Origin of the sequence: Dactylosporangium salmoneum, from assembly GCF_039532525.1 — a bacterium.
Classification (GTDB): Bacteria; Actinomycetota; Actinomycetes; order Mycobacteriales; family Micromonosporaceae; genus Dactylosporangium; species Dactylosporangium salmoneum.
Map to the genome: position 1 here is coordinate 1 of NZ_BAAARV010000039.1, position 56,652 is coordinate 56,652.

Sequence of the window (56,652 nt, forward strand, 5' to 3'; positions counted from 1 at the left end):
TTCGTGGCCGCCCTTCTTGTGCTTGGCGTGCGCGCCGGCCTTCGCCGCGTGTCCACCACCACTCACGGCAGCCCCCTCCGAATCCGCCGGCGCCCTGTCACGCCGTCGGGGATGAGATCGGCCCAACCGCCCGACGGGTGAGTGCGGGACGGTTGCCGCGGGGGAGCCTCCTGGTGCGGGCCCTCAGCTCAGGAAATCGGCGATCGCGCGGCCGTCCTCGGTGCGGAAGCCCGGGTCCAGGCCGCGGCGCAGCTCCTCCTCCACGCCCCACCGGTCGCCGTGCACGAGCATGACCGCGAGCCGGTCGCGCAGGCGGCGCAGCTGCTCCGGCAGGGCGGCGGTGCCGGGGGCCCGCCAGCCGTCGTACACGTCCAGGCAGCCGAGGCGGGCGCCGCCCAGCCCGGCCAGGACGCGCTCGCGGGCCAGCTCCTCCTCGGTGTGCGGGCAGACCATGCGCCCGTCGACCATGCGCACCTTGTGGTTGGCGCCGAGGCAGCGCACGCCGACGCTCAGCGACAGCTGGTCGCGCGGGCGAGGTCCGGGCCCGTGGCGCTGCGGGAACAGGACGCCGTGGACGATCGGGTGCAGGTCGTCGGGGGCGAGGCGGCCCGACCGCAGGGCCTCGAAGAGCTCCGGCCGGCGCAGCAGCTCGGCCGGGATCGACGGGACGTCCGGCAGCTCGACGCCGAACTCCTCGCGCTCGGCCCGGCGCCGCCGATCCCAGTCCTCGCTGCCGGTGCGCTTGGGGATGAGCCGGGCAAGGGGCCGCTCGACGTCGATGACGAGCGTCACGGAGTTGCGCGGCACCTTGACCAGGTCAGCGCTGCGGCCGAGCTCGGCCAGGTGCCGGCGGATCAGGGTGGGCACCCGCGTGTGCGGCGGCCACTGCCACCGCAGGTTGCTGTCGGGGGCGCGGCGGCGGCGCGCGACGTCGCCCGGCGGGATCTGGAAGATGTAGTTGCCCCACCGGCCGTCGTCGAGGATCTGGCTGTCGAGCGTGAAGCCGGCCACCGACCACGCCTCGACGTGCCGGCCGGCCTCGTCCAGCTCGATCGCGCGCTCGGCCGCCGTTTCGGCGCTCGTCAGTCGCTCGCCGGCGCGGGTGAAGAACGGCAGGCGGTCCGCTCCGCCGCATTGGTCGAGGATTTCCGCGGTACACCGGAAATCCCAGCAATAGCGGGGGAGCGACTTCCGGCGGGCGCCGGACCCGAGCCCGGTGGTGCCGAGGCGCAGCGTCAGGCGTTGGGGGTCCCGCAGGGCCGCCGGGGTGCTGACCGTCAGCCAGCGGCCCAGCCGGTAGTGCGCGGCGGGCTCGAAGTATCCGCTGCGCTTGTCTCGCGGGAGGTACCACCGCAGCAGGTCCGGCGCCAGGTGCAGCAGGTCCGCCTCGGCCGGCCCGGCGGTCCCGGCGAGGTCGAGGTCCACGTGGACGTCCACGTTCGCGGCCGCGCACGCCCCGCGCCAGTCGCCCGCCAACCGGCGCTCGGTGGCGAGCTCGATCATCTCCGGGGGCACGGCCGACGGGTGCAGGGGACGCATCCCGCCATGATGGCCTAGGCGGCCTTCTCCTTCTCCTTCGAGGCGCCGGGCGGCAGGAGGCTGCGCAGCTTCTGCGCGACCAGGCGCGGGTTCGCACCGGCCTGGATGTTGATGATGCCCGCGATGACGAGCTCCATCTGCCCGCACTCGATGTCGGACAGGCGCTTCATCTTGGCGCCCATCGGCAGCCAGATGACGTTGGCCGACAGCACGCCCCACAGGGTGGCCACGAACGCGCCGGCGATCAGCTCGCCCAGCTTGGCCGGCTCGCTGAGGTTCTCCAGCACGTGGATGAGGCCGATGACGGTACCGATGATGCCGATCGTCGGCGCGTAGCCGCCCATGGCCGTGAAGATCGTCGCGGCCTGCTTGTCGGCCTTCTTCTTCGCCTCCACCTCGGCCTCGAGGATGGCGGCCAGCTCCTCGGAGTCCGTGCCGTCGATGGCCAGCTGCAGGCCCTTCTTCAGGAAGGGGTCCTGCACCTCCTTCATCGCGTCCTCCAGGGCCAGCAGGCCCTCCCGGCGGGCCTTCTCGGCCAGCTTCACGATGTCGTCGACGAGCGAGTCGTACACCGCCGACTTGGACAGCGTCACCCGCTTCAGCGAGTCGACCAGGCCGATGATGTCCTTGAGCATGCCGCCGGCCATGGCCGCGCCGATGGTGCCGACGAAGACCAGCACCAGCGGCGCGGCCAGGAAGATCGACCCGGGGCTGCCGCCCTCGAGGATCATCGCGGTGAAGATCGCGACGAAGGCGAGGACGATGCCAACGAGGGTTGCCGGATCCATGGTGCTCAGCGCTCCCGACGGTGCAGACGGACGACGTTGGTCTCTTTGACCCGCTCCGCGGCGGCCTCGGCCCGCTCCTCCGGTGTCTGCCCGGCGAGGTTCTGGGCCTCGGCGACGACCGAGGCCCGGTAGTGCCGGATGAGCCCCACGACCTCCGGCAGCGACTCGGCGACGAGGTACTTCGTGCCGTCGACAAGGGTGATGACGGTGTCGGGCGTGCAGTCCGCCCGCTCGACAAGGTCGGGGTTGAGCGCGAAGACCGGGCCGTTGAGGCGGGTCAGCAGTATCACGGCGCCCTCCTAGGACTTACCGCTTGAGGTTCACCAGCTCCTGCAGCACGTCGTCGGAGGTGCTGATGACCTTGGAGTTGGCCTGGAAGCCGCGCTGGGCGACGATCAGGTTGGTGAACTCCTGGGCGAGGTCGACGTTGGACATCTCGACCGCGCCGCTCTGCAGCGTGCCGAGCCCGCCGGAGCCCGGCGCGTTGACCTGGGCCAGGCCGGAGTTGACGGTGAAGCGGTACAGCGAGTCGCCGACCTTCTCCAGGCCGGGCGGGTTGTTGAAGTTGGCCAGCGCCAGCTGCGCGACGGTCTGCTTGTTGCCGTTGGAGAAGATGCCGACCAGCTGACCGTCGGGGTTGATGGAGAACGACTGCAGCGTCGCGGCCGGCGCGCCGTTCTGGCTCAGCGGCTGCACCGTGGCGTTGCCGGTGTACTCGGTCAGGCCGGCCAGGTCGACGTCGATCATCGTGCCGGTGCCGTTGCCCGACGGGTCGTACTGCATACCGATGTGCGTGCCGCCGGCCGCGTCGGTGTACGTCGGCTGCGTGATCTGCCCGTTGCTGCCGAACACCAGCGGGGTCAGCGGGCTCTGCGCGCCGCCGTTGCCGTCGTCGAGCTGCAGCGACCAGGACTGCGCGGACGGGTCCCAGATGAACTGCTGCCGCAGGGTCCGCTGCGCGCCGGTGGTGTCGTAGATCTTGATGGTCCGCGAGATCGTGGTCGCGTTGCTGCCGGCGTTGGCCGGGAGGTTGCCGGCGATGACCGCGGCGGTGGTGGCCGTGGGCGCGATCAGGGTGCCCATCGGCAGCCGGATGTCGCCCAGCGGCGCGTTGCTGTTGACCACGCCGTTGACCGCCGGCCAGCCCTGCACCGCGGCGCCGGTCGGGGTGACCAGCTTGCCCTCGGCGTCGAAGTTGAAGGCGCCGGCCCGGGTGTACAGCTGCTCGTTGGTCGAGTTCACCACGAAGAAGCCGTCGCCGGAGATCATGACGTCGGTCGCCCGGCCGGTGGTCTGGGCCGAGCCCTGCACGAAGCTGGTGTTGATGGCGGCCAGCCGCACGCCCAGGCCGACCTGGGCGGGGTTGGTGCCGCCGAGCTCGGGCTGGGGGGCGCCGGCGCTGCGCATCATCTGGCTCAGCGTGTCGGCGAAGACCGTCTGGGCCGACTTGTACCCGACGGTGTTGACGTTCGCGATGTTGTTGCTGGTGACGTCCATCATCTGCTGGTGCGCGCGCAGGCCGCTGATGCCGGAGAAGAGTGAGCGGAGCATCTGGGGTGGTTTCCTTTCAGGACGCCTGAGTGGGTGGTTGCGCTGGCGTCGCCGGTGGCGTCTGCGGCGCTTGTTGCGTTGGTGTCTGTGGCGTTTGTTGCGTGGGTGGCGTCTGCTGCGCCGCCGGCTGGGACGTCTGCGGCGTCTGCTGCGTGTCCGGCGTCTGCTGTGCGGGCGGGGCCTGCTGCGTGTCCGGCGTCTGCTGTGCGGGCGGGGCCTGCTGCGTGGCCGGCTGAGCCGGCTTGTCGCTGGCCGGCGGAGCCGCCGCGTCGGTGGCCGTCACCTGCTTGATGTCGGCCAGCGCCACGTCCGCGTCGCCGACGCGCACGGTCGTCGTGGTCCCGGCGAACTTCGCGGCGGTCACCACGCCGGTCTGTTCCTTGCCGTCCTTGCCGGTGTACGTCACCGTGCGCCCGATCAGGTTGCTCGCACCGAGCTGGAGCTGAGCGGCCAGCAGGTTCTGCTCGACCGTGGCCATGTCGGTGAGCTTCTCGACGGTCGTAAACTGGGCCGTCTGCGCCAGGAACTCGGTGTTGTCCATCGGGTGGCTCGGGTCCTGGTACTTCAGCTGCGCCACGAGCAGCTTCAGGAACGCGTCCTTGCCCAGCTCACCGCCGGGCTTGGCGGGCTCGTCCGTCTTGTTCGTCGTCGTGGCCGGGGCATCGGTGGCCGGGGCATTGGCATTCGGCATGTAGTCGGCGACGTTGCCGGTGACCGGGGTCTTCTTCGGCAGGTAGTCGGCGACGTTGCCGCTGACCGGCGTCGGGGCTGTAATGGCGGGCTCCCTTCTACAGCTGTACGTCGACCAGGCCGTCGTCGTCGACCGGCGCCGGCGGCTCGATGGCGAAGCTTTGGTCGCCTTCGGGCGTACGCCGTTGAGATCGTCCCTCCGGCTGCCAACCTGAGAAATGTTGCGACTGGTTGCCCGCGGGGGAGTCCTGCTGGTGCAGGTCCAGCGCGCAGCCGGCGAAGCCCGCGTCGGTGAGGTCCTGGCGCAGCTGGGGCAGCGCCGCCTGCAGGGCCGCCTGGCCGGCCTCGCGGTCGGCCCGCAGCTGTACCGCGATCGTGCCGTTGCGCACCTCGGCCACGACGCTGACCGGCCCGAGGTTCTCGGGCTGCAGCCGCAGCGTCATGCGGTGCACCCCGTCGGGCCCGCGGCGCAGCGGCGAGAGCACGCTGACCAGCTGCGGCGCCACGCTGCCCCAGCCGTCGGTCCCGGTCGGCGCGGGTTGCGGCACCGCGGGCGCCGGGGTGGTGGGCGCCGCCACCGGCACGGCACTCGGCGCGGCATTCGGCACCGCGCCCGCCACGACGTTCTGGTCGGCGCCCGGCGCGACGTTCTGGGCGGCGTCCGGCACGGTCGCCGGGCCGGCCCGGTGCGCAGAGGGTGCGAGGACGGCAGCCGCGGTCGCGTCCGTCACCGCCGGCTGGCCCACACCCGGGTCGCGCACGGGCGCGCCGCCCGCCGGGCCGGCGGCCGCGGGTCGTGGCGCGACTGGCGCGGCGGGCAGGACGGGTCCGGCCGGAGCGGCGGTGCCCGGTTGGTTGTTCCCCGGCTGCTGACTCCCCGGCCGGCCGTCACCCGGCTGGAAGCTGCCCTGTTGGAAGGCGCCCTGCTGCAAGCTGCCCTGCTGGAGACCGCCCTGCTGGAAGGTGACCGGTGCGGCGGTGTCCGGTGCCCCGGCGGCGGGCGCCGCGACCGGCGTCGAGGCGGTGGCCGGCGCGGCCGCCACCGCGCCCGGCAGGACGGCGGCGACGACGGGATCGGTGGCCGGCGCCGGCCGCGCGACGGCTGGAGCCGATGCCCTCGCGGGTGCCTGCGCCGGTGCCTGAGCCGGTGCCTGGGTGGGTGCCGGTGCCTGGACGGGTGCCGGGGGCTGGGCCGTCGTCGCCGTGGCCGGTGCCGCGACGACCGGCCGGGTCGCGTCCGCTATCACCCCGGCCGGCCCGGGCACGGCCGGCGTGCTCGGGGCCGCCGCGTCGGGCATCGCGGAGGCGGCCTGGCCGGCCACCACCCCGGCCCCCTGCTGCGTGACGACGGCCGGACGGCCAGCGGCCGGCGGCAAGCCGGTCGGGCCCGGATCGGTCGGCGCGGTCGCCCCCTGTGGTGGTGCGGCCTGAACCCCCGGCGCCTCGACGGCGATGACGGCGGCCCCGCCCTCAATGGCCACGGCCACGGTCGCCGACTCCGGGACGGCGATCTCCACCGTCGCCGGCGCCGCGCCCTCGTTCCGGACCTCGATGAGCGCGACCGGCGTGATCGGTGCGGCCTGCGCGGGCATGGGCCGGCTGGGCAGCGGGCCGGTCTGGATGACGGTCGGGGTGGTGCTCCCGGCGGTGGCGGCGAGCTTGGCCTCCAGGTCCGCCGCGAGAACGGAGCGGAGGTCGCCGGGGTCGGCCGGCGCGGGCGTGGGAGCCCCCGGAAGCGGCAGCGACCCCGGGTTCGGCGCAGTGCCGGAGGCGGCCGCCTCCGCCGGGACGAACGAGACGGCCAACTGAGCCGGGGCGGCCTGGGCCAGCGTCGTCAAGGCGGGCGCGGCGGTCTGAGCCTGCGTCGTCAAGGCGGGGGCGGCGGTCTGGGCCCGCGTCGTCAAGGCGGGCGCGGCGATGGCGGCCTGCATCGCGGGTGGGATCAGCAGGAGCAGCGCGACCCCCGCGTCGTCCGGGGGCGCCTCGCCGGCCTTGGCCGCCGGCCTGCGCTGCCCGGTGGCGGCGTGCGGCATGTCGTCGACGGCGGCGCTCAGCGCCTCCTCGATCGTGTTGGCGAGGGTCCCGGCGAAGTCCTCCGCCGGGGCGTCGGGGGAGGCGGTGGTGGCGCGCGGCGAGGGGGCCGCCCCCTTGGCCGGGGTGGCCACCGCGAGCGGGAGCGGGAGCACGGTCACGACAGCAGCCCCCCGTCCGCGGCCAGGACGGTCCCGAGCTGGGCCATCGCCGCCTTCACCTTCGGCACGTAGGCCTGGGTCTGCGGGAACGGGGGGATGCCGCCGTACCGGCTGACCGCCCCGCCGCCGGCGTTGTAGGCGGCCAGCGCCAGGTCCAGCGAACCGAAGCGCTTCAGGTTGTTCGACAGCATGCGGGCGGCGCCGTCGACGGCCTCGGTCGGGTCCAGGGCGTCGACGCCGAGGCCCTGGGCCGTGGCCGGCATCAGCTGCATCAGGCCCTGTGCGCCGGCGCCGCTGACCGCGTTCGGGTTGAAGCCCGACTCCACCTTGGCCACCGCGGCCAGCAGCGAGGGCTCCAGGCCGTACCGGTCCGCGGCCGACTGGAACAGGTCGGCGTAGGGCACGGAGGACGACAGCGGGGCGGCCGGGCTCGTCAGGGCCGCCGGGCGCAGGGCCGGGGTGGTGGCAGGGGCGGCGACGCGCCGGATCGCCGTGGGCGTGCCGGCGACCGGCTCGACCTTCACCACGTCGCCGGTGTGCGGGGCGACGATCATCTTGCCGGAGCCGGCGTAGATGGCGATGTGATTGACCGGGCGGCCGAACGCCAGCAGGTCGCCCGGGCGGGCCTGGGCCAGCGACGGCACCGCGGTGCCCATCTTGGCCTGCTCGGCGGCGGTGCGCGGCAGTCGCACGCCGAGGTCGCCGTAGGCCCGCTGGACCAGGCCGGAGCAGTCCAGCCCGCTCTCCGGGGTGTTACTGCCGAAGGTGTACGGCGTGCCGAGATACTTCCCGGCGGCGTTCACCACGTCGGCGCCGGACACGCCGGCCGAGCGGCTCGCGGCGGCGATGGCGGACGTGGCCGGGACGGCCGTCGCGGTGGAGTCCACAGTGGACTGCAGGGTGTCCCGGAAGGCCGACGCGGCGTCGGACGCGGCGGGCTGCGGGCGGCCCAGCATCGAGCGGATCTCGGAAATGCGGGCCTGGGCCTCGAGCACGGTCACGGGCGTCCCTCCGGGTCTACGGTGTTCGAGTAGGAGCCGGCGGTGGTGATGTCGTCGACCGCCTTCGCCTCCGCCGCGGCCTCCGTGCGCTTGCGGGTGGCGTCGTGGCGCTCCTGGAGCTTCTCGATGGTGCGCCGCTGCACGGCGGCGTCGGTGAGCTCGCGCATGCGCTCCTGCACGGTCTCGTCGGCGGTCTGGCTCAGCGCTATCGCGGCGGCGAGCTCGCCGGCGAGGGCCTGGCGCGAGGTCAGCGTGGCGGCGAACGCGGCCGCGGAGGCGCCGCCGAGCACCGTGCGGCCGTCGAGGTCGCGTTCGCGGGCCCGCACCCGTTGCACGGCGGCGGTGGCGTCGGCTCGTGCGCGTACCACCGCGGCCTTTGCCAGGTCTTCCTGAGCCTTCCGGGCGCGTAGCACGGCGCCGAGCCGGAATCCGTTCTTGGCCATCAGCCACCTGCCAGGAGCGTGTCGAGCATCTGCCACGCCCGGGGCGCTGGGGTGGTGTCGTCCATGTCCTGCCGGAGGAAGTCGTTGATCCGCGGCCACAGCTCGCGGGCGCGGTCGGCGTCCGGGTTGGTGCCGGTCACGTAGGCGCCGATCTCCACCAGCTCGCGCACGTCGCGTTGGGCCGCCAGCATGCGTCGCAGCGCGATGGCGTTGGCCCGCTGCTCGGGCGTGGTCACGGCGTTGGCCACCCGGGAGACCGACTCCAGCACGTCGATGCTGGGGAAGTGCCCGGACGTGGCCAGGCGCCGGTCCAGCGTGATGTGGCCGTCGAGGATCGAGCGGGCCGAGTCGGCGATCGGCTCGTTGTGGTCGTCGCCCTCCACCAGCACCGTGTACAGCCCGGTGATGCTGCCGGTCGGGGCCGGGCCGGCCCGCTCCAGCAGGCGGGGGAGCAGGGCGAAGACGCTCGGCGGGTAGCCGCGGGTGGCCGGTGGCTCGCCGGCGGACAGGCCGACCTCGCGCTGGGCCATGGCGGTGCGGGTGAGGCTGTCCATGAGCAGCAGCACGTCCGAGCCGCCGTCGCGGAAGTACTCGGCGATGCGGGTCGCGACGAAGCCCGCCCGCAGGCGCACCAGCGGCGGCTGGTCGGAGGTGGCGATGACCACTACGGAGCGGGCCAGTCCCTCCGGCCCGAGGTCGTTCTCGATGAACTCGCGCACCTCGCGCCCGCGCTCGCCGACGAGCCCGACGACCGAGATCTCCGCGTCGGTACCGCGGGTGATCATCGACATCAGCGAGGACTTCCCGACGCCGCTGCCCGCGAAGATGCCCATCCGCTGCCCCCGGCCGCACGGCACGAGGGTGTCCAGCGCCCGCACCCCCAGCGAGAGCGGCTCGAGCACCCGCCCCCGGGCCAGCGCGACCGGCGCCTCGTTCTCCACCGGCACGTGCTCCAGGCCGAAGAGCGCGGGTCCGCCGTCCATCGGTCGCCCGAGCCCGTCGAGGATGCGTCCGCGCAGCTGCGGGCCGACCGGGATCCGCAGCGGCCCGCCGGTGCTCACCACCGGGCTGCCGGTGCCGATCCCGGAGAGCGGGCCGAGCGGCAGGCAGGCCAGCCGGTCGCCGGTGATGGAGACGACCTCGGCCGGCACGACCCCGCCGGTGGCCGGGTCGCCGATCTCGACGAGGTCCCCGACCCGCCCCTCGACCCCGGCGACGGTGACGGACAGCCCGATGATCGACACGACCCGCCCGCTGACGCGGGGATGCGCGGCCTGCGCGGCCGCCGCGAGCCGCTGCCGCAGTGCGGATGTCATTGCTCCAAGACCTCCCGGACCCGGTCGAGCGCGGGGCCCAGCCGGGCGTCGACCGTCGTGGCATCGCTCAGCGCCACCGCGTCGCCCGGCAGGAGGCCCGGGTCGTCCACGAGGGACACCGTGCGGCCGTCCATGACCAGTTCCGTCTGCCCGATCGTCACGCGGTCGGCCGGGTTGAGGCGTACGGTGACCGCAGTTCCCGCCGGGGCCAGCGCGAGCGCCCGGGCCAGCGCCTCCCGGCCCGGCTCCTCGGCGGTGCGCAGCTCGCGGCGCAGCACCGCCTCGGCGATCGCGAAGGCGGTGGACAGGATCTGCTCCTCGATGTCCTCCGCGGCCGGGACGACCCGCGCGTCGAGGTCGGCCGCGGCCCGGCCGATCGCCTGCACGGCCCGCTCGACCCGGTGCCGGTGCATCTGTGCCACCTGCGCGGCCTCCTCGGCGGCCTGGGCGGCCTCCACGACGGCGGCCTCGCGCGCCTCGCGGACACCCTGGGCCCACCCGGCGGCGTAGCCGGTCGCCTCGGCCTCGGCCCGCCACCGCGCGACCAGGTCGGGCGGCAGCGTCTCGCGCTCGCGCAGGTCGACGTCGAACCGGGCGGAGGGCGCCGCAGTGGCCCGCGCGTCGCGCAGCACGTTCTCGCCGAAGCGGACCGTGGCCGGCGCCTCAGGCGGGGGGAAGGCCCGCGTCGCCGGGGTCACCGGCGGGGGAGGCGGCGGCGGGAAGGCCTTGCGCGGCGGGGCCGCCCGCTTCTTCGGCGGCGCCGGGAACGCCAGCGGGTAGTCCTCCGCCTGCTCGTCCGGCGCCGGGGGCTCGAACTCAGCCCACGAACTCATCGTCGTCACCCCTGCTGATCACGATCTGGCCGGACTCCTCCAGGGTGCGGATGGCCTGGACGATCTTGGCCTGCGACTCCTCGACCTGGCGCAGCCGGACGGGGCCGAGCATCTCGATCTCGTCGGCCAGGTTCTCCGCGGCGCGCTCGGAGAGGTTCTTCATGACCTTCTGGCGCACCTCCTCGCGCACGCCCTTGAGCGCGGTGGCGAGGTCGTTGGTCTCGACCTGGCGCAGCACCAGCTGGATGGAGCGGTCGTCGAGGGAGACGATGTCCTCGAACATGAACATCTTGGAGCGGATCTCCTCGGCCAGCTCCGGGTTGCGCCCGGCGAGGCCCTCCAGGATGAGCCGCTCGGTGGCCCGGTCGGTCCGGTTGATGATCTCCACCAGCGGCTCCAGGCCGCCGACGTTGGACAGGTCGCTGGGCTGCAGTACCGAGGACATCTTGCGCTCCAGCGTGGACTCGACCTGCCGGATGATGTCCGGCGAGGTGCGGTCCATGACGGCGATGCGGTGCGCGACGTCGGCCTGCAGCTCCGGGGCCAGGCCGGAGAGGATCTGCGAGGCCTGCGTCGCGGTCATGTGGGCCAGCACCAGCGCGATCGTCTGCGGGTGCTCGTCCTGCAGGAACGACAGCAGCTGGCGGGGGTCGGCCTGGCCGAGGAAGCCGAACGGCACGTCCATGAAGACGGTGTTGAGCCGGCCCACGATCTCGCCGGCCCGCTCCCGGCCGAGGGAGGCCTCGAGCAGGTCGCGGGCGAAGTCCATGCCGCCCTGGCCGACGTACTTGTGCCCGGTCGCCATGTCGTGGAACTCCTCGAGCACCACGTTGGCGATGTCGGCCTCGACCTGGCCGAGCCGCACGATCTCGGCGGTGAGCTCCTCGACCTCCGACTCGCGGAGGTGCGCCATGATCTTGGCGGCGTCCTCCTTGCCCATCTGCACGAGCAGGATGGCGGCCTTGCGCAGCCCCGTCATCTCGCCCGTGTTCATCTACCACCTTCTATGCTTGACGTGCTTCGCTAAATCGTGATATGTCCGAAATGTCGTGGCGCGTCAGCGCCCGACATTTCGCCTGCGGTTGCCGGGTCTAGCTCCGCCGGTCGGCAAGCCAGCCGCGCAGGAGCTGGGCCACCTCTAGCTCCGCCGGTCGGCGAGCCAGCCGCGCAGGAGCTGGGCCACCTCTAGCTCCGCCGGTCGGCAAGCCAGCCGCGCAGGAGCTGGGCCACCTCGTCCGGCTGCTTCTCGACCATCGTGGTCAGGTCGCGGAAGCGCCCGTCGCGGTCGAACTCCTCGCCCGGGGCGCCGCCGCCCTCCAGCGCCGCGGCGCCGCCCAGCCCGCCGCCGCCGTCCAGCGAGAGCTTGGCCCGGGCCGCCTCGATCGCCGCCTGCATCTCCTCGAGCGCGGCGTTCTGCTCCTCGCTCAGCTTCGCCTTCTCCGACTTGCGGCGCTTGCGCTGGGCGAGGGCGGCGATGATGAGCAGCAGCAGGAGCGCCAGGGCGATCGCGCCCATCTGGATGTACTGCTGCTGAACCTCCGCCTGCTGCCCCTTCGCCGCCTCCTTGGCCGCGTTCTGCTCCGCCGTGGCCGCGCTGGTGTCGAACGCCATCGAGCTGACCGCGATCTGGTCGCCGCGGGTCGGGTCCAGGCCCACCGCGGAGGAGACGAGCTGCTGCAGCTGCGCGAGGTCGACCTTGGCCACCGCGCTGTCCACGATCACCGCGATGCCGAGCTTGTTCACCCGGCCGGGCGCGGTCTTGGTCGTCTCGGTGACCATGCCGACGGCGTTGTTGCGGGTCTCGGTCGTCTGCTGGTACTGCCCGTCCCCGCCGGCCCCGGTCCCGTTCGGCACCTGGATGTTGTCCGGGCCGAGCACCCCGCCGACGGGCACCCCGTTGCCGCCGGTGTACTGCTCCGACTTCTTCTGCTCGGACAGCGGCGGCACGGCCGGGTCGGCCACGTACTTCTGCGTCTTCGTCTCGGTGTTGTCGAAGTTCAGGTTGGCGGTGACGTTCACGGCCGAGTGCCCGGGCCCGACGACGGTGTCGAGCATGGTCTGTACCGCGGCCCGCAGCCGCTGCTCGTAGGAGCTGGTCTGGCCCGACGAGCTGTCCGGGCCGCCGCCCCCGCCGGCGCTGTCCGATGTGGACAGCACCTTGCCGCCGGCGCTGACCACGGTGACGGCCTGCGGCTCCAGGCCCTCCACGCTGGAGGAGACCAGGTGCACGATCGAGGTCACCTGGTCGCCGGTCAGGTTCTTGGTGCCGGTGTTCACCAGCACGGAGGCGGTGGGCGCCTGCTGGTCGTCGGTGAAGACGTCCTTCTGCGGAATGGCCAGATGTACCGACGCCGAGGAAACCCCGGCGATGGACTTGATGGTCTTGGCGAGCTCGCCCTCCAGGGCGCGCCGGTAGGTCACCTGCTGCATGAACTCGCTGGTCATGATGCCCTGCTTGTCCAGCAGGGCGTAGCCGGCGTCGCCCTGTGCGGGCAGGCCGGCGCCGCTCATCTCGATGCGCAGCCCGTACACCTGGTCGGCCGGCACGTTGATGGTGCCGCCGCCGTCGGAGAGCGTGTAGGTGACCCCGTCGGCGTTGAGCTTGTCGACGATGGCACTCGCGTCGGCCGAGGCCAGGTTGGAGAACAGGGGCGCCATCTGCGGCTTGCCGGACCAGCTCGCGAAGAAGTAGCCGCCGATCGCGAGCGCCAGGACGGCGAAGACCGTGACGGCCTTCTGCCCGGGCGAGAACGACTTCCAGCCGTCGACGCCCCGGCGGCCGAGCGCGGTGAGCCGGTCGCGCATCAGGCCTGCATCCTCATGATCTCGTTGAAGGCGTCAAGGGCCCGGTTGCGCACGGCCACGGTGAGGCTCGTGGCGAGGCTGGCCTCGGTCGCCGCGATGATGTAGTCGTGCACGTCGGTGAGCTTCCCGGTGGCCGCCTGCACGGCCAGGTCGTCGGCGGTGTTCTGGGCGTTCTGCAGCTTCTGCAGCCCCTGGGCGACCATGGAGCCGAAGTCCGCGCCCGAGCCGGTCTGCACGGGCCTGCCGGTCGAGCCGAGCAGGTCGTTGACCGGGGTGATGGACGCGAGCGGGGCGATGGCGTCGATGCTCATGCGGGTCAGCCCTTCCCGACCTGGATCGCGGCCTGGTAAGCGTCCTTGGCGCGGTCGACGACGGTGAGATTCGCCTGGTACGCCCGTTGCGCCATCATCAGCTGCGTCATCTGCGAGCCCAGGTCGATGTCCGGGTACTTCACGTAGCCCTCGCGGTCCGCGATCGGGTTGTCCGGCTCGTACACCAGGCGGCCCTTGGGCGAGCCGAGGGCCGTCCCGGAGACCACCACGCCGCCGTCGCCGTTGCCGTAGTGCACGGCCTGCGCCTGGACGTACCGGGCCCGGAACACGTCGCCGCTGGTCGGCACCGCGTCGTTGATGTTGGCGAGGTTGTCCGACACGGCGTCGAGCCACTTGCGGTAGACGGTGACGCCCGTGCCGGCGATGCCGATCGCCCCGAAGATGCCCATCGCGCTCAGCCCCTGATCGCCGCGCGCAGCAGGCCGAACTTGTCGTCGGTCGCGCGCAGCATCGTCTGGTACCGCAGCCCGGTGTCGATGTTCGAGAGCACCTCGTGGTCGAGGTTCACGTTGTTGCCGTCCTCCCGGGTCGGCTCCAGCGAGCGGGCCGTGGTGATGGCCCCCTCGCGCGGGTCGCCCGCCTGCACCGCGGTGCGCAGGGCGTCCTCGAACTCCACCCGGCCGGCCAGGAAGCCGGGCGTCTGGATGTTGGCGATGTTGTCGGCGATCACCCGTTGCCGCTTGGCCAGCCCGTCCAGGGCGCCGTGCAGGGTGACCGACGTGATGTCCTCGAGCACGCGAACCGAACCCCCGTCGGTGTGTCGCCTGTCCATGGCCTTCGGGATGAGCGATCCTTGCTCATTCGGGCAATCGGCGCGCCCGAGGCGATGTTGAGGCAGTCCGGTGGTTTCTTCGGTTGCCGTCCGGTTGCCGTCCGGTGGCAGCGGTGCGCCCTGATACTCAGGGAAACCCCCGGTTCTTGGATCCGGGTGCGGGCCGGGTGCAGCCCGGATGTCCGCGGCGCGGCGAATTCATAGCGTCATTGCCGTGGAGAAGAGACCGATAACTGTTCGGGTCGCACGCTGGAGCGCCGAGCACCCGTGGCGCGCCATCGCATTGTGGGTCGTGTTCGTCGCCGTCTGCTTCATCGGCGGGAACGCGGCGGGGACCGTCGATGCCACCAACCGGGATCAGGCCATCGGCGAGTCCGGCCGGGCCGGCGTCATCGTGGACGACGGGCACTTCGACAACCCGGCCACCGAGAGCGTGCTCATCACCGCCCGCTCCGGCGCCTTGAACACCGACGCCGCGATGGGCGCGGCCGCCGACGTCGCCACCGCCATGAAGGCGCTGCCGGACGTCGCGGACGTCAGCGACCCGCTGCCGTCGCACGACAAGACCGCCCTGCTGGTCCGGGTAACCCTGAAGGGCGACCCCGACACCGCCGGGGACCGCCTCGGGCCGCTGCAGAAGGCGACCGCGGACGTCCAGGCCAAGCATCCCGACCTGCGGGTGGAGGAGACCGGCGGGCCGTCGATCTCCAAGGCCATGGACGACACGCTGGGCGCGGACTTCAAGCGGGCCGAGTACCTCAGCCTGCCCGTCACCTTCGCCATCCTCATCGTCGCCTTCGGCGCGCTCATCGCGGCCGGCGTGCCGGTCCTGCTCGCGCTGTCCTCGGTCGCCGCCGCGCTCGGCCTGTCCACCCTGGCCTCGCACCTGGTGCCCTCGACCGACACCACCTCCAGCGTCATCCTGCTGATCGGCATGGCCGTCGGCGTCGACTACTCGCTGTTCTACCTGCGCCGCGAGCGCGAGGAGCGGGCCAAGGGGCGGGCACACCTCGACGCGGTCGAGATCGCCGCGGAGACCTCCGGGCACGCGGTCGTGGTCTCCGGCATCGCCGTGACGATCGCGATGGGCGGGCTGTTCCTCGCCGGCGACGTGGTCTTCTCGTCCCTGGCCCTGGGCTCCATCCTGGTCGTGCTGGTCGCCGTGCTCGGCTCGCTGACCGTGCTGCCGGCGCTGCTGTCCAAGCTCGGCCGCTGGATCGACCGGCCGCGGGTGCCGCTGCTGTGGCGCCTCACCCGGCCCCGCACCGACGACCGGGGCTCCCGCGTCTGGGGCGCCCTGCTGCGGCCCGCGCTGCGCCGGCCCGCCGCGACGCTCGCGATCTCGGTGCTCGCCCTGCTGGCGCTGGCCGCGCCGGCGCTGAGCATGCGGCTGACGTTCCCCGGCATGGAGGACCTGCCGCGCACGACCCCGGCCATGCAGGCGTACGACCGGCTCGTGAAGGCCTTTCCGAGCAACGGCACGGTGCACACGGTGGCTGTTCGGGTGCCCGCCGGGCAGCTGGACGCGACCAAGGCGGCGCTCACCCAGCTGGCCACCAGGGCCGCGGCCGACCCGCTCTTCGCACCGCTCGACGAGGCTCCTGACGTGCAGGTGTCCAAGGACGGCAAGGTCGCCGTGCTCGACGTCGCCACGCCCTTCGAAGGCCGCTCCGACCAGGCCAAGGAGTCGCTGAACCGGCTGCGCACCCAGCTCGTGCCGCAGACGGTCGGCGGGGTGTCGGGGGCCGAGGTCGCGGTCGGTGGGTTCGTCGCCGCCGACGTGGACTACGCCGGGCACGTCAAGGAGAAGCTGCCGATCGTCATGGCCTTCGTGCTGGTGCTGACCTTCCTGGTGATGGCCTTCACCTTCCGCTCGGTGGTCGTCGCGCTGACCTCCATCGCGCTGAACCTGCTGTCCGCGGCGGCCTCCTACGGTCTGGTGGTGCTCATCTTCCAGGGCACCTGGGCCGAGGGCATCCTGGGCTTCAAGTCCATGGACGCGGTCGTGTCCTGGCTGCCGCTGTTCCTCTTCGTGGTGCTCTTCGGCCTCTCGATGGACTACCACGTCTTCGTGGTCAGCCGGATCCGCGAGGCGGTCCGCCGGGGCCTGACCACCCGCGAGGCGGTCGCCCAGGGCATCTCGGGCTCGGCCGGCGTGGTCACCAGCGCGGCGGTGGTGATGGTGGCGGTGTTCTCCATCTTCGCCACGCTGAGCACGATCGACATGAAGCAGCTCGGGGTCGGCCTGGCGGCGGCGATCCTGCTCGACGCGACGATCATCCGGGCGGTCGTGCTGCCCTCGCTGATGACCCTGCTGGGCGACGCCAACTGGTGGGCGCCGCGGTTCATGCGCCCCAGGTCGCAGCCGCAGCACCGGGCCCCCGAGAGCGAGCGGGTTTTCCTAAAGGTCTGATTCGGTAGCCGATGGGGCCGGTGTGCGGAACAACACACGCCGGCCCCATGTGGCCGTGATCCTTCCGTCCCGCGACGCCATCGCGTACCGCCGCTGCATCGGACTGGCCCGCCAGGTGGCCGCCCGCGGGTGGGACGTCCTGGCGATCGAGCCGGTCCGCGCGGCCGTCCCGGGACTTCGCGAGATGAGCCTGGAGCAGGGCGTACGGCTCTTCGCCCTCGACATCGCGGCGCCCGACCCCTACTTCGGCGACACGCCCTCGGAGCGCCTGCTGGCCGAGCTGCTGACCGCCCGCGAGGTCGACGTGGTGCACCTGCACCTGGCCGGCGACTTCGCGGACGCCGCCCTGCTGGAGCGCTCCTGGCTGCTGGGCCTGCCGGTGGTGGCGAGCGTGCACGCCGGCTGGCACCCGCCGCGCGACGAGACCGCCCAGGCCTTCCTGGCCGACCAGTTCACCCGGGCCGACCTCGTCTGCATCGCCGACCACCGGGGCCTGCAGGCGGCCTGGCTCGACCCGGCGAGCCCGGTGCTCGACCACACCAGCCCGCGCGCCGGCAAGGGCTGGGCCGACGTGTACGCCGAGCTCGCCGGCAACCTCGAGCCGCCGAAGACCGACCTCACCCTGAGCGTCGTCATCGCCACCTACGAGCGCCCCGGCCCGCTGCGCGACTGCCTGGCCGCCCTGTGCGCGCAGACCCTGCCCCGGGAGAAGTTCCAGGTCGTGGTCGTCGACGACGGCTCCGCCGAGTCCGCCGAGCCCTTCGTCATGCCCTTCCTGGACCGCCTCGACCTCACATTCATCCGCCTGGACCGCAACGTCGGCCCGGGGGAGGCCCGCAATGTGGGCATCGAGGCCGGCAACGGCGACGTCCTGCTCTTCCTCGACGATGACGACGAGGCCGCGCCGCGCTGCCTCGCCGAGCACCTGCGCACGTACGCCGAGCACGGCGACGAGGTGGACGCGGTGCTCGGCTGGACCGGCCCGAGCGCCGACAAGGCCGCCGAGCTGGACGCCTGGTTCGCCTTCCGGGGCCAGGTGTACCGCAGCCACGAGGGCCTGCGGCACCTGACCTTCGGGGACTGGGGCCAGTTCTGGGGCGGGCGGTCGAGCATCCGCCGCTCGGTGCTCGGCGACGCCCGCTTCGAGGTGCCCTTCGCCGAGGACACCGACCTCGCCTACCGCCTGGCCCGCAAGCCGCGCGGGCTGCGCGTGGTGTTCAACCGGCACGCCGTGCAGCGGGTGCGCATCGGCCTGGACGCGCCCGCCCTGATGCGCCGGGCCGGGCGGATCGGGCAGGCCCGGGCGCACCTGGCCGAGCGGCACCCGTCGCTGGCCACCCAGCCGGCCTATCGGGGCACGACGTACGAGGCCACCATCCGCAAGGTCGACCGGCGCATCGACGCCCGGCTGCGGCTGCTCACCGCCGACCTGCCGTCGACCCTGGAGGAGCTTCGCCGCACGCCCGACCCGCAGGGGAAGGGCAAGGGGACGCTGCTGGAGCGGATGCACGAGGACCTGGTCACCGTCTGCACCATCGAGGCCGGGCTCGGCTGGCTGCTGGCCGCGCGCCGGGCCGCCGCCCGGGCCGAGGGACGCCTGCCCCGCATCGGCGTCGGCGCGCGCTCGCCGCTGCTGAGCGAGGTGGCCACGGCGCTGTCGGCCGAGCCCGCGGGCAGCGCGGTGCTCGTGGTCGGGGTGCCGCCGGGGGACACCTTCGCCGGCCATCCGGACATCGGCCTCGGCGTCGTGGTCGAGGTGCTCGCCTGCGACACCCCGGACGAGCTGTGGCGGGCCTGCGACCTGGTCGCCTCGTTCTCCGCGGTGGAGGGCCACGACCCGGCCCGGCACGCCCTGCCGCTGCCGCGGGGCCCGATCGCCGAGACGCTGCGGCGCCTCATCGAAGCGCGCGACCTGGTGGGGAGCCTGCGATGACGGCGGTACTGCAAGACCTGCGCATCCCGAAGGTGATCCACCGCATCTGGCTCGGCGGACCGATGCCCGAGCGCGAGCGGGACCTCGGCGAGTCCTGGCGGCGCCGCAACCCGGGCTGGCAGCTGCGGGTCTGGCTCGACGAGGACGTGCCGCCGCTGGTCAACCAGGCCCTCTTCGACGCGGCCGGGTCGCCGGCGCGCAAGGTGGACATCCTGCGGTACGAAATCCTGCTCCGGCACGGCGGCATCGCGGCCGGCGCCGATCTGGAGTGCCGGCGCGGCCTGGAGCCCCTGCTGGACGGCGTCGAGCTGTTGTGCGTGCGTGAGGACGCCTTCCGGCTCACCGACGACCTGCTCGGCTGCGTGCCCGGCCACCCGGCGATCGCCGCCGTGGTGGCCGCGCTGCCCGACTCCGTGGCCACGCGGACGGGCCGCTCCCGCGACGAGCAGACCGGGCCGGAGCTGCTGACCCGGGTCGTCGTCGAGCAGGAGGCGCTGGGCGGCCCGGCGGCCACGGTGCTCGGGCCGGAGCGGTTCTTCCCGTATCACTGGACGGAGCCGCACCGCGCCGCCGAGCCGTTCCCGGACGCCTACACCGTGCGCCGCTGGAACACGTCGGCGGCGTCGTTGCACCGGTCGGACACGGCGGATCCGCCGAAGCCGGCGCCCGTGGTCGCCCCGCCGGCCGCCGACGGGGTGGCGCGGGTCGTCGTGCTGGTCGACCCCGACCTCGCCGAGACCGCGGCCGTGGTGCTGGCCGGGGCGGTCGAGGTGGCGGCGGCCCTGCCCGGCTCCGAGCTGGCCCTGGTCGTCAAGGGCGTGCCGCGGGTGACCGAGGCCGTCGGCGAGGCGATGGCCGGCCTGGTGCGCCAGCTCGCCGGGCGCCGGGAGCTGCCCGACGTCGTCGTCTACGCCGAGGCCGAGGGGGACGGGCTCGGCGCCGTGGCCCGGGTCGGGATGAGCGCCAGTCCGGCCGACAACGCCCGCGCGCTGCTCGCCCTCGCCTCCGCCGTCGCGCCGCCCTCTCCCGCCCCGGCCCCCGCCGTGCCGGCCAACCTTGGAAGGAAGTCCATGCACGGGACGTACATCGGCAATGATCGGATGCTCATCGAGCTCGCCTACGGCGGCATGCTCGTGGTCCCGTCCGACGACTACAGCCTCATGCCGGCGCTGACCACGTGGGGCGCGATCGAGCCGCCGCTGACCAGATACTTCGCCACCGCGGTACACCCGGGCCAGACCGTCGTCGACGTGGGCGCCAACGTCGGCTACTTCACGGTGCTCGCGGCCCGCCAGGTCGGCGCCGGCGGCCGGGTGGTCGCCTTCGAGGCCAACCCGGCGACCGCCGGGCTGCTGCGCGACAACCTGTCGCTGAACTGGCTGACCGACCACGACATCGTGGTGCGGACCGAGGCGGCGTACTCCGGGAACGGCTCGATCGGGTTCCACGCCTCGTCCCGGTTCGTCGGCGACTCCTCCACCCAGCGGCGCCCCGAGCACGAGCACCGCCTCGACGACATCACCACGATCCAGGTCCCCGCGGTGCGGCTCGACGACGCGCTGGCCCACCTCCCGCACATCGACCTGCTGAAGATCGACATCGAGGGCGGCGAGTTCCACGCGTTCCAGGGCATGATGGGCCTGATCCGGGCCCGCCGCATCGGCCGGATCGTCTTCGAGTGGAACGCCGTCATGCTCGGCGAAGACCGGGCCCCCTTCGCCGGGATCCTGCGCACCATCCGCGACGAGTGCGGCGGCGGCTTCTACGCCCTCGACCAGGAGGGCCGCCCGGCCCCGCTCGCCATCGACCAGCTCGAACAGGTGCCGTTCTACCCGTTCGCGCTCATCGACTTCTCGTGACCGGGCCGCTGCTGCGACCGGACCTGCCGGCGGCGATCGCGGCGGCCCGCCACGCCGAGTACGCGGCGCGCCGGGACCTGCCGCCGACGCCGGCATCCGGCCCGGTCGAGGCCCGCCCGGTCCCGCGCGCGCTGCGCCTGTGCTACCTCATGCCCCGCACCGACGTCGGCGGCGGGGCGCGGGTGCAGTTCGAGCACGCCAACCGCCTCGCCGCCCGCGGCCACGACGTCACCGTGCTCAGCCACTTCGCCGCCCCGGACTGGTTCGACCTGCGGGCCCGCTTCCGCCGCGTCCCCTTCGGCATCGAGCTCGCCGAGGCCGTGCCCGAGTGCGACGTGATCGTCGCCGGCTACTGGGACCAGATCCGCGCCGCGAGGTCGCTCGGTATGGCCCCCGTCGTGCACTTCGAGCAGGGCGACTTCCACCTCTTCGACGCGGTGGACCCGGTGACCTTCGACGTCGTGGGCCGCAACCTGGCCGCCGCCGACGCCACCATCACGGTGGCCGGCACGGTGGCGGAGGTGCTGCGCGAGCGCTACGGCGTCGCCGCGACGGTGGTGCACAACGCCGTCGACCCCCAGGTCTTCACCCCGTCCGGGCCGGCGCCCGCGTCGGATCGTCCTTACGTGCTCTTCGTCGGCTGGGACGGCAACGAGTTCAAGGGCATGGCCGAGATGCGGCGGGTGTGGTCCGCCCTGTCCGCCTCGGCCGACCTCGTCTGGGTGACGCCCCGGCCGCCCCAGGAGCCGCTCGGCAAGGTCGTCATCGCCCCTTCGCAGCCGGACCTGGCCGCCATCTACCGGGGGGCCGCGGCGTATGTGTGCTGCTCGCGGTACGAGTCCTTCTCCCTGCCCTGTCTGGAGGCCATGGCGTCGGGCACTCCCGTCGTGGCCACCCGTAACGCGGGCGTGCTCGAGTACGCCCGGGACGGCGAGAACGCGCTGCTGGCCGACGTGTGCGACGCGGACGGCCTCACCGCTCAACTGCGCCGCGTGCTCGACGAGCCGGGCCTGGCCGACCGTCTGCGCGAGGGCGGCCTGGCCACGGCGGCCCACTACTCGTGGGACGTCATCGTGGGCCGGCTGGAGGACTCGTACCGCTCGGCCCGCGCCGTGTGGACCGGCGCCGCCCCGGGCGACGACTGGCAGTTCGACCTGTCCGGCCTGCACTTCGCCGAGCCCGGCGCGCTGGAGCGGCTGCGGCAGCGGGCGGCCGCGACGACCGCGGGCGCCATCGCCGTTCCGGTGGCGTTCCCGGTCTTCGAGGGACACCGGGCCGTGCGCTGGCGGGTCGTGGGGCGGCGCTTCGGCGGAGGCCCCGACGTGCTGCGCGCCTACCTCCCGGCCTTGTCCGACACGCCGCCGCGGGACCTGCCCTACCCGCAGGCCCTGCGCGACTTCGGGGCGGGCCGCATCGAGGCGGCGCTGGCCGGGTTCGTGGAGGCGTACCGCGGCGACACGGAGGGCCGGGTGCGCACCGCCGCCGGCCGCTGGATCGCGCTGACGCTGCTGGAGCTGGGCCGCGACGCGGAGGCGGCCGACGTGGTGGCCGGCGCCGTGGAGGCCTTTCCGGACCACAGCGACTACCACTACCTGCAGGCCATGACCGCCCTGCTGACCGGGCGGCGGGTGGACGCGGAGGCCTACGTGTCGACGCTGGAGCTGCTGGGGCCGGCGACCCGCTACGACGAGTGGTTCGACGACCCCGTGACCCTGATCCGCGAACGCCTCCTGGCCGCGTCCGCCGCCTCCTGACGGCGGACGCGCGGCGTGGCCGTCAGGCGTCGGCCAGCTCGATGCTGGCCGACACCCGCGGGGCCAGGATGCGGATCTCGTCCAGCACGGCGGCGCTCTGCTCGTCCGGTACGTCCGTCAGCGCGTCGTTGAGCAGCGGCAGGGCGGCCTCGTCGTGGAACATCTCCAGGGCGATCGCGGCGGCCAGGGTGCGCTCGCGCGGGGTGCGGCGGACGTCCTCGGACAGGGCGAGGAGGGTGCAGCGGTCCGGGAAGCCGTGCTGGCGCAGGCGGGCGGACCACTCCATGGCGCGGATCAGCGGGACCTGGCGACCCACGCGGGCGGCCAGGGTCAGGACGGTGGGCTCGCCGGGGTACCGCCGCCAGAGCGCCTCCAGCAGCTCGTCCGCCGCCTCCGGGGGCGCCTCCGCGATGCTGAACAGCAGGCCGCGCACGCTCTCGCGGGGCAGCAGCTCGGCGACCTCGGCGAGGGAGCCGTCGGCGGCGCCGAGGACCTGGGCCATGCGGGCCACCGGGATCGCCACGCGGCCGTCGCGCAGGGCGTCGCGCAGCACCTCGGCGGCCTCGTGCAGGCGGTCCAGGCGGCTCAGGGCCTCGATCTCGACGTTGGCGAAGCGGCCGCGGCCGACGCCGTAGAGCAGGTCGTTGGCGCCGGACTCGGGGAGCTCGGCGATGATCTCCAGGGCGCGCTCGTAGTTGCCCTCGGCGAAGCGCAGCTTGATCTCGTGTTCGCCGACCGTGAACTCGGCGGTGGCCGTGTCGCGCAGCTCCTCGACGGCGGCGTTGGCGTCGTCGAGGCGGTTCTGGGCGATGTACGCGTCGGCCAGCACCTTCAGGAAGAGGACCTTCTGCATCCGCTCGGTGGCCTCGGTCAGGCCGCGCTTGGCGGTCGCGATGGCGTCGTCGTAGTGGTGCGAGCTGAGCTGCGAGCGGGCCAGGTTGCCCACGGCGTTGAGGCCGTTGAGGTCGTCGGCGGCGAGGGTGGCCAGGCGCAGGTTGCGGGCCGCCTTGTCCTTGATCACGCCGCGCAGCGGGGTGTAGCCGGAGTGGTCGAGGACCATGTCGGGGAGCATCTCGTGCGACAGCGGGCGGCCGGTGACCCGGTCGATCACCTGCTCGTGCAGGCGGCCGTAGATGCCCGCGTGCGCGCGGCGGAAGAGCCTCGGGTAGTAGATGGTGCTCGAGCCGGCGCGGCCCTCGTGGCCCTCGTGGTTGTCGATGGTGACGAAGAAGGAGCTGCGTTCGCCGTACTGCATCGCCTCCCGCACCGCCCGCGCGTCCCCGGCGAACACCTCGTCGGCGTCGACCCACAGCGCCCAGCGGCCCCGGCAGTGGGCCAGGCTGCGCATCCGGGCGTCGCCGAAGTGGTCGTTCCAGAAGCCCTCGATCACCGTGGCGCCGTGCTCGCGGGCGATCTCCACCGTGCGGTCGCTCGATCCTGTGTCATAGACGACGATCTCGTCCGCGAGCTTGCGCAGCGCGGTCAGGCAGCGGGGCAGCACGTCCTCCTCGTCCTTGACGATGAGGCTGGCGGACAGCAGCGGGGCGTCGGCCGGCGGGTCGGGCAGGCGCAGCCCGCAGGCCGGCGAGGCCACGTGGGCCACCAGCGACGCCTGCGCGATGACGATCCGGCCCTGCTCGGCCAGCTCCGCGTACGGCAGGTCCGGCGTCGCCCCGCCGGCGATGGCCAGCGCGTCGCGGCGGATCGCCACGCACACCGGTCCGAGGCGGTCCACGTCGGTCATCTCGCCGCGGTGCGCCTGGCGCCACTCGCGGGCGTAGGCCTTGAACGCGGCCGGGTTGGTCATCGCGGCGTCGGGCAGGTCGGTCTGCTGCGGGCCGTAGCTGTGCTGGCAGCGCGGGCCGGCCGCGACCACCGCCGGGTCGCCGAAGGCCTCCAGCACCGGGTCCAGCCAGTGCGCGGACAGCACGACGTCGCCGTCGACCAGCACCACGACGGGGTGCCGGGTGGCGGCCACGCCGTCGGCCCACGGCACGTCGCCGGTGCCCTCGATCACCCGCAGCCAGTCCTGCCCGCGCAGCTCGGTGCGCAGTTCGGGGCGGTCGGCGGGCAGCACGCAGACGACCTCGTCGCGCATGCCCAGCGTCGGCCGGAGCGATTCGAGGCACGCGTGGAAGTCGTCGGGGCTGCCCCCGGCGGCCACGATGACGGACACCGGGATGTGGCTCATGCTGCCCAGATCGGCAACTTCGGGTGCTTTACAAGGGTTTTCTGGTTGCCGTTGTACGTCCTGAGCTCCGTCAGGCCCGGTTGTCCACGAACACCGGGGGCGGCTGGCCGCCCGGGCCTTCCCGCTGGAGGCGGGAGACCAGGCGGGCCTGCTGCCGGTTGCCGGCGATGGCGATGGAGAGCTCCCGGGACAGGTCGAGCTGCCGCTGCACCAGCCGGCGGGCCCGCTCGGTCAGCTCCAGGGGCAGCGGCCCGATCCCTACCGGCGGCGCGAACAGCGCGTGATCCGACGTCCGCTGCAGCATGTCGCGGTGACGCAGCATCTCCTCGACGGCGTCGGCCTCGAGCTCCATCGCCTCCAGCGCCGCCGCCCAGGCCTCGGTCCATTCGCTGTCGTGGCCGGTCCGGCCGGGCGCGGTCACGACCCGTTCGCGGCCACCTGCGCGGCCGCCTCCCGCCACGCGTCGCGCAGCTGCTCGGCGAAGCCCTGCACGGTCTCGATCCGCGCCCGGTCGCCGGCCACGTTCGACTGCACCAGCTCGTTGATCATGTAGCTGTACAGCGACGCGAGGCCGGGGCCGCCGCTCCACACCGAGGTGTCCAGCGTGGCGCGCAGCTCCATCAGGATCTCCTGCGCGTGGTACACCCGGCTCGAACCCGTGTTGCGGTCGCCCGACTCGTAGGCCTGCCCGGCGATCATCAGGTCGAGGACCAGCCGGTCGTACAGCATCACCAAGAGCTGCGCGGGGGGCGCGGTCGAGACGCTGTCGCTGACGTACCGGTTGCGCAGCGCTTGTGTCGTCATTCAGGCTCCAGGACCGTGAGGGGGCGGTTTTAACCCAGCGACGAGAGCTGGCCGGCCAGCCAGCTGGACTGGTTCTTCAGCGAGCCCAGCGCCGTCTCCATGGCGGTGAACTGCTTCTGCAGCGTCTCCTGGCGGGCGGCCAGGCGCACGTCCCAGTCGCTGATGTTGTTGTTGAGGTCCTTGATCATGGAGTTGCCGCTGGTGATCAGCTGCGCCAGGGTGCCCGTGTTCGACTGGGTCGCCTTGGTGGCCATCGCGACCATCTTGTCGGCCAGGCCGTTGCCCGCGTTGGTGCCGGTGGCGACGAAGTACGACTGCGTCTTCACTGGATCCGAGTTGAGCGCGTCGGTGAACTTCGCCTTGTCGAACGACAGCCGCCCGTCGCGGGTCAGCTCGATGCCGACCGACTTGAGGCTGCCCAGGTCGCCGGCGCCGCCCGAGACGGTCTGGATGATCTGGGTGGCCAGCAGCTGCATCGAGGAGTTGCCGGCCAGCACGCCGCCGGGCACGTCGCCGCTGGCGTTCTTCGTCTGGTTGCCGATCTCGGTCAGCGCCGCGTTGGCCGCGTCGATCATCGCCTGCACCTTGCCGGCGATGCCGTCGGTGTCGGCCGTGACCCCGACCGTGACCGGGGCGTCGCTGGCCGACTGCACCTTCTTGGCCGTGATCGTCAGGCCGTCCATGAGCCCGGTGAACGTGTTGGTGGACGAGGTGACCGTGATCGGGGGGTCCGCGTCGCCGAGGGTGAGCTGCGCGTCGCTGCCGGTCGTCGAGATGACGTCGGCGCCCAGGCCGTCGATGCCCCCGACGGTGAACGACGAGGCCTCGCCCGTCGTCTTCGAGGTCAGCTGGAGGGTGTACTCCCCGGGCTTGAGCTGGATCGCGGAGGCCTTGACGCCGATGTCCGAGGCGTTGTTGATCGCGTCGACGATGCCCTTGAGCGAGTGGTCGGCGCTGATGTCCAGGGGCTTGACGGTGCCGTCCGGGAGCGTGATGGTCAGCTGGTCGGCGCTGGTGATGTTGTCGCTGGTGGCGCTCACGTGGCCGCCGGTGAAGATGTGCGACTCGGCGGCGGCGAGCTTGTTCACCTTGAAGGTGACCGAGCCGGCCATGTTGCCGCCGGTGGTGCTGGTGGTCGCCAGCACGGCGTCGGAGCTGGACGTCGCCATGGCGCCCTTGAAGGCGAGGGGGTCCGCCAGCGCCTTGGCCGCGGTCAGCAGCGCACCCATCTTCGTGTTGATCGTCTGGTACGACGAGACGACCTTCTGCTGGGTGCTGACCTTGGCCTTGAGCGCGGTCTGGGGCGCCGCCTCGACCTGCATCAGCGACGCGATGACGGACGAGGTCTGCATGCCCGAGACCAGGCCGTCGACGCTTCCGCCAACCATGCCGGACCTCCTTCTTCGGGGTCTTGAAGGCGTCCGGGGAGGAAGACCGTGGTCTCCCTCTCCGGACGGTTACGGGTTACCGCAGCAGCGACAGCACGTTCTGTGGTGCCTGGTTGGCCTGGGCGAGCATGCTGGTGCCGGCCTGGGTCAGGATCTGCGAGCGGGTGAACGACACCATCTCCTGGGCCATGTCGGTGTCGCGGATGCGCGACTCGGACGCGGACAGGTTCTCGACGGCGACGTTGAGGTTGTTGATGGTGTGCTCGAAGCGGTTCTGGTACGCACCGAGCGACGCCCGGGCGGTGGACACCCCCTTGATGGCGGTGTCGATGGCGTCGATCGCCGACGCCGCCCCGGTCACGAGGTCCAGGGACCCGATGCCGAGGCCGGTCGTGTCGAACCCCGTCACCGCGGTGATGTTGCCGAAGGCCGTGTTGTCCAGGCTGACCACGATCTGGTCGGCCGCGGACGTGTTGGCGCCCACCTGGAAGGTCCCGATGAACGGCGAGTTCGAGGAGTCCAGCAGCTTCTGCCCGCCGAACTGCGTCGTCGTGGCGATGCGGTCGAGCTCGGCAGTGAGCTGGGTGAACTCGGTCTGCGCCGCACCGCGGGCGTCGGAGTCCTGGGCACCGGTGGAGGCTGCCTGGACCGACAGGTCGCGCATACGCTGCAGGATCGAGTGCGTCTCGGTGAGCGCACCTTCAGCGGTCTGTACGACCGAGATGCCGTCCTGGGCGTTGCGCACGGCCACCTTCAGGCCGCCGATCTGCGAGCGCAGCCCCTCGCTGATGGAGAGGCCGGCCGCGTCGTCGGCGGCGCGGTTGATGCGGAAGCCGGAGGAGAGTTTCTCCAGCGACTTGCCCATCTGGGAGTCGGTGACCGAAAGGTTGCGGTAGGCGTTCTGCGCGGCAATGTTGTTGTTGATCCGAAGACCCATGGCGTTCCTCCTTGAGTCGTCCAGGGTCCGGCCGTCCATGGCCTCGAGCGCTTCTTCTCCGGTCCAATCGGTCCGCGCAGGCACCGGTTGAGGGCGAAGGTCGCGTTTTACGGATCTGGGGTCGGGCAGGAGGATCGCCGGAGATGTGGCAGGGCACGGCGCCCTGGCTGGATGCCGTGCCCTGTCGTGTCCTCAAAGGGTCAGGCCCGTCAGTCCTAGCGCAGCAGCGAGAGGACGTTCTGCGGCGCCTGGTTGGCCTGGGCCAGCATGCTCGTGCCGGCCTGGGTCAGGATCTGCGAGCGGGTGAACGACACCATCTCCTGCGCCATGTCGGTGTCACGGATCCGCGACTCCGAGGCCGAAAGGTTCTCGACCGCGACGTTGAGGTTGTTGATGGTGTGTTCGAACCGGTTCTGGTACGCACCCAGGGTGGCCCGGGCGGTGCTGATCCCCTTGATGGCGGTGTCGATCGCGTCGATGGCCGAGGAGGCGCCCGACACCAGGTCCAGCGTGGCAACGCCGAGACCGGTCGAGTCGAAGCCGCTCACCGCGGTCACCCCGCCGAACGCCGAGGCGCTCAGGTCGACCGCGATCTGGTCCGCCGTAGAGGTGTTCGCACCCACCTGGAACGTGCCCTGGTAGGCCCCACTTCCGCCGCTGACCGCGAGCAGCTTCTGCCCGCCGAAGGAAGTGGTGGAGGCGATGCGGTCGAGCTCCGCGTTGAGCTGCGTGAACTCGGTCTGCGCCGCCGCCCGTGCATCGGAGTCCTGGGAACCGGACGACGAAGCCTGAACGGACAGGTCACGCATGCGCTGCAGGATCGAGTGCGTCTCGGTGAGAGCACCTTCAGCGGTCTGCACGACCGAGATGCCGTCCTGAGCGTTACGGACCGCGACCTTCAGGCCGCCGATCTGGGACCGGAGACCCTCGCTGATGGAGAGGCCTGCAGCGTCGTCGGCCGCGCGGTTGATCCGGTAACCCGACGACAGCTTCTCCAGCGACTTGCTCATCTGGCTGTCCGTCACCGACAGGTTCCGGTAGGCGTTCTGAGCAGCGATGTTGTTGTTAATGCGAAGACCCACGATCTTCCTCCTTGAGTCGGGTCAAAGCCGGTCCATCCGTGGTCCGGTCGTTCTTCAGATCGGCACCTCGCCTTGTCACTGAAGGGTTTGGACCGGAAATTTCCTGGTCAGGCCGCTGCGTGCGGCGCGAAATGTCGGGCGCCGGCGCGCCACGACATTTCGGACTTTTCGCCTGTCAGGTCAAATGACAGATAAGCCGGGCGCACTGCGCCCGGCTTATCCGGTTCAAGAACTACGCCCGATTTAGCGGAGCAGGGACAGGACGTTCTGCGGCGCCTGGTTGGCCTGGGCCAGCATGCTCGTGCCGGCCTGGGTCAGGATCTGCGAGCGGGTGAAGGACACCATCTCCTGGGCCATGTCGGTGTCGCGGATGCGCGACTCGGACGAGGACAGGTTCTCGACGGCGACGTTTAGGTTGTTGATGGTGTGCTCGAACCGGTTCTGGTAGGCACCGAGCGTGGCCCGGGCGGTGGAGACGCCCTTGATGGCCGAGTCGATCGCGTCGATGGCCGACGCCGCGCCCGTGATCAGGTTGGCCGAGGCCACGCCCAGGCCGCTCGAGTCGAAGCCGGTCACGGTGGTGACGGAGCCGAACGCCGAGGCGCTCAGGTCGACCGCGATCTGGTCGGCGCTGGAGGTGTTGGCGCCCACCTGGAAGGTGCCCTGGTAGGCCGAGCCACCGGACATGCCGACGCCGAGCAGCTTCTGGGTGCCGAACGACGTGGTCGAGGCGATGCGGTCGAGCTCCGCGTTGAGCTGCGTGAACTCGGTCTGGGCGGCGGTGCGGGCGTCGGTGTCCTGGGAGCCGGACGAGGAGGCCTGCACGGACAGGTCGCGCATGCGCTGCAGGATCGAGTGCGTCTCGGTGAGCGCGCCTTCAGCGGTCTGCACGACCGAGATGCCGTCCTGGGCGTTGCGCACCGCGACCTTGAGGCCGCCGATCTGCGAGCGCAGGCCCTCGGAGATGGACAGGCCGGCCGCGTCGTCGGCGGCGCGGTTGATCCGGTAACCCGAGGACAGCTTCTCCAGCGACTTGCTCATCTGGGTGTCCGTCACCTGCAGGTTCCGGTACGCGTTCTGGGCGGCGATGTTGTTGTTGATGCGAAGACCCATGACGTTTCCTCCGTGAATGTGGGTCGAATCTCGCGAGCCGTCCTTGGCCCGCTCGGTGTTCTCATCGGCGCCGCGCCGTTGCGGCTGAGCCGTTGTGTCCTAGCTCTCAGTGACTCTGACCAGGCATTTTTGGCATGCCGAGGTGGTTGGTCAGGGCCAGCCGGTCGCCGAGTCCGCCCTGGGCGGCGATCTGCGCGTAGTACGCCTCCCGCCGGCGGGCGACGCACCCGTCGCTGCGCCCGGGTGCCCCGACGAGGTGGGGGTCGAGGTGGTTGTTGAGCCCGTCGCGCAGCAGCACCAGGGCCTCGGCGCGCAGCTGGCTGATGCGTGACTCGGTGACGCCGAGCTCGGTGGCGATGTCGTTCATCGGGCGCTCGTCGAAGAAGTACGCGGTGACGACCCGGCGAAGGCGCTCCGGCAGGGCGTTGACGGCGTGGTGGAGGTACCCGATGCGCTCCCGGTGCAGGATCAGGTCCTCCGGGCCGGCGGTCCGCTCGGGGACCACGTCCTCGGCCGTGCCGGCGGCGAACCCCTGCAGCGACAGCACGACCGCGCGCTGCACGTCGTCGTCGAGGGACGTGAGCTCGTCGACGGCCACCCCGAGCGCCTCGGCCAGCTCGGTCTGCGTGGGCGTGCGGCCGAGCCGCGCGGTGAGCTCCTGCTGGGTGGTCTCGACCTTGCGGGCGCGGGTGCGCACCGAGCGGCTGGCCCAGTCCAGGCCGCGAAGCTCGTCGAGCAGGGCCGCGGATGCGCGCGGACGCGAAGCTGCCGAACGGGATGCCGCGCGCGGGATCGAACGAGCGGGCGGCCCCCGCGAGCGCGGCCATGCCGGCCGAGACGAGGTCCTCGCGCGAGACGTGGGCGGGCAGCCGGCCGAGCATCTCGCGGACGAGGTGCCCGACGAGCGGCAGGTGGCTGCGGACGAGCTCGTCGCGCTCGGCGCCGGTGGTGTGTTCGGTACGGATCGCGGTGCTGGTCACGGCAACCTCTTCGTGGCAGTGAGTGGGTTCTCGTGTGGGCCCTTCCGGCCCGGCAAGATCCAGCCTCAGTCACGTTGGGTACACAAATGGTCGCTCTAGGTTGCTAACCGGTTGTTGTCCGCGGCCCCTGGGGGTCGTACTGCTCGGGCCGGCGGCGTCCGTGCCGCTGGCGTCGACCGTGGGGTTCTGACCCGTCAGGCGGCCTTGGGCATGCCCAAGGGAGTCGTGACGGCGAGGCGGGCGCTCAGGTCGCCCTGCGCGGCGATCTGCGCGTAGTACGCCTCCCGGCGGCGGGCCACGCAGCCGTTGCCGGCCGGGCCGGCCAGCAGCTCCGGGTCGAGGTGGTTGTTCAGGCCGTCGCGCAGCAGCACCAGGGCCTCGGCGCGCAGCTGGCTGATGCGCGACTCGGTGACGCCGAGCTCGGTGGCGATGTCGTTCATCGGGCGCTCGTCGAAGAAGTACGCGGTGACGACCCGGCGAAGGCGCTCCGGCAGGGCGTTGATGGCCTGGTGGAGGTACCCGATGCGCTCCCGGTGCAGGATCAGGTCCTCCGGGCCGGCGGTCCGCTCGGGGACCATCTCCTCGGCGGAGCCCGCGGTGAAGCCCTGCAGCGACAGGATCACGGCGCGCTGGACGTCCTCGTCGATGTTCTTGAGCTCCTCGACGCCCACGCCCATGGCCTCGGCCAGCTCCTGCTGGGTCGGCGTGCGGCCGAGGCGCGCGGTCAGCTCCTGCTGCACGGTCTCGACCTTGCGGGCCCGGGCGCGTACCGAGCGGCTGGCCCAGTCCAGGCCGCGCAGCTCGTCGAGCAGGGCGCCGCGGATGCGGCTGGTGGCGAAGCTGCCGAAGGGGATGCCGCGGCTCGGGTCGAACGAGCGGCCGGCGCCGGCCAGCGCGGCCATGCCCGCCGAGATGAGGTCCTCGCGGGAGACGTGGGCGGGCAGGCGGCCCAGCATCTCGCGGACCAGGTGGCCGACGAGGGGGAGGTGCGAGCGCACCAGCGAGTCGAGCTCCGCGGCGGTCAGGGTGGTGGGCGCTTCGGCGGCGGCGATGGTCGTGGTCACGGCAACCTCTTCGTGGCAGGAGTTGGTCGAGAACCAATCTCGGGAGCCGGGGGTGCGAGGCCGGGTGACGCAAAGTTGCAGACCGGTTGTGCTCAACCGGCGCATCGAAGTGCCGAAGTATCGGGGCGAGAACTGGCGGAGGAACGGGAACCGGCGGAGAGGCGGGAACGGATGGCGTTGGCGGATCTCGCGAGCATCCTGTGGCGGGAGCGCGAGATGCTCGAGCTGTTGCTGTTCAAGCTCGAGGAGGAGCAGCTCGTGCTGGCCTCGGGGCGGACCCGGTGGCTGGCGCACGCCACGCGCGAGGTCGAGGTGGTGCTGGAGGAGATCCGGCGTACCGAGGTCGTGCGGGCCGCCGAGGTCGAGGCGATCGCGGCCGAGCTCGGGGTCGGTCCCAACCCCAGCCTGAGCCGGCTCGCCGAGGTCGCTCCGCCGCCGTGGGGGGAGCTGCTCACCCAGCACCGTCAGGCGTTCCTGACGGTCACCGCAGAGGTCAGCGCGATGGCCGAGGCCAACCGTGACCTGCTGACCGCCGGGGCCCGCGCCGCCCGCGAGACCATGCTCTCGATCGCCGGGTCGGTCGAGACCTACGGGCGCAAGGGCCAGACGGTCGCGACCGCGCCGCGCACGCGGCTGATTGACGAGGCGATGTAGATGAGCACCTTCTCCAGCCTGAACGCGGCACTGTCGGCCCTCTACGCGCAGCGCCGGGCACTGGACCTCACCGGGCAGAACATCGCCAACGCGAACACCGTCGGGTACTCCCGCCAGCGCGTCGAGCTCGCCCCCGCCGAGGCGATCAGCACCCCCGCGCGCTGGTCGACCAGCCGGGGCGTCGGCGACGGGGTGCGCATCACCGACACCACCCGCCTGCACAACGAGTTCATGGCCGCGCGCACCCGCACCGAGCGCGGCACGAACGAGTACCTCCAGGCGCAGAGCACCGTCTTCGCCACCATCGAGCAGACCCTCGGCGAGCCCAGCGACACCGGCCTGCAGGCCCAGCTGTCGGACTACTGGAACGCCTGGTCCGACGTGGCGAACCGGCCCGGTGACGTCTCGGCCCGCACCCAGCTGCTGTCGCGCGGCAACACGGTGGCCGCCACCCTGCAGACCGACCGGCAGAACCTCGACGCGTTCTTCGGCGCCACCCGCGAGCAGCTCGACGCCGACGTCAACGTGGTCAACCAGACCGCCGACGGGGTGGCCGACCTCAACGGCCGCATCGCCCTGGCCAAGGCTGGCGGCATGCCCACCAACGAGCTGGCCGACCGCCGCGACCAGCTCGTGCTGCAGCTGTCCGAGCTGACCGGGGCGACCGGCCGGCTGAAGACCGACGGCACCGTCGACGTGGCGCTGGGCGGCAACCTGCTCGTGCAGGGCAACTTCGCGCGGCCGCTCGAGGCGGTCGGCTCGACCACGGTCGACGGGCGCGGGGTCAACCCGGTGCGGGTGCAGTTCACCGACAACGACAACAACCCGAGCAACAACCCGCCGGCCGAGATCAGCAGCGGCAAGATCGCCTCGCACCTGGAGGCGCTCACGCAGACGATCCCCGGCGCGGTGGCCGGCCTGGACCGGGTCGCCGGGCTGCTCATCCAGTCGGTGAACGCCCAGCACGCCGAGGGCTGGGACATCACCACCACCCCGCCCTCCACCACGCCGACGCCGCAGCAGGGCGGGGCGTTCTTCAGCGGCACCAACGCCAAGGACATCGCGGTCGCCATCACCGACCCGACGAAGATCGCCGCGTCGAGCACGGCCAGCACGCCGTACCAGGGCGACAACGCCAACGCCATGGCGGACGTGGTGTCCAAGGACCCGCAGGGTGCGGACACGCAGTACCGCAACTTCGTGGTCGACATCGGCATCCAGGCGCAGACGGTCAACCGCCGCGCCGATGCCCAGCAGGTCATCTCCGACGATGTCACCGCCGACGAGCAGGCCGAGTCGGGCGTCAGCCTCGACGAGGAGATGACGAACATGCTGATGTTCCAGCGCGCGTACGAGGCCGCGGCCAAGGTGATCTCCACTGTGGACACCACCCTGGACACGCTGATCAACATGAAGAGGTAGGAGGAGGGAACGGATGCCCGGCTTCCGCGTCACCGAACGCTCGATGGCCACCAACACACTGGCCAACCTGCAGGTCAACCTGCAGCGCAACCAGGACCTGCAGAACCAGTTGTCCAGCGGCAAGATGCTCACCAAGCCCTCGGACTCGCCCGGCGGCGCCGTCGTCGCCATGCAGCACCGCAGCGACATGGCGACGCTGAACCAGTACTCGCGCAACGCCGACGACGGGATGGGCTGGCTGAACATGGCCGACACCGCGCTGACCAGTGCCTCGACCCAGCTGAACCAGGCGCGGGAGCGGGTGCTGGCGGGGCTTTCCAGCGGTACCTCGGGCAGCGCCGAGGCCCGCGAGGCCATCGCCCTGGAGGTGGACAACCTGCGGGGCTCGATGCTGGACCTGGCCAACACCACGTACCTGGACCGGCCCGTCTTCGGCGGCACGACCGAGAAGGGCATCGCCTACGACGCCAACGGCGACTACCAGGGCGACCAGGGTGCGGTGAACCGTACCGTCGGGTCCAACGCCTCGGTGCGCGTGGACACCAACGCCGACTCCGTCTTCGGCAGCGGCAACAACAACGTCTTCCACCTGCTGCAGCGGGTCGCCGACGACCTGCGCAACAACCCCAGCGCACTCAAGGCCGACCTCGCCGATATCGACACGGCGCAGAAACGGGTGCAGACGGGGCTTTCGGGCGTTGGATCCCGATACAATCAGGTTTCGCAGATGCAGCAGGCCGCGAACAACCGGGTCATCGACGTGCGGGCGCAGCTGTCCGACGTCGAGGACATCGACCTGCCCAAGACCATCACCGAGCTTTCCCTGCAGCAGACCGCGTACCAGGCCGCGCTGGCCGCGACCGCCAAGGTCGTCCAGCCGTCCCTGGTGGACTTCCTGCGGTAGGGCCGGCTCGCCGGACCGGAACGGGTGGTTCGCCGCGCCGAGCGGCGGCTCGCCGTACCACAAACGTCATCGTGAGGAATCTATGAGCGTCGCGACCGTTGGCACCCCGGAGACGACCACGCTGCCGGTGATCGACTTCGTGTCGCCGATGCCCGGCTTCCCCGAGGACCGGCGCTTCGTGCTCGTCCGCCTCGACGACGCCGGCGTGCTCTACGCGCTGACGTCGGTCGACTCGGCGGGGCTGCGCTTCCTCGTGGTACCGCCGGCGCAGTTCTTCCCCGACTACGAGGCCGAGATCGACGACGAGACGCTGTCCTCGCTGGGCGTCAGCGATCAGGCCGACCTGCTGGTGCTGCTGGTGGTCACCGCGGGGGAGCGCGGCGCCGAGGATGCCACGGTCAACCTCATGGCCCCGATCGTGCTGGACCAGCGCAGCCGTCGCGCGGTCCAGCTCATCCTGAGCCACAGCGGCCTCCCCGTCCGTCAGAGGCTGTTGGTCACCACCGGAAACTCCTGAACTGCCTGGTCGCCTGAACGGGTCGGCGCTCGTCCTTTCCCGCCCGGCGTAGCCGACAAATCGGGTACTGTTCGCCTATCGCCCAGCGAAGGAGCGGCTCGTGCTCGTCCTGACCCGACGTCCCGGTGAAAGCGTGATGGTGGGCGACGATGTCGTCGTCACCGTGCTCGACGTGCGTGGTGACGTGGTGCGGCTGGGCATCAAGGCACCGCGCAGCATCCAGGTGCACCGCGAAGAGGTGTACCGCGAGCTGCAGAAGGCCAACCGCGAGGCCGCGTCGCCCAGCGACGTCGCCGTGCGGGCGCTCAGTCGCATGCTGCGCACCGAGAGCAAGTAGGCGTTCGGCCCTCCACCGGCGGGGGCAACGCGTGGCAATCCCGACTTCTCAGGGCGTGACGGTGAGCGACGTGGCCGTGCGCACCAGCGAGATCGCCGCGACCATCTCCGACATCGCCGACGTCGCCTCGCGCAACACCGCCGAGGCCGGCACCTCACTCACCGCGGCCAGGCAGCTCGCCGGCATGGCGGAGCAGATGAATGGCCTGGTCACCCGCTTCCGCTTCTAGCTGCGGCGCACGCGCGGCAGGCCGGAGAATAGCCTCATGGTGTACGGCGACGCCGAGCTGCGGACGCTGAGCGCCCCCGACCGCTGGCTGCGGATCATGCCGTTCGCGCTGGTCACGCTGCTCGCGTTCGCCGTCGCCTGGCTGCCGCCCCGGGTGTCGCCGGTGGCGCTGGTGGCGGCGGCGGGGCTGCTCGCCGTACTGGTGCTGATGGTCGTGCTGACCCCGTTCCGGCGCCTTCCGGCGTTCTACGAGGCGCTGCCGCCCCTGGGGTTCTTCGGCGTGGTGCTGCTGCTCAACGCGGGGGTCGACGGCCCGGCCGGATACGCCCCGCTCGCGCTGCTGCCCGTGCTGTGGCTCGCCCTCTACGCCGGCCGGCTGGCCACCGCGATCGGCGTCGCCGTCATGACCCTGGTGTTCCTCGTCCCGGCCCTGCTCGACGAGGAGCTGCGCCGGGCCGAGTGGCGCCGCGGCCTGCTCGTCGGCGCGGCCGGCGTGCTCATGGCCACCGCCGCGAAGAGCTGGACGAACCGGAGCCGGGCGGCCACCCGGGAGGCCCGCCGCGAGCGCGACTTCAACCAGGCCATCCTCGACTCGAGCGGCTTCCTGGTCATGGTCGTCGACGCGTCCGGCCGGGTCACCGCGTTCAACCGGCGCTGCGAGGAGGCGAGCGGGCGCCCGGCGGCCGACGTGGTCGGGCGGCTGTACCACACCCTCGGACTGTCCACGATGGACTCCGCCGCGCTGCTCGCCGCGATGGCCGGCGTCGCCGAAACGGGCGAGGCGCCGCCGGCCGAGCGCGACTGGATCGTCCCCGGCGGCCGGCGCCGCATCGCCTGGAGCACCGCGCTGCTCAAGGACGACGACGGCCGGCTGCTGCACATGATCTGCACCGGCATCGACGTCACCGAGCAGCGGCGCACCGAGCGGCTCTTCGCCGACGTCCTGGCCGCCGCGACCGAGCAGGCCATCATCGGCGTGGACCGGCGCGGCGTGGTGACCGTGTTCAATGCCGGGGCCGAGCGGCTGCTGGGGTACCGCGCCGAGGACGTCGTCGGCTCGGCCGGCCTGGCCCGGTTCCACGCCGCCCCGGACGACCCGGAGACCCTCTTCGCCCCGGCGAGGGCCGGCGACTCGGCCGCGCGCGAGTGCGTGTACCTGCGCCGGGACGGCTCGCAGGTGCCGGTGGCGGTCACGGTCAGCGTGATCCGGGACGAGGCCGGGGAGGCCAGCGGGTACCTCAGCGTGGCCCGCGACGTCACCCGCGAGCGGCGCACCGTCGAGGCCATGCGCCACGCCCTGCAGCGCGAGCGCGACGCCGCCGACCGCCTGCGCGAGCTGGACAAGGTGCGCGCCGACCTGGTCGCGACCGTCTCGCACGAGCTGCGCACCCCGCTGACCAGCATCCTCGGCAACGTCGAGGTGATCGTCGACGGCGACGCCGGCGAGGTCGCCCCGCCCCAGGCCCGCCTGCTCGGCGCCGTCGAGCGCAACGCCCGCCGCCTGCTCGCCCTCATCGAGGACCTCCTCATGCTCTCGCGCATCGAGGCCGGCGCCGTGAAGATCAACGCCAGCCCGGTGCAGCTGCGCGCCGTGGTCGCCGGCGCCCTGGAGGCCCTGCAGGCCGTGCGCGGCCAGCGCGAGGTGCGCCTGGACGTCGACCTGCCCGAGGAGCCGCTCGTCGTGCACGGCGACCGCGACCAGCTCGAGCGCGTGATCATCAACCTGCTCGACAACGCCCTGAAGTTCACGCCCTCGGGCGGCAGCGCCCGCCTGAGCGCCGGCCTGGACGGCGAGCAGGTCCGCCTGACCGTGGCCGACACCGGCATGGGCATCCCGGAGGACGAGATCGAGCAGATCTTCGAGCAGTTCTTCCGGTCCAGCCGCTCGCACGAGCGCCAGAGCCAGGGCACGGGCCTGGGCCTGGCCATCACGAAGTCCATCGTGGAGCGCCACGGCGGCCGCATCTGGGCCGCCCCCGCCGCCGGCCGGGGCACGGTCGTCACCTGCCTGCTGCCACACCGCCCGAACTGACCGCTCGTCCGGTCGATACCGTTCTGCCTGCGGCATGGGCGATGCTGCTCGGATGGGCGGCAAGCGGAAGCCTTCGGACACGCTGGACGTCTTCGTCTCGTACGCCGGCCCGACCGCGCCTGGGCCGAGTGGGCCGCCTGGCACCTCCAGGCCGGGGGCTACTCGGTGGAGCTGGACGTCTGGGACCGGGCCGCGGCGGTGAGGCAAGTTTCTGTCCTTGAGCCCGCGTACGCGGGTTACCGCTGCGTTCACCGCGACGACCACCCGATGACCATCGATACGGCCCGCGGGCTTGGGAGCGCGCTCATCCGCCTGCGGAGGGTGCACGAGGGGCAGCGGCTGATCGAGTGGGCCGGGCGGCAGGAGCCAAAACGGCCGCGCCCGGGAAGGGGCGCGGCCGTCGGTCAGGCGGGTCAGGCTAGGTCGTACTGGTACAGGTTGTACTTGGCCATCAGGGCGACGACCTTGGTGGTGTACAGCGGGTCCGTCGCGTAGCCGCCCTTGTGGACCTCGGCGATGAACTGGTTCGGGTCCTTCGTGTAGTTGAAGGCGGCGGCGTAGCGGCTCAGGGACTTCAGGCTGGCGCCGTGGTCGCGGAACGAGTCGGCGGCCGAGTTGTAGGTGCGGAAGGTGGCCACCGTCGTCGAGCACAGGCCCTGGGCGTTGCACTCCTGGGTGCTGTAGGACTTGCAGCCGGACGCGTACGCGCCCGTCGCGTTGTTGAAGCATTTCATGCCGAAGAAGTTGCGGTCGTTGGCCGACAGGGCGCTGCGGCCCCAGCCCGACTCCAGGATGGCCTGGGCCAGGGTCACCGAGGTCGGGACCTGCGTGTCGCGCTGGCTCTGCTGGGCGGCCGGGATCGACGCGGCCAGGAACTGCTCGTTGGTCATGGTGCCGGTCGGGCCCATCGGGACGGCGGGGGCCGTGGTCGGGGCCGTGGTGGGGGCGGCGGCCGGCGTGGTGGCCGGGGCGGCCGGGGGCGCGCAGACCGGGAGCTTCGGGTTGCCCGAGACGTAGGCGTGGGAGATGTAGTCGCCGGCGGCGGTGCGGTCCCACTGCGCGGTGCGCCGGACGTTGCCCCGCAGGTACTGGCCGCTCACCCGGCAGGTGACGGTGACCTTCTGGTTGTTCTTGATGGTCCGGGTCTGGCCGAACCAGTTGGCGGCGCCGGTGCGGGCCGGGAGGGAGCCCTTGACGCGGACGCTGATGACGGCGGCGTCGGCCGGTTCAGCGGCCACGACGAGGGCCGTGGCGGTCGCGGCAAGGGCGAGGGCCGGTACGAGTACCGAACGCTTGAGGGTGCGCAACATGAACTGATCTCCCATGAGGGGTGGGTGGTCCCCTCAAAGGTCGTCAGTCGTCGTTGCGCGGGTCGTTCCCCGCTGGTTGCAGGTCAGTTGGTGCCGTACTGCTGCTTGAGCGTCAGGTAGTCGCCCAGGCCGAGTCCGCGGTAGGCGGTGGAGCAGTCCGGCAGCCCGTCGGTCATCGTGAGCGCCGAGTGCTGGGCGAAGGCCACGTGGCCGAGGCCGAAGGCGTGGCCGAACTCGTGGGTCAGGGTGCCCTCGAGGTCCCAGCGGTTGGTGCACGCGGGCGGGGTGCTGAGGAAGAACAGGCCCTCGGTGTCGTCGATCAGGATGTCGGTCTCGACGCTGCGGCCGTTCTCCTTGCCGCCGTACCACCAGATGCACGTGACGGCGAGCAGTCCCTTGTTGAGCGGGCCGAAGGAGACCGAGTTGGCGCCGTCGCGCTCGCCGCAGCCGCCCGACGGGGTGACGCCGGCGACGTGGTCGGTCTTTCCGGCGTACGACTCGGAAATCCCCAGGTTGGCGGGCAGGCCGCAGTCGTTGCGCCCGGTCTGGACGGTCGTGGCCGCGCTGCGCAGGGCGTTCACGACGGCGGTGCGGTCGCCGAGGTACGCCGGGATGGTCCGCTCGTTCACCCGCCACTTGAGCTCGGTGCGCCAGCGCATTCCCAGCCAGGTCCCGGCCGGGTCGGCGCAGCGGGCCCCGTCCATGGCCGCCTCGGCGGGCTGGCCGATCGGCGGGCCCGGCACGATCACGGCGAAGCGCGCGGCGTGCATCGTCATGGGCGGCTCGCCAACGAGCCAGGCCGCGCAGAGCACCAACGGGAGCAGTGCCCGCAGGATTGCCGCCAGACCATTGTCGATCTTTGGCACATGCTCATTCTGATCCGCGGTACCCCGCCCGGGGGTGACTTTCGGCAAATGCGCCGGAGACGCCATGGCGCTCCTGATTCCCTTCCGCGACGCGACGACACCCACCCGGCACCGGCGTGTCGGGTGATCGTCAGGCGGTTCGCGCACCTCACGGGACAGACGCCGCGGCTCACTCTCGGTCATTCTTGAGGCGCAGCCGGTACGACATGAAAGGGAACCTGATGAGGACCACGCTGGACATCAGCCTCGCCGCGATGCTCATCGGCATCACCCTCGTCGCCGCCATTACCCTGGTCGGCGGCGCTTGGTAGCGCACCCTGCCTGCGATTTGTGAACAAAGTTAAACAATTGTTTGTTCGACGTTGTTCGATGCCGTAATAACGGCACACACTGGGCATTCAACCGTCCGCCAACGGGAGAGTGTCCATGTTTCGATCGATTCCCAGGACCGCCGCCATCGCGGTGGCGCTCCTCGTCGCGGCCCTCGGGGCCGCGCCGGCCGCCGCCCGGGAGGACTCCGGCGGCTACAAAGCCGGCACCGGTAAGTGCCAGGGCCTGCTGGAGCTCAAGGCCATCCCCGGCGCCTGCACGCACGGGCCCGACACGCCCTTCGCCGGGATGGACGTGACCAGGTCCGTCGCCCCGCTGTCCGCACTCGCCGCCGCCCCGCTGAGCGTGGTCTGCGACGGTGACGGGCAGAGCGGCTACCGGGTCCAGGTGTTGTACGTCCACGGCTCGGGCAACGCCGACCGGTACAGCCAGTACCTCGCCTCGATCCGCACCTGGACGTCCGGTGTGGACGACATCTACAGCGCGAGCGCGGCCCAGACCGGCGGCGTGCGGCACATCCGCTTCGTCACCGACAGCAGCTGCCAGATCTCGGTGACCGACGTGGCCATCGCCAACAGCGCGCTGAGCGACTTCGGCAACTCGGTGAACGCGATCAAGGCGCTCGGCTACAACCGGACCGACCGCAAGTACCTCATGTACGTCGACGCCACCGCCCTGTGCGGCGTCGCCTACGTGACCCTGGACGACCAGCCGGGCCAGGGTAACGCCAACAACTCCGGGCCCAGCTTCAGCCGCGTCGACTCGGGCTGCTGGGGCGCCGGGCCGGCCGCGCACGAGCTCACCCACGCCATGGGCGCGGTGATGAGCAGCTCGCCGAACCACACGGCGTACGGCCACTGCACCGACGACTACGACATCATGTGCTACAACGACGGGCCGGGCACCGTGCTGCGCGTGGTCTGCACGGACCAGGCCCAGGACAACCGGCTCGACTGCAACAAGGACGACTACTTCAACACCAACCCGCCGGCCGGGTCGTACCTGGCAACGCACTGGAACACGGCCAACAACCGGTTCCTGCTCACCAGCGGCGGCAGCGGAGGCGGATCGCACACGGGCGCGGTCACCCTCGTCAACCTGGGCAAGTGCGTCGACGTGAGCAGCTCGGGCACGGCCAACGGCACGAAGATCCAGATCTGGACCTGCAACGGGACCGGCGCCCAGCAGTGGACCGTCCCCGGCGACGGCACGCTGCGGGCGCTCGGCAAGTGCCTGGACGTGACCTCGGGCGGCACGGCCAACGGCACGAAGCTTCAGTTGTGGGACTGCAACGGCACGGGCGCCCAGCAGTGGACCTACGTGTCCGCGAGCCAGGCGCTGCGCAACCCGCAGTCGGGCCGTTGCCTCGACGATCCTTCCAGCAGTACCGCGGACGGCACCCAACTGCAGCTGTGGGACTGCAACGCGACGAATGCCCAGCGGGTGACCATCCCCGCCTAGGGCTGCTAGGCGGCGTCGACCGAGACGAGCAGGCCCTGATTGACCGCGGCCATCAGGGCCTGCGACCGGTTGTTGACGCGCAGCTTGCTGTAGAGGCGCGAGACGTAGGTCTTCACCGTCGCCTCGGACACGGCGAGGCGCTGCGCGATCGTCGGCAGGCTCAGCCCGTCGCGCATCAGCGAGAGCACCTCCTGCTCGCGCTGGCTGAGCAGGCCGGTCTGGCCGCGGCGGCGCGACAGCGCGGAGGACAGGCCCGGCGCGGTGAACGAGTGCGGGGCGACGGCGGCATGCCGGATCGCGGCGAGGACCGCGGAGATCGGTGCGGCCTTGGTGACGTAGGCCGACAGGCCAGCGTCCAGCGCCCGGTACAGCAGGTTGTCGTCGCTCACCGCGCTCAGCAGCACGACGCCGAGGTCCGGGCTGGTCGCGCGCAGCTTGCGGGCCAGCGAGATGCCGTCGGTGTCGGCGAGCTGGGCGTCGATGGTGACGACCTCGGCGCGGGTCTCGGCGACCACGCGCTCGGCGTCGGCGGCGCTACCCGCCTCTCCGACGAGGGTGATGTCCGGAACCGTGGCCACGACGCGGTTGAGTCCGAGGCGGAGGAGGACGTGTTCGTCGACGGCGACCAACCGGATCGTCATCAGTGGGCTCCCTACGAGGTGTGGCCGGGCGGCGGATCTTGCCCAACCAGCGTCGCAGCGAGCCCCTTGAGCAGGGAAGATGCCGCAATTGAGCTGCGCTCGTCGGCACCTGTCCTGCAACCGGGGGACGGTTGTCCACCGGTGTCCTACACCACGGTCGGGACCTTCTTGAGCGTCGCGATGAGCGCGTTGTGGGTGGCCGCGATGTCCTCGCCCATCTGGAACGAGCGCTGCGCGTCGAGCACCGCGAAGCCGTGCATGGCCGCGCGCAGCACCCGGGTGGCGTGCACGACCTGGGCGTCGGTCAGGTCGTAGCCCTTGAACACGGCGAAGACGACGGCGAGAAACCGGCCGGCGGCCGCCTGGACCTCCGCGTCGGGGTCGGGCACCTGAGGGATCAGCGCGTAGCGGTTGGGGTGGGTGGTCGCGTAGGCGTGGTACGCCCGCATCAGCGCCTCCAGGGCCTCATCGCCGCTGAGCCCGAGCATCGCGGCGGTCACCGCCGTCGTGAACTCGTCCATCACGTGGACCGCCAGCCGGGCGCGCAGCTCGGTCAGGCCGGCCACGTGCTTGTACAGCGACGGCGTGGCCACCCCGCAGGCCGCCGCGACGCCGGCCAGCGTCAGCGCGCCCGGCCCGCCGTCGTCGACGATGCGCAGGGCGGTGTCGACGACGGCGGCGGGGGTCAGTCCGGCCCTAGGCATGCGCGCGCTGCCCGAGGAAGGCCAGCACGGCGGCCGCGGTCTCGGCCGGCATCTCCGAGTGCGGGTAGTGCCCGGCGCCCTCGATCATCGCGACCTCGCCGCCGATCCCGTCGGCCACCAGGCGCGCCTCGGCCGCCGGGTCCGGGAAGTCGGGGTCCTTGGTGCCCATGAGCACCAGGGTCGGGGTGCGCACCTCGCCGGCGCGCCCCGCGCAGACCGCCACGTCGGCGGCGAGCATGGCGCGCAGGGCCGCCATCCGGCCGGGCTCGGCCAGGTTGGCCGACAGCGCCGCCTTCTCCGCCTTGTCGGCCGGGCGCGACTTGTACAGCGTCGCCCAGTACGTCGTCCACAGCGGCCGGAACCGCCCGACGGCCCACATGGCCGCCCGCATGACCGCGCCGGGGGCGGGCATGACCCGGGCGAAGGGGTCGGACAGCACGACGGCCGAGAACAGCTCGGGCGCCTCGGCGGCGGCCCAGACGGCGCTCGCGCCGGTGTAGGAGTTGGTGAACAGCACCGCGGGGCCGGCGCCGAGGTGACGCAGCAGCGCGATCGCATCGCGGCCGATGGCCTCGGGGGAGTAGTCGGCCCAGACCGCGTCGCTCTCGCCCTGGCCGCGCAGGTCCATGGTGACGACCCGGTAGCCGGCGGCGACCAGCTCGGGGACGAACGGGTCGTAGGTGTGCCGGTTGACGCCCAGCCCGGGCAGGCAGAGCACCAGGGGACCGGCGCCGAGGGTGTCGTCGTAGGCGATGGTGCCGTTCTCGTTCACGAAGCTCTGTGTCATAGCTCAAAAGCTAATGCCATTAGCTTCGGACGTCAAGTGTCAAGTCAGCGGACCAGGGCCAGGCTGACTTGGTCCGCGGGCTTCGGGATGGTGATGCGCATCGTGGTGCCGCCGCCCGGCGTCTCGTCGATGACCAGCGTGGCGTCGTGTGCCTCGACGATGCGCTGGCAACGCCGCGAGCTCCACCACCGACGGGAGGTCGGGCAGCGGAGGGCCGCCGACGATGCCGTAGCCGGCCAGCGACTCCAGGCGCTCCTGCTCGTCGTCCGGGACTGGGAACGACCGGGGCCTGATGAACGAGGACGTGCTCATGCGCCCGACCATAGGGCGGCTAGGTTGCAACGCCCGGGAAACTGACCCGCACGGTGACGCCCGGGCGGTCGACGGACGTCAGCATCGTGCCGCCGTGCCGCGCGGCGATCTCGCGCCCGAGCATCAGGGCAAGGGCGCCGGTCCGGTACTCCTCCGCCTTCTCCGGATGCGGGATGCGCATCGACAGCAGGCGCTCGGCGGTGAGCCCGCCCTCGGTGGCGACGGACACGACCACGGTCCAGCGGCCGTTGCCGTACGCCGCCTCGATCCGCGGCGGGCCGACGATCCGGCCGATCTCCACCGCGGTGTGGAAGAGCTCGCGAAGCAGATGCCGGTCGCCCAGCGGTTGCGGGCCCGGGCCGAGCTGGAGCGGTACCCCCGGGAAATCCAGCAGCTCCGAGAGGTGCAGCGGGGCGAGGTCCAGCGGCGCCTCGGCCGTCTCCAGGCGGGTCAGCAGCAGCAGGTCGGCCACCAGCACCTGCATGTGCTCGGCGTTGCGCCGGATCACCGAGAGCGCGGCCCGGCGGTCCTGCGGGCTCATCGCGATCGCGTCGTCGCCGGACTCGAGCATGGTGGCGAACGTGACGATCGACGTCAGCGGGGTGCGCAGCTCGTGCGAGGCGACCCGGATGAACTCGGTGCGCAGCTGGGACAGCTCGGTCAGCAGCCGGTGGCGCTCGGGCAGGTCGGGGTCGGCGGTGGCGCGCAGGTAGAGCTCGGCGTCGGGCGGGCAGCGGTGGGGGAGCGGGCGGAACGCGATCGCGCCGTCCTTCAGCAGCAGCGCCGCGTGCAGCTCGTGGCCGTCGCGGTGCACGATCGGCACGTCCAGCTCGATCCCGCACGGCAGCGCGGTGCCCTGCAGGCGCGGCGGGAGCAACAGCCCGGCGAAGGAGGCCCCGAGCGCCCGGGATCGTTCGTACCCGAACAGTTCCGCTGCCCGGGCCGGCCACTCGCTGATGTCGCCGGCGGCGTTGACCCCGATGTCCGCGTCGGCCGCTTCGTCACTCATGAGCACCTGCTCGGTCCTCCGGAAACGTTACAGGACATGTCATTACATTGCGTAGAGTATGTGAGCACCGACAGTAAGCGACGGATGTCGCATGCGCTGTCGGCGAGGAGTGCTTTGCGTGGAGAGACCGACCGTCTGGTCGACACCGGCCTTATCGAAGGGGCCGTGGTCGACCTGGTGGTGCGTGCGGCGAGGGCGGCCACGGTGGTGGACGCGCAGCGGCTCGTGGCCGAGTTCCGCGGGTTCTCCGGCGTGCGCGCCGCCGCCATCGTCCCCGCGCTCGACCCGGTCGTCGGCGTCCTGGACCTCGTCGAGCGGCTGCCGGTCGGGCCCGCGCAGTGGGGCCAGGAGCTGAGGGTCGAGTTCAGCGCCGCCCCCGCCCGGGCGGAGCTGCTCACCGCGGCCGCCGAGATCGCCGCGGCCGCCGACCGCGCGATGGCCCAGCCGTGCCGGGCCGTGCCTCCGCCGGCCGTGCACGGCTCGCGGCTGGCCTGGGCGATCACCACCGGCGCCCGCGCGATGATCCTCGTGGTCGAGCCCGGCCGCGGGTGGAGCGCCGTCTCCGACGCGTTCACCACCGTGCTCGGCTACGACCGGCACCGCCCGCCCGACTTCCGCCTGCTCGACATCGTGCACCCCGACGACCGGCCGGCGGCGGTCGGCCTGTTCCTGGCCTGTTGCGCCGGCCGCCACCCCGACGCCGCCCAGGATCTGCGGGTCTGCACGATCAACGGGCGCTGGAGAACCATCGAGGTCGGCGCGCGCACCTTCGTCGACGACCCCGAGGTGGGCGCGGTCGTCTTCTTCGGCTACGACGTGACCGCCCAGCGAGAGGCCGAGCGGACCGCGCGGATCGAGCAGCAGCGCCTCGCCCGGGTCGTGGAGACGATGGACGACGGGCTGCTCATGCTCGACGAGGAGGGGCGCGTGTGCCTGGCCAACCGGGCCGCGCACCGGCTGCTGGACACCGGCGTGCTCGACGTCAGCCCGGAGCACGACCCCGACCCCGAGCCGCTGAACTGGTCCGAGGTCATCCAGCGCACCATCGCGCGGCTGGGGGCGGAGGCGTACCGCGTGGATCGCCTGCGGTCCGGCTTCCGCGCCCGGCGGGCCGTCGTCGGCGAGGAGCTGGGCTTCGAGGACGGCCGGGTGCTCGAGCTGGACCTGGTGCCGGTGACCGGCCCGGGCGCCGGGCGGGCCGACGGCGGCACGCTCATCCACCTGCGCGACGTCACCGCCCGGGTCGCGGTGCGCCGCGGGCTGGAGGAGCGCAGCCGCGGCCTCGAGGAGCGCAACCAGGCCCTGGTCGAGGCGAGCGCGATGAACAACGAGTTCGTCGCCAGCGTCTCCCACGAGCTGCGCGGCCCGCTCTCCTCCGTGGTGGCGTTCTCGCACCTGCTCGGCGACAGCACGAGCGGGGACCTTTCCGAGGACCAGCGGACGTACCTCTCCGTCATCGACCGCAACGCGAACCGCCTGCTGCGCCTCATCGAGGACCTGCTGCTGCTGTCCCGCCTGGAGGCCCGCACGCTGCAGCTCAAGCCGATCCCGACCCGGCTGCCGGAGCTGCTCGGCGTCGCGGTGGCCGAGCGTACGCCCGCGGCCCGGGCGGCCGGCATCGAGCTGCTCCTGGACTGCGCGGAGGGCCCGGACCTCGTCTGCGACGACACCCGGGTGCACCAGGTGGTGGACAACCTCGTCAGCAACGCCGTGAAGTTCACGCCCAGCGGCGGCCGGGTGACCGTCAAGGCCTGGCCGGGCCTCGACGACCGCGCCGACGGCGAGGGTTGGAGCGTGTCCGTGGCGGACTCCGGCGTCGGGATTCCCGCCGCCGACCTGCCGCGGCTGTTCAGCGCGTTCTTCCGCGGTTCCAACGTGACCGCGGCCGTCGGGCGGCAGGTCATGCCCGGCACCGGACTCGGGCTGGTCGTCAGCCGGGCCATCGTCGAGTTACACGGCGGCAGCATCAGCGTCGCCAGCACTGAAGGGGTCGGCACGACGGTCACGCTGTCGTTGCCCACGCGACCGGCACGAAATGGGGGATGATCGTGAGCCGACTTCTCGTCGTCGAGGACGATCCGGATATCGCCATGGCGCTGCGCCTGCTCCTCACGCGCGCCGGACATCAGGTCGCGCACGCCAAGGACGGCCGCACCGGCCTGCGCGACGCCTACACGGAGCGCCCGGAGCTGGTGATCCTCGACATCGGCCTGCCCGGCATGGACGGCTGGCAGGTCCTGGAGCGCCTGCGCGACGTCAGCGACGTGCCGGTGCTCCTGCTCACCGCGCACGGCCAGGAGTCGGACAAGGTCCGCGGCCTGCGCGGCGGCGCCGACGACTACCTCACCAAGCCCTTCACCAACGCCGAGCTGGTGGCCCGGGTGGAGGCCCTGCTGCGCCGCAGCGCGGGCCCGGCGTCATGGGCCGACGAGGTGTACGACGACGGCGTCCTGCGCATCGACCCGGCGGCCCGCCGCACGTTCGTGGCTGGCGACGAGGTGCGGCTGACGCCGACCGAGTTCCGGCTCCTCAACGTCCTGGTCCGGCACGCGGGCGCGGTGCTCTCGCCCAACCAGCTGCTGGCCCAGGCGTGGGACGACCCGACCGGGATCGGGCCGGAGCGGGTGAAGTTCGCGGTGCTGCGGCTGCGGCGCAAGCTCGGCTGGACCGATCCCGACGCCTCGCCCATCGAGTCGGTGCGCGGGTTCGGGTACCGCTACCGCCGCCCGGTCATGGATCGCGCGGAGTAGCCGGCGCGACAAATGGGGCGTGGGCCGCTGGACCGATACGTCGGGCGCTGGCGCACCACGACTTATCGGATTTATACCCCGGCAGGGCATAAGCCCGAAATGTCGTGGTGCGTCAGCACTCGGCATTTCGGGCAAGTGGCACGTATGGCCAACGCTGAACCGAGCCGCACCCGGCCGGGAACGGCCACCGCGACCCAGCCTGCCCAATCTGATAGGCGTCCCGCCCACCCCGCCCACGAAATGAGAGCCTGATGATCGACCTTTCCGCCGACGGTCACGTCCACACCGCGTTCTCGTCCGGTCGTGACAGCGTCAGTGTGCTCGTCGCCGCCGCCGAGCAGGCCGGACTCGCGGAGCTCACCTTCGCCGACCGGGTCGGACCGGACACGAGCTGGCTTCCGCCGTACCTCTCCTCGATCCAGCGGGCGCAGCAGCGCACCGACGTCGTCCTGCGCCGCGGGGTCGAGGTGGAGGCGATCGGCATCGACGGCTGGCTCGCCTTCCCGGCCGACCTCGGCGGCCTCGAGGTGATCTCGGTCGGGCTCAACCGGCTGCCGCTGCCCGCGGGGCTGCTCACCCCCGACGCCGTGCGGGCCCAGATCGACGCCGGCGCGATGCGCGCCCTCGACGTCATCGACCAGGTGGTCACCGTGACCGGGCTGGCCGTCGAGCGGGTGTCCCGCTACGCGCCGACCCGCCTCGCCCGGCCGCTGGACTTCCTGATCCGCGCGGGCATCGAGGAGCAGGCGGTGCCGGACAGCGCCGTCGCCGAGCTGGTCGAGGCCTGCCGGGCCAACGGCACCGTGGTCGAGATCAGCGAGCGGCACCGGCTGCCGGGGCTGCGCCTGGCCCTGGCGTGCGCCGAGCAGGGCGTGCGCCTGGCCGCGGCGAGCGACGCGGTGCGCTCCGGCGAGGTCGGCCACTACCGGTACGTCCGGGAGATCGCCACGGCGCTCGAGGAGGAGTCCGTAGCCGCCTGAGGACAAGGCCTTCCTGGCCCGTCGTGGTTCGCCAGAAACCGGCGAATCGTGGCGGGCCAGACCTTTAGGATCAAGGTGTGCCGAAGGATCGCGAACTCGTCCTCGTCTCCCTGCTGCAGGAGGCGACGCGGATCGCGAACGAAGCCGACGACATCCGGGACGCCGGCCTGCCGGTGATCAATGCGGTGTGCAAGGCGACCGGCTGGCCGGTGGGCCACCTGTGCCTGCCCGACGAGCGCGACCGCCGGGTCTTCGTCTCCACCGACGTGTGGCACGAGGAGGTGCCGGGGGAGTTCGCCGAGCTGCGCAAGGCCAGCGAGGACGTGCACTTCCCCCTCGGCGGCGGGATCGTCGGCCGGGCCGCCAAGACCGGCCGTCCGCAGTGGATCGCCGACGTGGCCGAGGAGGCGGCGTTCGTGCGGCCCGACATCGCGGGCGTCGGCGCCGCGATCGCCTTTCCCATCACCGCGCGCGGGGTGGTCGCCGCGGTGCTCGAGTTCTTCACCCGCGAGCCGGCCGAGCCCGATCCGGGGCTGCTGGAGATCATGTCCGACGTGGGCATCCAGCTCGGCCGGGTCGCCGACCGGATGGCCGCGCGGCAGGCGCTGCTCTTCGGCTCGCAGCGGCTGCAGCGGGTGCTCGACAGCTGCGTCGAGGCGTTCGTGGCCATGGACGAGGGCGGGATGATCACCGCCTGGAACGCGGCTGCGGAGAAGGTGTTCGGGCTGTCCAAGGAGGAGGCCATCGGGCGCCGGCTGGCCGACACGATCATTCCCCCGCAGTACCGCGACGCCCACCATCTCGGCGTGGGCCGCTTCCTGACGACGGGGGAGCGGCGGGTCCTCGACAACCGCTTCGAGATCACCGCCTGGCACGCCAACGGCTACGAGTTCCCGATCGAGCTCGCCGTGTGGGCCGTGCAGGACCCGATGATGGGCTGGACGTTCAACGCCTTCGTGCACGACATCACCGACCGCAAGCGGACCGAGGACGCGCTGCGCCACGCCTACGAGCACGAGCGCGAGGCGGTGTCCCGGCTGCGCGAGCTGGACCTGGCCAAGAGCGACTTCGTGGCGACGGTGTCGCACGAGTTCCGTACGCCGCTGACCAACGTCATCGGCCACCTGGAGGTGCTCACCTCCGGCGACGCCGGCCCGCTCACCCCGGCCCAGAGCCGCATGCTCGGCGTCATCGGGCGCAACTCTGATCGGCTGCGCGCCCTGATCGAGGACATGCTCACCATCTCCAAGGTGGAGGCCGGTGTCTTCGACCTGGAGCTGCGCCCGACCGAGCTGCACGAGGTGCTCGTGGTCGCGCACGCCGCCGTCGAGCCGCGGGCCAAGCGGCGCGGGCACCGGCTGGTGCTGACGGGGGAGGACCAGCTCGGGCGGGTTGAGGCCGACCCCGACCAGCTGCAGCGGGCGCTGTGCAACCTGCTCATCAACGGCGTCAACTTCACCCCGGACGGCGGGGTGGTCGAGCTCATCGCGCGGGTCGACGGCGAGCACGTGGAGATCAAGGTCCGCGACAACGGCGTCGGCATCGACCCCGACGAGCAGAAGAAGCTGTTCACCCGCTTCTGGCGGGGCACCTTCGCGGTCCGCGAGGCGGTGCAGGGGGCCGGGCTGGGCCTGGCGATCACCAAGACGATCGTCGAGGGGCACGGCGGGGAGATCTCCGTGGACAGCCTGCTCGGGCACGGCACCACGTTCACGATCCGGATTCCGCGCGAGCGCCCTCTCTGGCTGTAGCCGGTTCCGCCGGCGCCTCAGAAGCCTTTTCGAAGGGCTGCGTCTGTACGGTCTGGAAGCCGGTCCGCGTCATGTCGCCCCACACGTGCTTGCCGCCGCGGATGGCCGACCACATGCCCATGGTCCGCCACAGCGCGGTCAGCTGCCGGTAGCCCACATTCTCCGCGATCGAGGCGAGCACCGAGGCGACCAGGTCCGTCCACCGGTGGTAGCGGTGGAACGAGTACTCCTCGACGGTGAGCGCGATGAGGTTGAGCAGCAGCGCGTAGCCGTAGGCGACCGAGATGAAGACCACGGCGAACTTGGCGTCGACGGCGCCGACGTAGAGGCCGAGCGGCACGAGGATCACGCCGGCCAGCTCGATGACCGGGGCCAGCAGCTCGAACAGCACGTAGTAGGGCATCGCGACCATGCCGATGCGACCGTACCGCGGATTGAGGATCATCGAGCGGTGCTTGCTGAGGATCTCGGTGATCCCGCGGTGCCAGCGGCGGCGCTGCTTGCCCAGCACCTTCAGTGTGCTCGGGGCCTCGCTCCACGAGACCGGCTCGGCCACGAACACGATGCGGTAGTCGCGCTTCTGCCGGCGCAGGTGCTTGTGCAGCCGCACCACGAGCTCGGCGTCTTCGCCGATGCAGTCGTGTGCCAGGCCGCCCACCTCGATGAGCAGCTGCTTGCGGAAGATGCCGAACGCGCCGGAGATGATGAGCAGGCCGCCCACCCGCGACCAGCCGGTCCGCCCGAGCAGGAAGGCCCGCAGATATTCCACGACCTGCACCCGGGGGAGCCATTTTTTCGGCATCCGTACGTCCACGATGCGCCCGGCCACGACGGTGCAGCCGTTGGCGACGCGGATGACCCCGCCGGAGGCGACGGTGCGCACCGGGTCGTCCGAGAACGGCTTGGCCACCGACAGCAGGGCCTGCGGGTCGAGGATCGAGTCCGCGTCGACCATGCACACCAGCGGGTACTGGGCCACGTTGATGCCCGTGTTGAGCGCGTCGGTCTTGCCGCCGTTCTCCTTGCGCACCACGACGAGCGGGTCGGGGCGGTCCCTTGGCACGTGGATGGAGATGATGCCGCCCCGGGTCGGGGTCGCGTCGGGGACCACGCGCGGCACCTCGACCAGGCCGAACTCCTCCTCGAGCCGCGCGAACGTGTCGTCGCTGGAGCCGTCGTCGATGACGATGACCTCGAAGACGGGGTACCGCAGGGCCAGCATCGCCTGCACCGACTGCACGATGCCGGCCGACTCGTTGTGCGCGGGGACGAGCACCGAGATGGGCTCGGTGAGCGGGCTGCGGTACGTCTCCTCGTGCCCGGCGAAGGGGACCCGGCGCAGATGGTGCACGAACTCGGCGCCGGCCAGCACGATGAGCACCAGATAGCTGCTGTTGATGACGAGGAAGTACGTGAGGATGAAGATGTCCGTCGCGTGCAGCACGTCGCGCACCCAGTCGGCGATCATGGCACCGTCTGCTTGCGGTGGTCGTCCAGCTCGGCGGCGGCCAGCGCCTCGCGGGCGTGCGCCGCGCCCAGCAGCACGTCCGGGTCGGGCCCCTCGTCGGGCTCGGCGCTGTGCCGGGGGCGCACGTGCGCGCGGTGCTCGGCGGCCACCAGCGCGGCCCGGCCGGCGCTTCCCAGCCGGAGCAGGGACCGCGCGGCGTTGTGGGCGACGGCGTAGTCCGGGTCGGCCAGCAGCTCGGTGAGAACCGGCGCGGCGCTCACCGCGCCCAGCTCGCCCAGCGCCTTGGCGGCCTCTGCTCGCAGTACCGCCGGCTTGTCCTCGTCCAAAGCGTCGAGCAGGGGCGCCATCGCCGTGCGGGTGCCCAGCCGGCCGAGGGAACGCGCCGCGCTGATCCGCACCTCGAGGGAAGGATCGGCGCGCAGGGCGCTCTCCACCCGCACCGTCGCGCCGACCGCGCCGATGAGGCCGAGCACCTCGGCCGCCGTGGCCCGCACCGGCGCCCGCGGGTCGTCCAGCGAGGCGGTCAGCGCGCCCTGGGCCTTGGTGCCGAGCCGGGTCAGCGCGGTCGCCACCACGTGGGCCGGGACCGGCCGGCGGCTGGGCAGCGTGGCCAGCAGCGGCTGGGTCGCGCCGGCGTCGCCGATGCGGCCGAGCGAGCGGGCGGCGACCACGCGCACGTCCGCGTCGGGGTCGGCGAGCAGGTCGCACAGGGGCAGCAGCGCGTCCTTGCGGCCGAGGTTGCCCAGCACCTCGGCGGCCATCGCGCGGGCCACCGGGTCGCGCCGCCTGAGCTGGCTGCGGGCCCGCCAGGCGGCGCCGCGGCGCTCGAAGACGTCGACGAGCAGGGCGTGTGCCTCGCCGCGGACCTTGCCCAGCAGCGCGATGGCGTTGGGCTCCACCGCGAGCCAGACCTCCTCGGGCAGCCGCACGAGCTCCTCGACCTGGGCGGGGTCGTCGTCGCCGGCCGCGATGGCCAGCAGGAGCTGCCGGGCGGGCCGGGCCAGCCTGGCCCGCTTGGCCTCGCGGGCGCGGCGCACCGTGCGGCCCCCGATGATGAGGCCGCCCAGGACGAGCGCGGCGACGAGCATGACGAACAGCGCCACCAGAGCGGCGCCGGCGAGCGTCACGTGCGCATGCGGGCCAGGACCGCCTCGACCCGGCTCACCAACTCCCGCGGGCTGAAGGGTTTGACGATGTAGTCGTCGGCGCCGGCGCCGAAGCCGACCTCGACGTCGCCCTCCTGGGCGCGGGCGGTGAGCAGGATGATCGGCAGCCCCTTGGTGGACTGCTCCTGGCGCAGCTGGCGGCACACGTCGATGCCGGACATGCCGGGCATCATGACGTCGAGGACCACCAGGTCGGGCGGGTTTTCGGTGGCCGCGGTGAGTGCGGCGAGGCCGTTGTCGACGGCCACCACGTCGTACCCCGCCTGCTCCAGCTTGAAGGCTACGAGGTCCCTGATGTCCATGTCGTCGTCGGCGACCAGGATCGCGGTCATCGCTCCGCTCGCTCCTCTCACCCTAGATCTTCAGGATATGCGGCTTTTAGGAAGATTGCCGGGGGATAGCAAAAGGGCGCCGACCGATGGGCCGGCGCCCTCTGGGCCCGCTGGCCTAGATGTCGTGCTGCTGGCGGACCCGGGTGCCCCGGTCGCCGGCGTGCTGCATCGGGCCCAGGTTGCCTCCGGTGGAGGCGGACTGGACCGGGCGCTCGTTGGTGGCGTGGTGGGTGAGCCCCGAGGCCGAGGCGATGCCCCGCGCGATGCCCCGCGCGACGGTGGCCGGGCTGGGCCGCGGCGAGCTCTTGATCTCCTTGGTCTCGGCCGTCGTGGACGCCTTCGCGGCCTTGGCGGTCTCCTCGCAGAACCGCTTGAAGCCCTTCAGGTCGGCCTTGAGTCGCCGGTTGAGCACCTCCGCCGCGTGCTCCTCGGCCGGCATGAGCTCGCGGGCGTCGATCTGCAGCTCCGCGATGATCCGGGTCATGTCGTCGGCCATCGGCTCCAGCCGCAGCGCCTCGATCACCTGCGGCCCGTCCATCGCCTCCCAGCACAGGAACTCGCCGGGGCGGGCCTCGGTGATCCGCGCGTCGAACTCGGCCCGGGTCCCCTCGATGTCGAGCACCATGTGCGCGGTCGAGGCGTCGATCGGGGCCATGCTCATGACGCCGGACATGAACTGGGGGTAGTTCTCGAAGTGGGCGAGCTGCTCGTAGGCGACCGCCACCGGTACGGCCACCTCGATCGACTCTCTGGCGGTGCTCATGGTGGTCCCCCTTGCCATCGTGACCATGATTTGTCCCTGACGGTACGGCTGATACGCCCTAATTGTGGGGGATTTTCAGGATTAAAGATCTCTGCTCGGCCACGACGAAGGCCCTCACCGGGGGGCGGTGAGGGCCTTCGTGGTTGCGGTGGGTCAGACGGTGAGCGTCCAGCCGGTCAGCCTGCCGGCGTCGCCCCTGAACACGTCCTTGACCTGCAGGGTCCAGGTGCCGTTGCGGGCCTTGCCGGACAGGTCGACCGTGTAGGTGGCGGTCGTGAAGGCGTTGTCGTCGCCCGACGTCGAGCTCTTGAGCTTGTAGTCGGTGCCGTCCGGGGCGATCAGGTCGATGCGCAGGTCACCGCGGTCGGCGTGCTTGATCGACACCTTCACCGTGGCGTTCTTGGCCCCGTTGCCGGCGCAGTTGGCGATGACGACCTTGCTGGAGGCGGTGCCCGGGTCCGGGATGGCGACCGAGGCGGTGCTCACGGCGGGGGCGCAGGCGGCCGGCGTGGTCGGGGTCGTCGGCGTGGTCGGCGTGGTCGGCGTCGTGGGCGTGGTCGGCGTCGTGGGGGTGTCCGGGGTCGTCTCGGTCAGCGTGCCGGTGTACAGCAGCTTGTTCGGCGAGCCGCTGCCCGCGCCCTTCACCGCGCCGCTGATCGCGCCGCTGACCAGCGCGTCGCGGACCTCCGCCGGGGTGGCGGCGGGGTGCGAGCCGAGGTAGAGCGCCGCGGCGCCGGTCACGTGCGGGGTGGCCATCGAGGTGCCGCTCATCCGCTGGGTGCCCGTGTTGGAGCTGTTCGAGCTGGACGTGATGTTTACGCCCGGCGCGAAGATGTCCAGGCAGTTGCCGAAGTTGGAGAAGCTCGCGCGGGCGTCGGTGTTGTCGGTGGCGCCGACGGTGATCGCCTCCGGCACGCGGGCCGGGGACTTGCTGCACGCGTTGGCGGAGTCGTTGCCGCCGGCCACCGCGTAGGTGATGCCGGCCGCGATGGAGCGCTTGACCGCGTTGTCCAGGGTGGTGCCGGCCGAGCCGCCGAGGCTCATGTTCGCCACCGCGGGCTTGACGGCGTTCTTGGTGACCCAGTCGACGCCGGCGATGATCTGCGAGTAGGAGCCGTTGCCGGAGCAGTCCAGCACGCGGACCGCCACCAGCTTGACGTCCTTGGCCACGCCGTAGGTCTTGCCGCCGACGGTGCCGGCGACGTGCGTGCCGTGGCCCTGGCAGTCGCTCGCGTCCGCGTCCTTGTCCACGAAGTCGTAGCCGGAGCGGGCGCGGCCGGCGAACTCGCTGTGCGTCAGGCGGATGCCGGTGTCGATGATGTACGCGGTGACGTTGCTGGCCGGGCCGTACGTGTAGGACCCGTCGAGCGGCAGGGCCTGCTGGTCGATGCGGTCCAGGCCCCAGGTGGCACCGGTCTCGGTGGCCTCGATGGAGACCTTGCGGTCCTGCTCGACGTAGGCGACGTCGGGGTCGGCGGCCAGGCGGCGGGCCGCGATGGCGCTCATGCGACCGGAGAAACCGCGCAGCGCGCTGTCGAACCGGTCCTCGACCTTGCCGCCGACCTTGCCGGCGAGCGTGTCCGAGGTCGTCGTCGAGCCGTCCTTCATGACCACGATGTACTGGTCCTTGAGCGCGCCGGCGGCGTCGGTGCCCTGCACGGTGCCCTCGGCCGGGGCGGCGTAGGCGGAGGCGCCGAAGGAGACCGCGGTCAGGGCTGCGGCGGCGCCGCCGAAGACGATTCCGGTAATGGCGCGACGGGCGGTGTTCTTCGTCATTATGTCTGCGTCCCTTTACGGTGAGCCGGCATATCGTTGCGTCATTTGATTTGCCGTGGTTCGGTGTGGCATTTCCTTGCTGCGACAAGATTGCGGGCCCCGGGTGGTTGCCGCGGGACTCCGCAGGTAGCAGGGCGGTTGTCCCGTGCCTGGGCCACGCTCGGGACCGCTGTTGCCGCCGGTTGCAGAAAGGTTTTCCGGGCGGCTTGAGAGGCGGCTTCAGTGGCGGCTTCGGAGGCGGCTTCAGTGGCGGCTTCGGAGGCGGCTTCAGTGGCGGCTTCGGAGGCGGCTTCGGAGGCGGCTTCAGTGGCGGCTTCGGAGGCGGCTTCAGTGGCGGCTTCAGTGGCGGCTTCAGTGGCGGCTTCGGAGGCG

At 72.0% G+C, this 56,652-nt stretch carries 50 protein-coding genes and 1 pseudogene; 16 read left to right on the forward strand and 35 right to left on the reverse strand.

All coding sequences use genetic code 11. The annotated features are described in order from the left end of the window. Nucleotides 1–183: 183 nt before the first annotated feature. The 15 genes from ABD352_RS24815 to ABD352_RS24885 form a co-directional block, all read right to left on the reverse strand. Nucleotides 184–1,539: a hypothetical protein gene (locus ABD352_RS24815; protein ID WP_344614867.1), complete on the reverse strand. Its 1,356-nt coding sequence runs from the start codon at nt 1,537–1,539 to the stop codon at nt 184–186. 14 nt (nt 1,540–1,553) lie between these two features. Beyond that, complete coding sequence (locus ABD352_RS24820) at nt 1,554–2,327, reverse strand: flagellar motor protein (protein ID WP_344614868.1); 774 nt, start codon at nt 2,325–2,327, stop codon at nt 1,554–1,556. A gap of 5 nt (nt 2,328–2,332) precedes the next feature. Next, nucleotides 2,333–2,617 (reverse strand): flagellar FlbD family protein, encoded by a 285-nt coding sequence (locus ABD352_RS24825; RefSeq protein WP_344614869.1) that lies wholly within the window; start codon nt 2,615–2,617, stop codon nt 2,333–2,335. Nucleotides 2,618–2,633: 16 nt separating this feature from the next. Then, complete coding sequence (gene flgF, locus ABD352_RS24830; RefSeq protein ID WP_344614870.1) at nt 2,634–3,878, reverse strand: flagellar basal-body rod protein FlgF; 1,245 nt, start codon at nt 3,876–3,878, stop codon at nt 2,634–2,636. Nucleotides 3,879–3,894: 16 nt separating this feature from the next. Further along, a complete protein-coding gene (locus tag ABD352_RS24835; protein ID WP_344614871.1) occupies nt 3,895–4,569 on the reverse strand; it encodes a flagellar hook capping FlgD N-terminal domain-containing protein in 675 nt (224 codons plus the stop codon). 97 nt (nt 4,570–4,666) lie between these two features. Continuing rightward, nucleotides 4,667–6,760: a flagellar hook-length control protein FliK gene (locus tag ABD352_RS24840; protein WP_344614872.1), complete on the reverse strand. Its 2,094-nt coding sequence runs from the start codon at nt 6,758–6,760 to the stop codon at nt 4,667–4,669. Next, the gene (locus tag ABD352_RS24845) at nt 6,757–7,761 is read right to left on the reverse strand and encodes a transglycosylase SLT domain-containing protein (RefSeq protein ID WP_344614873.1); all 1,005 of its coding nucleotides are present in this window, start codon (nt 7,759–7,761) and stop codon (nt 6,757–6,759) included. The genes ABD352_RS24840 and ABD352_RS24845 overlap by 4 nt, the downstream gene beginning before the upstream one ends. Then, on the reverse strand, nt 7,758–8,204 hold the full coding sequence (locus ABD352_RS24850; protein ID WP_344614874.1) for a flagellar FliJ family protein: 447 nt from the start codon (nt 8,202–8,204) through the stop codon (nt 7,758–7,760). The genes ABD352_RS24845 and ABD352_RS24850 overlap by 4 nt, the downstream gene beginning before the upstream one ends. After that, nucleotides 8,204–9,520 carry a FliI/YscN family ATPase gene (locus tag ABD352_RS24855; protein WP_344614875.1) on the reverse strand — a complete coding sequence of 439 codons (1,317 nt, stop codon included), beginning with the start codon at nt 9,518–9,520 and terminating at the stop codon, nt 8,204–8,206. Before ABD352_RS24855 ends, ABD352_RS24850 begins: the two co-directional genes overlap by 1 nt. Further along, nucleotides 9,517–10,353, reverse strand: coding sequence for a FliH/SctL family protein (locus tag ABD352_RS24860; protein WP_344614876.1), 837 nt, complete (start codon nt 10,351–10,353; stop codon nt 9,517–9,519). The genes ABD352_RS24855 and ABD352_RS24860 overlap by 4 nt, the downstream gene beginning before the upstream one ends. Beyond that, nucleotides 10,337–11,347 (reverse strand): flagellar motor switch protein FliG, encoded by a 1,011-nt coding sequence (gene fliG, locus ABD352_RS24865; protein WP_344614877.1) that lies wholly within the window; start codon nt 11,345–11,347, stop codon nt 10,337–10,339. The genes ABD352_RS24860 and fliG overlap by 17 nt, the downstream gene beginning before the upstream one ends. A gap of 191 nt (nt 11,348–11,538) precedes the next feature. Next, nucleotides 11,539–13,158, reverse strand: coding sequence for a flagellar basal-body MS-ring/collar protein FliF (gene fliF, locus ABD352_RS24870; protein WP_344614878.1), 1,620 nt, complete (start codon nt 13,156–13,158; stop codon nt 11,539–11,541). Then, complete coding sequence (gene fliE / locus ABD352_RS24875; protein WP_344614879.1) at nt 13,158–13,469, reverse strand: flagellar hook-basal body complex protein FliE; 312 nt, start codon at nt 13,467–13,469, stop codon at nt 13,158–13,160. Before fliE ends, fliF begins: the two co-directional genes overlap by 1 nt. A 5-nt stretch (nt 13,470–13,474) precedes the next feature. Beyond that, complete coding sequence (locus tag ABD352_RS24880) at nt 13,475–13,879, reverse strand: flagellar basal body rod protein FlgC (protein ID WP_344614880.1); 405 nt, start codon at nt 13,877–13,879, stop codon at nt 13,475–13,477. Between the two features lie 5 nt (nt 13,880–13,884). Next, entirely contained in the window at nt 13,885–14,262 is a 378-nt protein-coding gene (locus tag ABD352_RS24885; protein WP_344614881.1) for a flagellar basal body rod protein FlgB, read from the reverse strand. Nucleotides 14,263–14,476: 214 nt separating this feature from the next. Here ABD352_RS24885 and ABD352_RS24890 point away from each other — a divergent pair, with 214 nt between their 5' ends. Genes ABD352_RS24890 through ABD352_RS24905 form a run of 4 tightly spaced genes read left to right on the forward strand, consistent with a single transcriptional unit; the run spans nt 14,477 to nt 22,221 of the window. Further along, a complete protein-coding gene (locus ABD352_RS24890; protein ID WP_344614882.1) occupies nt 14,477–16,675 on the forward strand; it encodes an MMPL family transporter in 2,199 nt (732 codons plus the stop codon). Between the two features lie 55 nt (nt 16,676–16,730). Continuing rightward, nucleotides 16,731–18,608, forward strand: coding sequence for a glycosyltransferase (locus ABD352_RS24895; RefSeq protein ID WP_344614883.1), 1,878 nt, complete (start codon nt 16,731–16,733; stop codon nt 18,606–18,608). Further along, nucleotides 18,605–20,467 (forward strand): FkbM family methyltransferase, encoded by a 1,863-nt coding sequence (locus tag ABD352_RS24900; protein ID WP_344614884.1) that lies wholly within the window; start codon nt 18,605–18,607, stop codon nt 20,465–20,467. The genes ABD352_RS24895 and ABD352_RS24900 overlap by 4 nt, the downstream gene beginning before the upstream one ends. After that, on the forward strand, nt 20,464–22,221 hold the full coding sequence (locus tag ABD352_RS24905) for a glycosyltransferase (RefSeq protein ID WP_344614885.1): 1,758 nt from the start codon (nt 20,464–20,466) through the stop codon (nt 22,219–22,221). Before ABD352_RS24900 ends, ABD352_RS24905 begins: the two co-directional genes overlap by 4 nt. A gap of 22 nt (nt 22,222–22,243) precedes the next feature. On the opposite strand, the gene ABD352_RS24910 is transcribed toward ABD352_RS24905, so the two are convergent. The 9 genes and pseudogenes from ABD352_RS24910 to ABD352_RS24950 form a co-directional block, all read right to left on the reverse strand. Next, nucleotides 22,244–24,412, reverse strand: coding sequence for a tetratricopeptide repeat-containing glycosyltransferase family 2 protein (locus tag ABD352_RS24910; RefSeq protein ID WP_344614886.1), 2,169 nt, complete (start codon nt 24,410–24,412; stop codon nt 22,244–22,246). Between the two features lie 70 nt (nt 24,413–24,482). Further along, nucleotides 24,483–24,833 carry a hypothetical protein gene (locus tag ABD352_RS24915; RefSeq protein WP_344614887.1) on the reverse strand — a complete coding sequence of 117 codons (351 nt, stop codon included), beginning with the start codon at nt 24,831–24,833 and terminating at the stop codon, nt 24,483–24,485. Further along, nucleotides 24,830–25,216: a flagellar export chaperone FliS gene (gene fliS / locus ABD352_RS24920; RefSeq protein WP_344614888.1), complete on the reverse strand. Its 387-nt coding sequence runs from the start codon at nt 25,214–25,216 to the stop codon at nt 24,830–24,832. Before fliS ends, ABD352_RS24915 begins: the two co-directional genes overlap by 4 nt. Nucleotides 25,217–25,245: 29 nt before the next feature. Continuing rightward, the gene (fliD, locus tag ABD352_RS24925) at nt 25,246–26,604 is read right to left on the reverse strand and encodes a flagellar filament capping protein FliD (protein ID WP_344614889.1); all 1,359 of its coding nucleotides are present in this window, start codon (nt 26,602–26,604) and stop codon (nt 25,246–25,248) included. A gap of 76 nt (nt 26,605–26,680) precedes the next feature. Beyond that, nucleotides 26,681–27,541 (reverse strand): flagellin N-terminal helical domain-containing protein, encoded by an 861-nt coding sequence (locus ABD352_RS24930; RefSeq protein ID WP_344614890.1) that lies wholly within the window; start codon nt 27,539–27,541, stop codon nt 26,681–26,683. A 215-nt stretch (nt 27,542–27,756) separates the two neighbouring features. Further along, entirely contained in the window at nt 27,757–28,623 is an 867-nt protein-coding gene (locus tag ABD352_RS24935) for a flagellin N-terminal helical domain-containing protein (protein WP_344614891.1), read from the reverse strand. A 243-nt stretch (nt 28,624–28,866) separates the two neighbouring features. Beyond that, nucleotides 28,867–29,736, reverse strand: coding sequence for a flagellin N-terminal helical domain-containing protein (locus tag ABD352_RS24940; protein WP_344614892.1), 870 nt, complete (start codon nt 29,734–29,736; stop codon nt 28,867–28,869). A 106-nt stretch (nt 29,737–29,842) separates the two neighbouring features. Then, nucleotides 29,843–30,617: pseudogene (locus ABD352_RS24945) on the reverse strand (sigma-70 family RNA polymerase sigma factor). Nucleotides 30,618–30,910: 293 nt separating this feature from the next. After that, the gene (locus ABD352_RS24950) at nt 30,911–31,780 is read right to left on the reverse strand and encodes a sigma-70 family RNA polymerase sigma factor (RefSeq protein ID WP_344614893.1); all 870 of its coding nucleotides are present in this window, start codon (nt 31,778–31,780) and stop codon (nt 30,911–30,913) included. 171 nt (nt 31,781–31,951) lie between these two features. Here ABD352_RS24950 and flgN point away from each other — a divergent pair, with 171 nt between their 5' ends. The 7 genes from flgN to ABD352_RS24985 all read left to right on the forward strand — a co-directional run bounded on the left by flgN (nt 31,952) and on the right by ABD352_RS24985 (nt 37,874). Then, nucleotides 31,952–32,434 (forward strand): flagellar export chaperone FlgN, encoded by a 483-nt coding sequence (gene flgN / locus ABD352_RS24955; protein ID WP_344614894.1) that lies wholly within the window; start codon nt 31,952–31,954, stop codon nt 32,432–32,434. Next, nucleotides 32,435–33,856 carry a flagellar hook-associated protein FlgK gene (gene flgK, locus ABD352_RS24960; protein ID WP_344614895.1) on the forward strand — a complete coding sequence of 474 codons (1,422 nt, stop codon included), beginning with the start codon at nt 32,435–32,437 and terminating at the stop codon, nt 33,854–33,856. It abuts the gene before it with no gap. A 13-nt stretch (nt 33,857–33,869) separates the two neighbouring features. Next, on the forward strand, nt 33,870–34,760 hold the full coding sequence (gene flgL, locus ABD352_RS24965) for a flagellar hook-associated protein FlgL (protein WP_344614896.1): 891 nt from the start codon (nt 33,870–33,872) through the stop codon (nt 34,758–34,760). 82 nt (nt 34,761–34,842) lie between these two features. Further along, nucleotides 34,843–35,277, forward strand: coding sequence for a flagellar assembly protein FliW (gene fliW, locus ABD352_RS24970; RefSeq protein WP_344614897.1), 435 nt, complete (start codon nt 34,843–34,845; stop codon nt 35,275–35,277). A gap of 100 nt (nt 35,278–35,377) precedes the next feature. Beyond that, nucleotides 35,378–35,614, forward strand: a complete 237-nt coding sequence (csrA, locus tag ABD352_RS24975) for a carbon storage regulator CsrA (protein ID WP_344614898.1) — start codon at nt 35,378–35,380, stop codon at nt 35,612–35,614. A gap of 61 nt (nt 35,615–35,675) precedes the next feature. Next, nucleotides 35,676–35,843, forward strand: a complete 168-nt coding sequence (locus ABD352_RS24980; RefSeq protein WP_344614899.1) for a hypothetical protein — start codon at nt 35,676–35,678, stop codon at nt 35,841–35,843. 36 nt (nt 35,844–35,879) lie between these two features. Further along, complete coding sequence (locus ABD352_RS24985; protein WP_344614900.1) at nt 35,880–37,874, forward strand: PAS domain-containing sensor histidine kinase; 1,995 nt, start codon at nt 35,880–35,882, stop codon at nt 37,872–37,874. A gap of 413 nt (nt 37,875–38,287) precedes the next feature. Here the strand turns inward: ABD352_RS24985 and gsmA are convergent, their stop codons facing one another. Together gsmA and ABD352_RS24995 are read right to left on the reverse strand one after the other, a co-directional pair. Next, nucleotides 38,288–39,184: a sporangiospore maturation cell wall hydrolase GsmA gene (gsmA, locus tag ABD352_RS24990; RefSeq protein WP_344614901.1), complete on the reverse strand. Its 897-nt coding sequence runs from the start codon at nt 39,182–39,184 to the stop codon at nt 38,288–38,290. An 83-nt stretch (nt 39,185–39,267) separates the two neighbouring features. Continuing rightward, on the reverse strand, nt 39,268–40,050 hold the full coding sequence (locus ABD352_RS24995) for a zinc metalloprotease (RefSeq protein WP_344614902.1): 783 nt from the start codon (nt 40,048–40,050) through the stop codon (nt 39,268–39,270). Between the two features lie 426 nt (nt 40,051–40,476). Between ABD352_RS24995 and ABD352_RS25000 the strand changes: the two genes are divergently transcribed. Continuing rightward, entirely contained in the window at nt 40,477–41,841 is a 1,365-nt protein-coding gene (locus tag ABD352_RS25000; RefSeq protein ID WP_344614903.1) for a ricin-type beta-trefoil lectin domain protein, read from the forward strand. Between the two features lie 5 nt (nt 41,842–41,846). Here the strand turns inward: ABD352_RS25000 and ABD352_RS25005 are convergent, their stop codons facing one another. The 4 genes from ABD352_RS25005 to ABD352_RS25020 all read right to left on the reverse strand — a co-directional run bounded on the left by ABD352_RS25005 (nt 41,847) and on the right by ABD352_RS25020 (nt 45,294). Next, nucleotides 41,847–42,482: a response regulator transcription factor gene (locus ABD352_RS25005; protein WP_344614904.1), complete on the reverse strand. Its 636-nt coding sequence runs from the start codon at nt 42,480–42,482 to the stop codon at nt 41,847–41,849. Nucleotides 42,483–42,628: 146 nt separating this feature from the next. After that, nucleotides 42,629–43,186: a TetR/AcrR family transcriptional regulator gene (locus ABD352_RS25010; protein ID WP_344614905.1), complete on the reverse strand. Its 558-nt coding sequence runs from the start codon at nt 43,184–43,186 to the stop codon at nt 42,629–42,631. Further along, on the reverse strand, nt 43,179–43,973 hold the full coding sequence (locus ABD352_RS25015; protein ID WP_344614906.1) for an alpha/beta fold hydrolase: 795 nt from the start codon (nt 43,971–43,973) through the stop codon (nt 43,179–43,181). Before ABD352_RS25015 ends, ABD352_RS25010 begins: the two co-directional genes overlap by 8 nt. A gap of 331 nt (nt 43,974–44,304) precedes the next feature. Next, a complete protein-coding gene (locus ABD352_RS25020) occupies nt 44,305–45,294 on the reverse strand; it encodes a histidine kinase dimerization/phospho-acceptor domain-containing protein (RefSeq protein WP_344614907.1) in 990 nt (329 codons plus the stop codon). Nucleotides 45,295–45,408: 114 nt separating this feature from the next. Between ABD352_RS25020 and ABD352_RS25025 the strand changes: the two genes are divergently transcribed. From ABD352_RS25025 to ABD352_RS25040, 4 genes are all read left to right on the forward strand, one after another. Beyond that, the gene (locus tag ABD352_RS25025; RefSeq protein WP_344614908.1) at nt 45,409–47,340 is read left to right on the forward strand and encodes a sensor histidine kinase; all 1,932 of its coding nucleotides are present in this window, start codon (nt 45,409–45,411) and stop codon (nt 47,338–47,340) included. Next, a complete protein-coding gene (locus tag ABD352_RS25030; RefSeq protein ID WP_246655778.1) occupies nt 47,337–48,044 on the forward strand; it encodes a response regulator transcription factor in 708 nt (235 codons plus the stop codon). Before ABD352_RS25025 ends, ABD352_RS25030 begins: the two co-directional genes overlap by 4 nt. 251 nt (nt 48,045–48,295) lie before the next feature. Next, entirely contained in the window at nt 48,296–49,024 is a 729-nt protein-coding gene (locus ABD352_RS25035) for a hydrolase (protein ID WP_344614909.1), read from the forward strand. Between the two features lie 77 nt (nt 49,025–49,101). After that, the gene (locus tag ABD352_RS25040; protein WP_344614910.1) at nt 49,102–50,775 is read left to right on the forward strand and encodes an ATP-binding protein; all 1,674 of its coding nucleotides are present in this window, start codon (nt 49,102–49,104) and stop codon (nt 50,773–50,775) included. Here ABD352_RS25040 and ABD352_RS25045 read toward each other — a convergent pair. The 5 genes from ABD352_RS25045 to ABD352_RS25065 all read right to left on the reverse strand — a co-directional run bounded on the left by ABD352_RS25045 (nt 50,735) and on the right by ABD352_RS25065 (nt 56,280). Then, complete coding sequence (locus ABD352_RS25045) at nt 50,735–52,243, reverse strand: glycosyltransferase family 2 protein (RefSeq protein WP_344614911.1); 1,509 nt, start codon at nt 52,241–52,243, stop codon at nt 50,735–50,737. The two genes, ABD352_RS25040 and ABD352_RS25045, sit on opposite strands and share 41 nt — an antisense overlap. Continuing rightward, on the reverse strand, nt 52,240–53,370 hold the full coding sequence (locus ABD352_RS25050) for a HEAT repeat domain-containing protein (protein ID WP_344614912.1): 1,131 nt from the start codon (nt 53,368–53,370) through the stop codon (nt 52,240–52,242). Before ABD352_RS25050 ends, ABD352_RS25045 begins: the two co-directional genes overlap by 4 nt. After that, nucleotides 53,367–53,741, reverse strand: a complete 375-nt coding sequence (locus ABD352_RS25055; RefSeq protein ID WP_344614913.1) for a response regulator transcription factor — start codon at nt 53,739–53,741, stop codon at nt 53,367–53,369. The genes ABD352_RS25050 and ABD352_RS25055 overlap by 4 nt, the downstream gene beginning before the upstream one ends. A 115-nt stretch (nt 53,742–53,856) precedes the next feature. Beyond that, complete coding sequence (locus ABD352_RS25060) at nt 53,857–54,504, reverse strand: SRPBCC family protein (protein ID WP_344614914.1); 648 nt, start codon at nt 54,502–54,504, stop codon at nt 53,857–53,859. A gap of 153 nt (nt 54,505–54,657) precedes the next feature. After that, the gene (locus ABD352_RS25065; protein ID WP_344614915.1) at nt 54,658–56,280 is read right to left on the reverse strand and encodes a S8 family peptidase; all 1,623 of its coding nucleotides are present in this window, start codon (nt 56,278–56,280) and stop codon (nt 54,658–54,660) included. Nucleotides 56,281–56,652 lie beyond the last annotated feature (372 nt).

Coding starts and splice junctions, on each gene's coding strand:
- ABD352_RS25045 (WP_344614911.1), bottom strand. CDS start 52,243: ATGATCGCCGACTGGGTGCGCGACGTGCTGCACGCGACGGACATCTTC.
- ABD352_RS25035 (WP_344614909.1), top strand. CDS start 48,296: ATGATCGACCTTTCCGCCGACGGTCACGTCCACACCGCGTTCTCGTCC.
- fliE (WP_344614879.1), bottom strand. CDS start 13,469: ATGAGCATCGACGCCATCGCCCCGCTCGCGTCCATCACCCCGGTCAAC.
- flgK (WP_344614895.1), top strand. CDS start 32,435: ATGAGCACCTTCTCCAGCCTGAACGCGGCACTGTCGGCCCTCTACGCG.
- fliW (WP_344614897.1), top strand. CDS start 34,843: ATGAGCGTCGCGACCGTTGGCACCCCGGAGACGACCACGCTGCCGGTG.
- flgF (WP_344614870.1), bottom strand. CDS start 3,878: ATGCTCCGCTCACTCTTCTCCGGCATCAGCGGCCTGCGCGCGCACCAG.
- fliF (WP_344614878.1), bottom strand. CDS start 13,158: ATGCGCGACCGGCTCACCGCGCTCGGCCGCCGGGGCGTCGACGGCTGG.
- fliG (WP_344614877.1), bottom strand. CDS start 11,347: ATGAACACGGGCGAGATGACGGGGCTGCGCAAGGCCGCCATCCTGCTC.
- ABD352_RS24860 (WP_344614876.1), bottom strand. CDS start 10,353: ATGAGTTCGTGGGCTGAGTTCGAGCCCCCGGCGCCGGACGAGCAGGCG.
- ABD352_RS24835 (WP_344614871.1), bottom strand. CDS start 4,569: ATGCCGAATGCCAATGCCCCGGCCACCGATGCCCCGGCCACGACGACG.
- ABD352_RS24910 (WP_344614886.1), bottom strand. CDS start 24,412: ATGAGCCACATCCCGGTGTCCGTCATCGTGGCCGCCGGGGGCAGCCCC.
- ABD352_RS25030 (WP_246655778.1), top strand. CDS start 47,337: ATGATCGTGAGCCGACTTCTCGTCGTCGAGGACGATCCGGATATCGCC.
- ABD352_RS25005 (WP_344614904.1), bottom strand. CDS start 42,482: ATGACGATCCGGTTGGTCGCCGTCGACGAACACGTCCTCCTCCGCCTC.
- ABD352_RS24940 (WP_344614892.1), bottom strand. CDS start 29,736: ATGGGTCTTCGCATCAACAACAACATCGCCGCCCAGAACGCGTACCGG.
- gsmA (WP_344614901.1), bottom strand. CDS start 39,184: ATGTTGCGCACCCTCAAGCGTTCGGTACTCGTACCGGCCCTCGCCCTT.
- ABD352_RS25060 (WP_344614914.1), bottom strand. CDS start 54,504: ATGAGCACCGCCAGAGAGTCGATCGAGGTGGCCGTACCGGTGGCGGTC.
- ABD352_RS24850 (WP_344614874.1), bottom strand. CDS start 8,204: ATGGCCAAGAACGGATTCCGGCTCGGCGCCGTGCTACGCGCCCGGAAG.
- ABD352_RS24885 (WP_344614881.1), bottom strand. CDS start 14,262: ATGGACAGGCGACACACCGACGGGGGTTCGGTTCGCGTGCTCGAGGAC.
- ABD352_RS24880 (WP_344614880.1), bottom strand. CDS start 13,879: ATGGGCATCTTCGGGGCGATCGGCATCGCCGGCACGGGCGTCACCGTC.
- flgL (WP_344614896.1), top strand. CDS start 33,870: ATGCCCGGCTTCCGCGTCACCGAACGCTCGATGGCCACCAACACACTG.
- flgN (WP_344614894.1), top strand. CDS start 31,952: ATGGCGTTGGCGGATCTCGCGAGCATCCTGTGGCGGGAGCGCGAGATG.
- ABD352_RS25065 (WP_344614915.1), bottom strand. CDS start 56,280: ATGACGAAGAACACCGCCCGTCGCGCCATTACCGGAATCGTCTTCGGC.
- fliD (WP_344614889.1), bottom strand. CDS start 26,604: ATGGTTGGCGGAAGCGTCGACGGCCTGGTCTCGGGCATGCAGACCTCG.
- fliS (WP_344614888.1), bottom strand. CDS start 25,216: ATGACGACACAAGCGCTGCGCAACCGGTACGTCAGCGACAGCGTCTCG.
- ABD352_RS24820 (WP_344614868.1), bottom strand. CDS start 2,327: ATGGATCCGGCAACCCTCGTTGGCATCGTCCTCGCCTTCGTCGCGATC.
- ABD352_RS24930 (WP_344614890.1), bottom strand. CDS start 27,541: ATGGGTCTTCGGATCAACAACAACATTGCCGCGCAGAACGCCTACCGC.
- ABD352_RS24855 (WP_344614875.1), bottom strand. CDS start 9,520: ATGACATCCGCACTGCGGCAGCGGCTCGCGGCGGCCGCGCAGGCCGCG.
- ABD352_RS24900 (WP_344614884.1), top strand. CDS start 18,605: ATGACGGCGGTACTGCAAGACCTGCGCATCCCGAAGGTGATCCACCGC.
- ABD352_RS24985 (WP_344614900.1), top strand. CDS start 35,880: ATGGTGTACGGCGACGCCGAGCTGCGGACGCTGAGCGCCCCCGACCGC.
- ABD352_RS25000 (WP_344614903.1), top strand. CDS start 40,477: ATGTTTCGATCGATTCCCAGGACCGCCGCCATCGCGGTGGCGCTCCTC.
- ABD352_RS25055 (WP_344614913.1), bottom strand. CDS start 53,741: ATGACCGCGATCCTGGTCGCCGACGACGACATGGACATCAGGGACCTC.
- ABD352_RS25010 (WP_344614905.1), bottom strand. CDS start 43,186: ATGCCTAGGGCCGGACTGACCCCCGCCGCCGTCGTCGACACCGCCCTG.
- ABD352_RS25015 (WP_344614906.1), bottom strand. CDS start 43,973: ATGACACAGAGCTTCGTGAACGAGAACGGCACCATCGCCTACGACGAC.
- ABD352_RS25020 (WP_344614907.1), bottom strand. CDS start 45,294: ATGAGTGACGAAGCGGCCGACGCGGACATCGGGGTCAACGCCGCCGGC.
- ABD352_RS24815 (WP_344614867.1), bottom strand. CDS start 1,539: ATGCGTCCCCTGCACCCGTCGGCCGTGCCCCCGGAGATGATCGAGCTC.